General features: G+C 66.5%; 73 protein-coding genes, 3 tRNA genes and 1 pseudogene. 8 read left to right on the forward strand and 69 right to left on the reverse strand.

What is annotated here, in order from left to right; genetic code table 11:
* A partial coding sequence (locus tag EPN29_08295) for a PAS domain S-box protein (protein ID TAN32177.1) occupies positions 1 to 714 on the reverse strand: 714 nt, incomplete at its 3' end.
* A 482-nt stretch (positions 715 to 1,196) separates the two neighbouring features.
* Between EPN29_08295 and EPN29_08300 the strand changes: the two genes are divergently transcribed.
* The 3 genes from EPN29_08300 (at position 1,197) to EPN29_08310 (ending at position 3,178) form a co-directional block, all read left to right on the forward strand.
* A tRNA-Thr gene (locus EPN29_08300) sits at positions 1,197 to 1,272 on the forward strand.
* Positions 1,273 to 1,322: 50 nt separating this feature from the next.
* Positions 1,323 to 1,787, forward strand: coding sequence for a hypothetical protein (locus tag EPN29_08305; protein ID TAN32178.1), 465 nt, complete (start codon positions 1,323 to 1,325; stop codon positions 1,785 to 1,787).
* Positions 1,613 to 3,178, forward strand: a complete 1,566-nt coding sequence (locus EPN29_08310) for a dipeptidase (protein TAN32179.1) — start codon at positions 1,613 to 1,615, stop codon at positions 3,176 to 3,178. The genes EPN29_08305 and EPN29_08310 overlap by 175 nt, the downstream gene beginning before the upstream one ends.
* Before the next feature lies 1 nt (position 3,179).
* Here the strand turns inward: EPN29_08310 and EPN29_08315 are convergent, their stop codons facing one another.
* The 7 genes from EPN29_08315 to EPN29_08345 form a co-directional block, all read right to left on the reverse strand.
* Positions 3,180 to 3,566: a DUF2255 family protein gene (locus EPN29_08315; GenBank protein TAN32180.1), complete on the reverse strand. Its 387-nt coding sequence runs from the start codon at positions 3,564 to 3,566 to the stop codon at positions 3,180 to 3,182.
* A 51-nt stretch (positions 3,567 to 3,617) separates the two neighbouring features.
* Positions 3,618 to 4,370: a hypothetical protein gene (locus EPN29_08320; protein TAN32181.1), complete on the reverse strand. Its 753-nt coding sequence runs from the start codon at positions 4,368 to 4,370 to the stop codon at positions 3,618 to 3,620.
* A gap of 42 nt (positions 4,371 to 4,412) precedes the next feature.
* A complete protein-coding gene (locus tag EPN29_08325) occupies positions 4,413 to 5,456 on the reverse strand; it encodes a metallophosphoesterase (GenBank protein TAN32182.1) in 1,044 nt (347 codons plus the stop codon).
* A complete protein-coding gene (locus EPN29_08330) occupies positions 5,378 to 7,009 on the reverse strand; it encodes an APC family permease (protein ID TAN32183.1) in 1,632 nt (543 codons plus the stop codon). Before EPN29_08330 ends, EPN29_08325 begins: the two co-directional genes overlap by 79 nt.
* 276 nt (positions 7,010 to 7,285) lie before the next feature.
* Positions 7,286 to 8,131 (reverse strand): alpha/beta hydrolase, encoded by an 846-nt coding sequence (locus EPN29_08335; protein ID TAN32184.1) that lies wholly within the window; start codon positions 8,129 to 8,131, stop codon positions 7,286 to 7,288.
* 137 nt (positions 8,132 to 8,268) lie between these two features.
* The gene (locus EPN29_08340) at positions 8,269 to 8,886 is read right to left on the reverse strand and encodes a hypothetical protein (GenBank protein ID TAN32185.1); all 618 of its coding nucleotides are present in this window, start codon (positions 8,884 to 8,886) and stop codon (positions 8,269 to 8,271) included.
* A gap of 306 nt (positions 8,887 to 9,192) precedes the next feature.
* A complete protein-coding gene (locus EPN29_08345) occupies positions 9,193 to 10,098 on the reverse strand; it encodes an HNH endonuclease (protein TAN32186.1) in 906 nt (301 codons plus the stop codon).
* 91 nt (positions 10,099 to 10,189) lie between these two features.
* On the opposite strand from EPN29_08345, the gene EPN29_08350 reads away from it, so the two are divergent.
* Positions 10,190 to 10,762: a hypothetical protein gene (locus EPN29_08350; GenBank protein TAN32187.1), complete on the forward strand. Its 573-nt coding sequence runs from the start codon at positions 10,190 to 10,192 to the stop codon at positions 10,760 to 10,762.
* A 150-nt stretch (positions 10,763 to 10,912) separates the two neighbouring features.
* On the opposite strand, the gene EPN29_08355 is transcribed toward EPN29_08350, so the two are convergent.
* From EPN29_08355 to EPN29_08370, 4 genes are all read right to left on the reverse strand, one after another.
* A complete protein-coding gene (locus EPN29_08355) occupies positions 10,913 to 11,224 on the reverse strand; it encodes a hypothetical protein (protein ID TAN32188.1) in 312 nt (103 codons plus the stop codon).
* Positions 11,225 to 11,248: 24 nt separating this feature from the next.
* The gene (locus EPN29_08360; GenBank protein TAN32189.1) at positions 11,249 to 12,016 is read right to left on the reverse strand and encodes a hypothetical protein; all 768 of its coding nucleotides are present in this window, start codon (positions 12,014 to 12,016) and stop codon (positions 11,249 to 11,251) included.
* A 412-nt stretch (positions 12,017 to 12,428) separates the two neighbouring features.
* A tRNA-Ser gene (locus tag EPN29_08365) sits at positions 12,429 to 12,519 on the reverse strand.
* Positions 12,520 to 12,563: 44 nt separating this feature from the next.
* Positions 12,564 to 12,642 (reverse strand) — tRNA-Asp (locus EPN29_08370).
* Positions 12,643 to 12,737: 95 nt separating this feature from the next.
* Here EPN29_08370 and EPN29_08375 point away from each other — a divergent pair.
* The 3 genes from EPN29_08375 (at position 12,738) to EPN29_08385 (ending at position 15,085) form a co-directional block, all read left to right on the forward strand.
* Positions 12,738 to 14,015, forward strand: a complete 1,278-nt coding sequence (locus tag EPN29_08375; protein ID TAN32190.1) for a cyclic nucleotide-binding domain-containing protein — start codon at positions 12,738 to 12,740, stop codon at positions 14,013 to 14,015.
* Between the two features lie 117 nt (positions 14,016 to 14,132).
* Positions 14,133 to 14,513, forward strand: a complete 381-nt coding sequence (erpA, locus tag EPN29_08380) for an iron-sulfur cluster insertion protein ErpA (GenBank protein TAN32191.1) — start codon at positions 14,133 to 14,135, stop codon at positions 14,511 to 14,513.
* A gap of 62 nt (positions 14,514 to 14,575) precedes the next feature.
* Positions 14,576 to 15,085: a hypothetical protein gene (locus EPN29_08385; protein ID TAN32192.1), complete on the forward strand. Its 510-nt coding sequence runs from the start codon at positions 14,576 to 14,578 to the stop codon at positions 15,083 to 15,085.
* Between the two features lie 10 nt (positions 15,086 to 15,095).
* Here the strand turns inward: EPN29_08385 and groL are convergent, their stop codons facing one another.
* The 57 genes and pseudogenes from groL to EPN29_08670 form a co-directional block, all read right to left on the reverse strand.
* Complete coding sequence (groL, locus tag EPN29_08390) at positions 15,096 to 16,718, reverse strand: chaperonin GroEL (GenBank protein ID TAN32193.1); 1,623 nt, start codon at positions 16,716 to 16,718, stop codon at positions 15,096 to 15,098.
* A gap of 18 nt (positions 16,719 to 16,736) precedes the next feature.
* Positions 16,737 to 17,042, reverse strand: a complete 306-nt coding sequence (locus tag EPN29_08395; protein ID TAN32194.1) for a co-chaperone GroES — start codon at positions 17,040 to 17,042, stop codon at positions 16,737 to 16,739.
* A 104-nt stretch (positions 17,043 to 17,146) separates the two neighbouring features.
* Positions 17,147 to 17,377: a hypothetical protein gene (locus EPN29_08400; GenBank protein TAN32195.1), complete on the reverse strand. Its 231-nt coding sequence runs from the start codon at positions 17,375 to 17,377 to the stop codon at positions 17,147 to 17,149.
* A gap of 21 nt (positions 17,378 to 17,398) precedes the next feature.
* A pseudogene (tsaD, locus tag EPN29_08405) lies at positions 17,399 to 18,425 on the reverse strand (tRNA (adenosine(37)-N6)-threonylcarbamoyltransferase complex transferase subunit TsaD).
* 85 nt (positions 18,426 to 18,510) lie between these two features.
* A complete protein-coding gene (gene rimI / locus EPN29_08410; protein ID TAN32196.1) occupies positions 18,511 to 19,113 on the reverse strand; it encodes a ribosomal-protein-alanine N-acetyltransferase in 603 nt (200 codons plus the stop codon).
* On the reverse strand, positions 19,113 to 19,793 hold the full coding sequence (gene tsaB, locus EPN29_08415; protein ID TAN32197.1) for a tRNA (adenosine(37)-N6)-threonylcarbamoyltransferase complex dimerization subunit type 1 TsaB: 681 nt from the start codon (positions 19,791 to 19,793) through the stop codon (positions 19,113 to 19,115). Before tsaB ends, rimI begins: the two co-directional genes overlap by 1 nt.
* Positions 19,691 to 20,110, reverse strand: coding sequence for a tRNA (adenosine(37)-N6)-threonylcarbamoyltransferase complex ATPase subunit type 1 TsaE (tsaE, locus tag EPN29_08420; GenBank protein TAN32198.1), 420 nt, complete (start codon positions 20,108 to 20,110; stop codon positions 19,691 to 19,693). The genes tsaB and tsaE overlap by 103 nt, the downstream gene beginning before the upstream one ends.
* Positions 20,097 to 20,978, reverse strand: a complete 882-nt coding sequence (locus tag EPN29_08425) for a thiamine-monophosphate kinase (protein TAN32199.1) — start codon at positions 20,976 to 20,978, stop codon at positions 20,097 to 20,099. The genes tsaE and EPN29_08425 overlap by 14 nt, the downstream gene beginning before the upstream one ends.
* Positions 20,975 to 21,721, reverse strand: a complete 747-nt coding sequence (gene thiE / locus EPN29_08430; protein ID TAN32200.1) for a thiamine phosphate synthase — start codon at positions 21,719 to 21,721, stop codon at positions 20,975 to 20,977. The genes EPN29_08425 and thiE overlap by 4 nt, the downstream gene beginning before the upstream one ends.
* Positions 21,598 to 21,816 carry a mycothiol system anti-sigma-R factor gene (locus EPN29_08435; GenBank protein TAN32201.1) on the reverse strand — a complete coding sequence of 73 codons (219 nt, stop codon included), beginning with the start codon at positions 21,814 to 21,816 and terminating at the stop codon, positions 21,598 to 21,600. Before EPN29_08435 ends, thiE begins: the two co-directional genes overlap by 124 nt.
* The gene (locus tag EPN29_08440; GenBank protein ID TAN32202.1) at positions 21,816 to 22,391 is read right to left on the reverse strand and encodes a sigma-70 family RNA polymerase sigma factor; all 576 of its coding nucleotides are present in this window, start codon (positions 22,389 to 22,391) and stop codon (positions 21,816 to 21,818) included. The genes EPN29_08435 and EPN29_08440 overlap by 1 nt, the downstream gene beginning before the upstream one ends.
* A gap of 145 nt (positions 22,392 to 22,536) precedes the next feature.
* Positions 22,537 to 23,673 carry an alanine racemase gene (alr, locus tag EPN29_08445; GenBank protein TAN32203.1) on the reverse strand — a complete coding sequence of 379 codons (1,137 nt, stop codon included), beginning with the start codon at positions 23,671 to 23,673 and terminating at the stop codon, positions 22,537 to 22,539.
* Positions 23,674 to 23,754: 81 nt separating this feature from the next.
* Entirely contained in the window at positions 23,755 to 24,984 is a 1,230-nt protein-coding gene (locus EPN29_08450; GenBank protein ID TAN32204.1) for an NAD(P)H-hydrate dehydratase, read from the reverse strand.
* A 58-nt stretch (positions 24,985 to 25,042) separates the two neighbouring features.
* On the reverse strand, positions 25,043 to 26,890 hold the full coding sequence (gene glmS / locus EPN29_08455; GenBank protein ID TAN32205.1) for a glutamine--fructose-6-phosphate transaminase (isomerizing): 1,848 nt from the start codon (positions 26,888 to 26,890) through the stop codon (positions 25,043 to 25,045).
* Positions 26,891 to 26,969: 79 nt separating this feature from the next.
* Entirely contained in the window at positions 26,970 to 27,944 is a 975-nt protein-coding gene (locus EPN29_08460) for a hypothetical protein (GenBank protein TAN32206.1), read from the reverse strand.
* Positions 27,941 to 28,765 carry a TIGR00159 family protein gene (locus EPN29_08465; protein TAN32207.1) on the reverse strand — a complete coding sequence of 275 codons (825 nt, stop codon included), beginning with the start codon at positions 28,763 to 28,765 and terminating at the stop codon, positions 27,941 to 27,943. The genes EPN29_08460 and EPN29_08465 overlap by 4 nt, the downstream gene beginning before the upstream one ends.
* Positions 28,762 to 29,718 (reverse strand): ornithine carbamoyltransferase, encoded by a 957-nt coding sequence (gene argF / locus EPN29_08470; GenBank protein TAN32473.1) that lies wholly within the window; start codon positions 29,716 to 29,718, stop codon positions 28,762 to 28,764. The genes EPN29_08465 and argF overlap by 4 nt, the downstream gene beginning before the upstream one ends.
* A 47-nt stretch (positions 29,719 to 29,765) precedes the next feature.
* On the reverse strand, positions 29,766 to 30,014 hold the full coding sequence (locus EPN29_08475) for a hypothetical protein (protein ID TAN32208.1): 249 nt from the start codon (positions 30,012 to 30,014) through the stop codon (positions 29,766 to 29,768).
* 145 nt (positions 30,015 to 30,159) lie between these two features.
* A complete protein-coding gene (locus EPN29_08480) occupies positions 30,160 to 31,068 on the reverse strand; it encodes a tyrosine-protein phosphatase (GenBank protein ID TAN32209.1) in 909 nt (302 codons plus the stop codon).
* Positions 30,936 to 31,388, reverse strand: a complete 453-nt coding sequence (locus tag EPN29_08485) for a 30S ribosomal protein S9 (protein TAN32210.1) — start codon at positions 31,386 to 31,388, stop codon at positions 30,936 to 30,938. Before EPN29_08485 ends, EPN29_08480 begins: the two co-directional genes overlap by 133 nt.
* Complete coding sequence (locus EPN29_08490) at positions 31,321 to 31,785, reverse strand: 50S ribosomal protein L13 (protein TAN32211.1); 465 nt, start codon at positions 31,783 to 31,785, stop codon at positions 31,321 to 31,323. The genes EPN29_08485 and EPN29_08490 overlap by 68 nt, the downstream gene beginning before the upstream one ends.
* Before the next feature lie 8 nt (positions 31,786 to 31,793).
* Entirely contained in the window at positions 31,794 to 32,525 is a 732-nt protein-coding gene (truA, locus tag EPN29_08495; protein ID TAN32212.1) for a tRNA pseudouridine(38-40) synthase TruA, read from the reverse strand.
* A 72-nt stretch (positions 32,526 to 32,597) separates the two neighbouring features.
* On the reverse strand, positions 32,598 to 33,026 hold the full coding sequence (locus EPN29_08500; GenBank protein ID TAN32213.1) for a 50S ribosomal protein L17: 429 nt from the start codon (positions 33,024 to 33,026) through the stop codon (positions 32,598 to 32,600).
* On the reverse strand, positions 32,953 to 33,903 hold the full coding sequence (locus EPN29_08505) for a DNA-directed RNA polymerase subunit alpha (GenBank protein TAN32474.1): 951 nt from the start codon (positions 33,901 to 33,903) through the stop codon (positions 32,953 to 32,955). The genes EPN29_08500 and EPN29_08505 overlap by 74 nt, the downstream gene beginning before the upstream one ends.
* Positions 33,904 to 33,947: 44 nt before the next feature.
* The gene (locus EPN29_08510; protein ID TAN32214.1) at positions 33,948 to 34,568 is read right to left on the reverse strand and encodes a 30S ribosomal protein S4; all 621 of its coding nucleotides are present in this window, start codon (positions 34,566 to 34,568) and stop codon (positions 33,948 to 33,950) included.
* Positions 34,569 to 34,571: 3 nt separating this feature from the next.
* On the reverse strand, positions 34,572 to 34,967 hold the full coding sequence (locus EPN29_08515; GenBank protein TAN32215.1) for a 30S ribosomal protein S11: 396 nt from the start codon (positions 34,965 to 34,967) through the stop codon (positions 34,572 to 34,574).
* Positions 34,967 to 35,365, reverse strand: a complete 399-nt coding sequence (locus EPN29_08520) for a 30S ribosomal protein S13 (protein TAN32216.1) — start codon at positions 35,363 to 35,365, stop codon at positions 34,967 to 34,969. The genes EPN29_08515 and EPN29_08520 overlap by 1 nt, the downstream gene beginning before the upstream one ends.
* 8 nt (positions 35,366 to 35,373) lie before the next feature.
* Positions 35,374 to 35,490 (reverse strand): 50S ribosomal protein L36, encoded by a 117-nt coding sequence (locus EPN29_08525; protein TAN32217.1) that lies wholly within the window; start codon positions 35,488 to 35,490, stop codon positions 35,374 to 35,376.
* On the reverse strand, positions 35,487 to 35,702 hold the full coding sequence (infA, locus tag EPN29_08530) for a translation initiation factor IF-1 (GenBank protein TAN32218.1): 216 nt from the start codon (positions 35,700 to 35,702) through the stop codon (positions 35,487 to 35,489). Before infA ends, EPN29_08525 begins: the two co-directional genes overlap by 4 nt.
* 61 nt (positions 35,703 to 35,763) lie before the next feature.
* Entirely contained in the window at positions 35,764 to 36,534 is a 771-nt protein-coding gene (gene map / locus EPN29_08535) for a type I methionyl aminopeptidase (protein ID TAN32219.1), read from the reverse strand.
* Entirely contained in the window at positions 36,531 to 37,415 is an 885-nt protein-coding gene (locus EPN29_08540) for an adenylate kinase (protein TAN32220.1), read from the reverse strand. The genes map and EPN29_08540 overlap by 4 nt, the downstream gene beginning before the upstream one ends.
* The gene (gene secY / locus EPN29_08545; GenBank protein TAN32221.1) at positions 37,232 to 38,563 is read right to left on the reverse strand and encodes a preprotein translocase subunit SecY; all 1,332 of its coding nucleotides are present in this window, start codon (positions 38,561 to 38,563) and stop codon (positions 37,232 to 37,234) included. The genes EPN29_08540 and secY overlap by 184 nt, the downstream gene beginning before the upstream one ends.
* Before the next feature lie 3 nt (positions 38,564 to 38,566).
* On the reverse strand, positions 38,567 to 39,160 hold the full coding sequence (locus EPN29_08550; GenBank protein ID TAN32222.1) for a 50S ribosomal protein L15: 594 nt from the start codon (positions 39,158 to 39,160) through the stop codon (positions 38,567 to 38,569).
* A 1-nt stretch (position 39,161) separates the two neighbouring features.
* On the reverse strand, positions 39,162 to 39,392 hold the full coding sequence (locus EPN29_08555; GenBank protein ID TAN32475.1) for a 50S ribosomal protein L30: 231 nt from the start codon (positions 39,390 to 39,392) through the stop codon (positions 39,162 to 39,164).
* 29 nt (positions 39,393 to 39,421) lie between these two features.
* A complete protein-coding gene (locus EPN29_08560; protein ID TAN32223.1) occupies positions 39,422 to 40,039 on the reverse strand; it encodes a 30S ribosomal protein S5 in 618 nt (205 codons plus the stop codon).
* 56 nt (positions 40,040 to 40,095) lie between these two features.
* Positions 40,096 to 40,449 carry a 50S ribosomal protein L18 gene (locus EPN29_08565; protein ID TAN32224.1) on the reverse strand — a complete coding sequence of 118 codons (354 nt, stop codon included), beginning with the start codon at positions 40,447 to 40,449 and terminating at the stop codon, positions 40,096 to 40,098.
* Complete coding sequence (locus EPN29_08570) at positions 40,446 to 41,000, reverse strand: 50S ribosomal protein L6 (protein ID TAN32225.1); 555 nt, start codon at positions 40,998 to 41,000, stop codon at positions 40,446 to 40,448. Before EPN29_08570 ends, EPN29_08565 begins: the two co-directional genes overlap by 4 nt.
* A gap of 15 nt (positions 41,001 to 41,015) precedes the next feature.
* Positions 41,016 to 41,456, reverse strand: a complete 441-nt coding sequence (locus EPN29_08575; protein TAN32226.1) for a 30S ribosomal protein S8 — start codon at positions 41,454 to 41,456, stop codon at positions 41,016 to 41,018.
* On the reverse strand, positions 41,456 to 41,641 hold the full coding sequence (locus EPN29_08580; protein ID TAN32227.1) for a type Z 30S ribosomal protein S14: 186 nt from the start codon (positions 41,639 to 41,641) through the stop codon (positions 41,456 to 41,458). The genes EPN29_08575 and EPN29_08580 overlap by 1 nt, the downstream gene beginning before the upstream one ends.
* Positions 41,642 to 41,650: 9 nt before the next feature.
* Entirely contained in the window at positions 41,651 to 42,184 is a 534-nt protein-coding gene (locus tag EPN29_08585) for a 50S ribosomal protein L5 (GenBank protein TAN32476.1), read from the reverse strand.
* Positions 42,185 to 42,312: 128 nt separating this feature from the next.
* Positions 42,313 to 42,699 (reverse strand): 50S ribosomal protein L24, encoded by a 387-nt coding sequence (locus EPN29_08590; protein ID TAN32228.1) that lies wholly within the window; start codon positions 42,697 to 42,699, stop codon positions 42,313 to 42,315.
* Between the two features lie 4 nt (positions 42,700 to 42,703).
* Positions 42,704 to 43,072, reverse strand: coding sequence for a 50S ribosomal protein L14 (locus tag EPN29_08595; GenBank protein TAN32229.1), 369 nt, complete (start codon positions 43,070 to 43,072; stop codon positions 42,704 to 42,706).
* Positions 43,069 to 43,368, reverse strand: coding sequence for a 30S ribosomal protein S17 (locus EPN29_08600; protein ID TAN32230.1), 300 nt, complete (start codon positions 43,366 to 43,368; stop codon positions 43,069 to 43,071). The genes EPN29_08595 and EPN29_08600 overlap by 4 nt, the downstream gene beginning before the upstream one ends.
* Positions 43,365 to 43,691, reverse strand: coding sequence for a 50S ribosomal protein L29 (locus EPN29_08605; protein ID TAN32231.1), 327 nt, complete (start codon positions 43,689 to 43,691; stop codon positions 43,365 to 43,367). The genes EPN29_08600 and EPN29_08605 overlap by 4 nt, the downstream gene beginning before the upstream one ends.
* The gene (locus tag EPN29_08610; protein TAN32232.1) at positions 43,688 to 44,119 is read right to left on the reverse strand and encodes a 50S ribosomal protein L16; all 432 of its coding nucleotides are present in this window, start codon (positions 44,117 to 44,119) and stop codon (positions 43,688 to 43,690) included. Before EPN29_08610 ends, EPN29_08605 begins: the two co-directional genes overlap by 4 nt.
* On the reverse strand, positions 44,119 to 45,075 hold the full coding sequence (locus EPN29_08615; GenBank protein ID TAN32233.1) for a 30S ribosomal protein S3: 957 nt from the start codon (positions 45,073 to 45,075) through the stop codon (positions 44,119 to 44,121). The genes EPN29_08610 and EPN29_08615 overlap by 1 nt, the downstream gene beginning before the upstream one ends.
* Before the next feature lies 1 nt (position 45,076).
* Positions 45,077 to 45,427 (reverse strand): 50S ribosomal protein L22, encoded by a 351-nt coding sequence (locus EPN29_08620; protein ID TAN32234.1) that lies wholly within the window; start codon positions 45,425 to 45,427, stop codon positions 45,077 to 45,079.
* Positions 45,428 to 45,439: 12 nt separating this feature from the next.
* Positions 45,440 to 45,724, reverse strand: coding sequence for a 30S ribosomal protein S19 (locus EPN29_08625; GenBank protein TAN32235.1), 285 nt, complete (start codon positions 45,722 to 45,724; stop codon positions 45,440 to 45,442).
* Positions 45,724 to 46,566, reverse strand: a complete 843-nt coding sequence (locus EPN29_08630) for a 50S ribosomal protein L2 (GenBank protein TAN32236.1) — start codon at positions 46,564 to 46,566, stop codon at positions 45,724 to 45,726. Before EPN29_08630 ends, EPN29_08625 begins: the two co-directional genes overlap by 1 nt.
* On the reverse strand, positions 46,566 to 46,880 hold the full coding sequence (locus EPN29_08635) for a 50S ribosomal protein L23 (protein ID TAN32237.1): 315 nt from the start codon (positions 46,878 to 46,880) through the stop codon (positions 46,566 to 46,568). The genes EPN29_08630 and EPN29_08635 overlap by 1 nt, the downstream gene beginning before the upstream one ends.
* Positions 46,877 to 47,611 (reverse strand): 50S ribosomal protein L4, encoded by a 735-nt coding sequence (locus tag EPN29_08640; protein ID TAN32238.1) that lies wholly within the window; start codon positions 47,609 to 47,611, stop codon positions 46,877 to 46,879. The genes EPN29_08635 and EPN29_08640 overlap by 4 nt, the downstream gene beginning before the upstream one ends.
* Entirely contained in the window at positions 47,611 to 48,273 is a 663-nt protein-coding gene (locus tag EPN29_08645) for a 50S ribosomal protein L3 (GenBank protein ID TAN32239.1), read from the reverse strand. The genes EPN29_08640 and EPN29_08645 overlap by 1 nt, the downstream gene beginning before the upstream one ends.
* Positions 48,270 to 48,575 (reverse strand): 30S ribosomal protein S10, encoded by a 306-nt coding sequence (locus EPN29_08650; GenBank protein TAN32240.1) that lies wholly within the window; start codon positions 48,573 to 48,575, stop codon positions 48,270 to 48,272. The genes EPN29_08645 and EPN29_08650 overlap by 4 nt, the downstream gene beginning before the upstream one ends.
* 37 nt (positions 48,576 to 48,612) lie before the next feature.
* Positions 48,613 to 49,800 (reverse strand): elongation factor Tu, encoded by a 1,188-nt coding sequence (gene tuf / locus EPN29_08655; protein TAN32241.1) that lies wholly within the window; start codon positions 49,798 to 49,800, stop codon positions 48,613 to 48,615.
* Between the two features lie 13 nt (positions 49,801 to 49,813).
* A complete protein-coding gene (fusA, locus tag EPN29_08660; GenBank protein ID TAN32477.1) occupies positions 49,814 to 51,904 on the reverse strand; it encodes an elongation factor G in 2,091 nt (696 codons plus the stop codon).
* Between the two features lie 23 nt (positions 51,905 to 51,927).
* Positions 51,928 to 52,398, reverse strand: coding sequence for a 30S ribosomal protein S7 (locus tag EPN29_08665; protein TAN32242.1), 471 nt, complete (start codon positions 52,396 to 52,398; stop codon positions 51,928 to 51,930).
* Positions 52,398 to 52,784, reverse strand: a complete 387-nt coding sequence (locus EPN29_08670; protein ID TAN32243.1) for a 30S ribosomal protein S12 — start codon at positions 52,782 to 52,784, stop codon at positions 52,398 to 52,400. Before EPN29_08670 ends, EPN29_08665 begins: the two co-directional genes overlap by 1 nt.
* 59 nt (positions 52,785 to 52,843) lie before the next feature.
* Between EPN29_08670 and EPN29_08675 the strand changes: the two genes are divergently transcribed.
* Entirely contained in the window at positions 52,844 to 53,485 is a 642-nt protein-coding gene (locus tag EPN29_08675) for a methyltransferase domain-containing protein (GenBank protein TAN32244.1), read from the forward strand.
* The last annotated feature ends 5 nt before the right edge of the window (positions 53,486 to 53,490 follow it).

The following is a 53,490-nucleotide window of genomic DNA, read 5'->3' on the forward strand; positions in this document are numbered from 1 at the left end:
GAGGACGTCGGTCAGCCGCCCGTCACGGTGCCGGATGGTCAGCGGGTAGTCGGTGACGAAGCCCTTGGCGAAGACCTGCTCATAGCCCTCGCGGGCCTTCTCCGGCTCGGTGAAGTAGTCCGAGAAGTCGGTCCCGATGAGCTTCTCACGGGGCACCCCGGTCACCTTGATCGAGCCCTCGTTGACGTCGGTGATCTTACCCTCCGGGCTGATCGTGACCAGGGGGTCCAGGCTCGCCTCGATCAGGCTCCGCGCGTACTGCGAGGTGATGCGCGCCCTCTCCTCGGCGCGCTTCCGCTCGGTGATGTCGCGAGCGATCGAGGACGCCCCGATGATCTTGCCGCTCGCGTCGTGGATCGGCGAGACGGTCAGCGAGATGGAGATCGCGCTTCCATCCTTCTTGACCCGCACAGTCTCGTAGTGCTCCACACGGTGGCCGTCCCGGATCTCCTTGAGGATGTTGACCATCTCATCAGGCCGATCCCTGTGGATCAGGACCGAGAACGGTTTGCCGATGATCTCGTCGGCTTTGTAGCCGTAGATCTTCTCGGCGGCCGGGTTCCAGCTCGTAACGACCCCTTCGAGGGTCTTGCTGACGATGGCGTCATCGGAAGAGTCGACGATGGACGCGAGCAGCCCGAGCCGCGTCTCGCCCTCCCCATTCCGCCTCTTTTCAGCCGCGGGCCGCGCGTTGTCTAGCGTAGATCGTGCCATGCGCTCACCACTCCTGAAGAATCGGGCCGCTCTACCGGCCCAGCAGTCAGCCGACCGCCGGCCCAGGTTCCTTCTCTTGATCTACCAGGCGTCGAGGTGGCGGGCCAGAGGATGCCTCCTGGGCCCAGCCGCGCGCCCGCGAGCCGCTCGACAACGAACGCTCCAGCCAGATCGTCGAAACGCATGCCGAACTCCAGGGGCGGCGCCGCAAAGCCACTGATAAACGAGCCCTGAACTCGCACGCCCCGGATAGATCATGACAGCAAGGTCCGAACCCGACTGAAAATCTTTAGTAATGACTCAATAAGTAGAATTGCAACCGAGTCGCCGCCGGGACCAGGCTTGGGCACGCGATCACAGAGGACGCGCGCGCGACGCCAAGGATCTGGGACGGGCTCCCGGCGCGGAAATCATCAGTCGGAGCGCTCGATCTGTCGACGTGCGCTTCCGAGCAAAGGGGTTCCGCTACCCTTCGTGAAGGCGCCGGCGTAGCTCAATTGGCAGAGCAGCTGTTTTGTAAACAGCAGGTTACAGGTTCGATTCCTGCCGCCGGCTCCAACGCGTTTTCCACCGGTGTGGGCGACAATGCTTGAGAGGAGGTTGGTGAGATGAAGGCTGAAGAGAGAACGCCACTGATCGAGCGGTACCGCGAAGGCCATCGCACCGTCATGGAGGCGCTGCAAGGCGTGACCGAGGACGAGCTCGATCACTCGGCCAGCGGCGAGTGGACCCCGCGCATGATCGTCCACCACCTTGGCGACAGCGAGATGATGTCCGCCATCCGGCTCCGCCGCCTCCTGGCCGAGGACGCACCCCTCATCCACGGTTACGACGAGGCGGCGTTCGCCGACAAGCTGACGTCGGACCGCCCGATCGAACCGTCTCTCGAGGCGATGCGATGGGCACGCGAGTCGACGGCGCAGATCCTGGAGCGGCTGACCGAGGACGACTGGCGTCGCACTGGGACGCACAGCGAAAGCGGGCCGTACTCCGTCGAGAGGTGGCTGACGATTTACGCCAAGCACGCCCACGACCACGCCCAGCAAATCAGGCGCTCGCGGGGCAAGGCGTAGCGGTGGCCACGACCCACACGTTGCTTGAGGACGCGCTGGCGCGAGCGGCAGCCGCCCGCGATACGGACCTCGCCGACCTCGTCGAGGCGCTCCGGATCCCTTCGGTGAGTACGCTGCCGGAGCGGCGCGAAGACTGCCTGCGCAACGCCCGGTGGCTCAGGGACCGTTTCGACCGGCTGGGCATGAAAACAGAAATCGTCGATGTCATGGAGGGCGGACTTCCGGTCGTCGTCGCCGAATGGACCGGTCAACCGGGCAAACCCCACCTGACGATCTACGGCCACTACGACGTCCAGCCGCCAGACCCGCTCGACGAGTGGCAGTCGCCGCCTTTCCAGCCCGAGCTGCGCGACGGCCACATCTACGCGCGCGGCTGCGCCGACAACAAAGGCAACCACCTGGCGACGATCAAGGCGGTCGAGCATCTTTTCGCCGCCGGTGCTCCGCCGGTCAACCTGCGCTTCCTCATCGAGGGCGAGGAGGAGATCAGCGGCGAATCGCTGCCGCGATACATCCGTGCCAGCGCATCAAAGCTCAAGACCGACGCGGTGCTCATCTGGGACAGCGGAATGGACGAGGATGGAAACCCGACCCTCGCCACCACTCTGCGCGGGCTCCTGTACGTCGAGCTCCACGCCACCGGCCCCGCCGTCGACCTTCACTCGGGCGTGTTTGGTGGCGTGGCGCCGAACCCGATCAACACGCTGGCGCGGATTGTCGGCGAGCTGAAAGATCGCCATGGTCACATCACCATCCCCGGTTTTTACGACGCCGTCCGCAAGCCGAGCCCGGAGGAATTGGCCGATTGGAAGAAGAAGGACGCGAGATACGCCGAAACGGTGAAGCGCCTGTCGGGCGCTCGGGTTCTCGAAGGTGAAGAAGGGTTTCTCGCGATCGAGCGCACCGGCAGCCGGCCGACCCTCGACGCGAACGGCATCGTCGGGGGCTTCATCGGCGAGGGCAAGAAGACCGTGATTCCCGCACGCGCGTCCGCCAAGGTCAGCATGCGCCTGGTTCCCGACCAGGACTGGAGGACGATCCTCGCCTCGCTGGAGAAGCGTGTGCGAGAGCTGACGACGCCGGGCGTCGAAGTGAAGGTCGAGCTGCTCGGTGCAGCGCCGCCCGTGACGTGCGGCGTCGACCACGCACCCGGAAGGGCGATGCGCGCCGCCTACAAAGAGGCATTCGGCAGGGAGACGGCGCTGATCCGGACGGGGGGTTCGATACCGGTGTCGATCGACTTTCAGGAAGCGGTCGGCGCACCGATCGTGGTCAGCGGCATCGCGCAAGCCGACTGCGCGATCCACTCACCCAATGAGCACCTGGTGATCGACAACTACCACCGTGGGATCGAGGCCGTCATCCGGTTTATCTGCCGCCTGGCCGAGTAGCTCAGGACTCTGTCACGGGTAGGAGCTCGAAAGTCGCCTGCTCGCCCGGCGTGAGCGGCTCGGAGGGTGTGGACGGCTCGACATAGGAGCCGTACTTCTTCCGGGCGAGCTGGGAGACCAGACGAGCTTCGTCGGGGTCCGTCACGTGTCTGGGCTTGAACCTCACCGCCTTGCCGCCCATTAGCAGGACGCCCTCGCCTCGGGCCAGCAGGTTCTGCGGCCAGTGGCGCCCGGGACCGGCGCCTGAACGAATGAAGATTCTGCGCCCGTCCGTCGACACCCATATGGTCACGTGCTTGGGCTTGCCGCTCTGGCGCCCGACGGTGGTGAGAACCACCTCGCGCTCGCGTGCCGCGGCCTCAAGCACGTCCTGTTTGAAGCTATGCATCTGTTGCTATGAACCGGTCGAGGACGATTTCGATTCCCAGCTGACGGCCTGTCAGGTCGCCGCTTCATCCGGCAGGTCGTACCACTGAAGGCGCCGGCCGATGCGATTTCTGATGCGCCAACCCAGTGACTTGCGAGTGTCTTGAATCTTCGAGCCGAGCAGCGACAGCCGTTGATGCACCGTTCGAACATCGTGGGGATTGCTGAGAATCTCCGGCGCCAGCTTTTCGACCTGCACCAGGTTGTCGGTGACCGTGGTGTGCCAACCCCAATCCGACGCGCAAAGTGACGCGATCCGTGTGGCGTTGAGGGTCAGTGGCGTGTCCGCCCCACCCATCTCGAAGTGGAGCAGCAGCGTCAGGGAGTCGAGGACATCCTTCCGATTCAGCTCCACGATCTGAAGTTTGAGGAGCAGGAGATCGGAGACCGGCAGGGTGAAACCGGGGGCGGCGAGCCCCGGCTCCAGGTCCAGCCGGTGGCACATCTGGAATTCGCTGACGAAGATGTCGACCTGCCGCTCGCGGATCGGATCGATGAACAGCAGGCGCGCGTCACCATGCTGCGCGTTGAATCGCTCGTCGGCCCGGTATCCCTCTGAGACCAGAACCCGCACGGCGCGCGCTGAGTGTCGACGCGGAATGGCGAGATCGATATCGTGATACGTCCGCGCCAGCTCATCGCACGCGACCCGACCCTGGCACGCCACAGCGACCGCAACCCCGCCCAGCAGGCGCATCGCCACCTCACGGTCGCCCGCCGATCCCACCAGGCGCCGGCCCTCGGCCACCGCATCTTCGAGGGTCATCCGGGTAGCTGGATGCTCAGCCAGGTGGCCCCGCCGCCCGCCTCACCCCTGAACAAACTGCCAGCTCTCCAACCCCTTGCTGCCAAGCTGAACCAGCACCCCACGCAGGATGCCCTCCGAATACTCGGACCCGGGGTTGACGCACAGAGTTCTTCCAATCTTCTCGGCGCCGGCGGATTCGTGGACGTGGCCGTGCAATCCGAGCAGCGGCTGAAGTCGCTGCAGGATGCCACGAACGGCCTCGGATCCAACGGCTCCGCTGGACTGCCCGCCGAGGCCGCTCTTCGGCCGGAGCTGGTGGTCAAGCTCCGGCGCCTGATCGAGATGAGTTCCCCGTGGCGGACAGTGAAGGTTGAATACCGCCGTCGTCGGATTCTGCAACCGCGCTGCAAGGGAATCGAGCTGGCCGGCGATCTCGTTTTCCGGCAACTCGCGCGGCGTCCTCCAGGGCGTGGGTGGTGAGTATCCGTAGGACAGCAGCTCGTAGCCGCCTGGCAACTCCTGAATCCCGTCTTCCGCATATACGATCCTCGACGACTGGCGGATGATGTCCGCCAGCTCCGGCGGATCATCATTGCCAAGCATCATGAAACAGCTCGCCTTGGTTCCCGCGAGCCGCTCGTCAGCCAGGCGAACCCACCCGATGAGCCGCTCTTCGACCGCTTTGCGAAAGGCCTTGTCGAGCGCCTCCGGGTCGGACTCCAGCGCCCGCGCGGCGTGAGGCGACAGGATGAGGTCGTAGGAGCCGGAATCCCGGATCCGGCGCTGGAGGTCGGCAAGCTCACTCTCATTCCGGGCCCTGAGCTGTTGCCCGCCGACCTCCCCGTTCCAGCCGTCTTCGGTCTCGATCACCGCGACGACGGCCTTGCCCGTGATGTCGCCCCCCAGGATCAGGGCGTCGACGCCATACGCCGCGGCCGCGTTCAGCCACTTCCTGAAGCACTGCTCCGAGCCATGCACGTCGCTGGCGAAGAACAGCCGCGTCCCGGCAGGGCGTCGAAGGAACCTCACTCCGGCGGCAGGCTCGTGAAGGCCAGGCCAAGGTCGACTCCTCGGGCCCTGTTCGCGAAGTAGGAGATCGGCCAGATGACGATCGCGACGGCGCCGATCACGAGGGTCGCCTTGATGCCAACCGGTGAGTTGGCTCCAAGCGAGCTATTGGTCAGCAACAGGTAGAGGACGAGCCCGTAGACGATGGCCGCGGCCAAACCGAGCAGGGAGAACACCGGCACCCCGGCCACCGACCAATTCACCGACGAAGCCTTGAACAGATGCGGCTGACGCCAGGGAAACAGGATCCCGGCGACGGCGATCACGATGAAGCTGTAAGCCTGGCCGATGGCGAGCGTATAGAGAAGCTGGGTGATCCAGGCTTGGCCGAAGACCAGGAACGCGAGGAACACGAGCCCGACCACCATCACCACGGCGTTGGCCACCAAGGGCGAGTGCGTGCGGGGATGAACTTCGCTGAACTTGGCCGGCATGACGCGATCGAATGACCAGGCGAACATGCTTCTGGTGACGATCAGAAAGCCAACGGGAAGAGTGGAGACGAGCGCCGCAATCGAGCAGATCATGAGGACCACCTGAACGACCGAGGAGTGAGACAGAAGGGAGACGAAGAGGAAGAAGGAGGATGGGCTGGCAAATGGGTAATCCTTGCTGGCCGCGTTCGACAGCGATGTCGCAGACCCCAGGAAATCAGAACCGAAGGTCTGGTCCGCCAGCGCCATCAGCACGGCTCCGAGCACGGTCCCGAGGACCAACGCTGAGACCATGCCGGTGAGCATCGTCTTGCGCGCGTTTCTGACCTCGCCACCCATGTAAGCGGTCAGGATCCCGTAGCCGAGAGCGCCGAAGGCCAGCGGGAAGGCGACGAAAGTGGCCACCGGGTCGGAGTTGGCGCCATAGCCCCCGTACCCAGCCTTGTGCGCCGTGGCGATTATCTGGGCGTAGTTGCCGCCGTATTCGGCCACCGTCTGGACGAAGTCCGATCGCCCGTGCAGCAGCAGGATCGCGATCGAGACCGCCGCGGCGACCAGTGACAGGACGAGTAGGACGATGACGACCTTGATGTAGTGCCTCAAGCTGAAGCTGAGCAATAGAGCGGTGAGCACCAGAGCGATCGCTCCGAAGGCAAACGTCCAGCCCGGAGTGGCGACGGCGCCCGCCCAGGCGATGAGGGTGTCGCTGTGAATGGAGACTCCCAATGCGGAGAGCGCGGCTGACACCGAGAAGGGCGCGATCAACGACGCACCGTACGCGGTGGCCATCAGAATCCAGGCGACGAAGTTGAAGTTGACGGCGAAGCCCAACCATGGATGCAGGGAGCGGGTCACGTAAACGTAGTCCCCGCCCGCGCGCGGCATCACGCTTCCGAACAGCCCGTACAGCAGGATCGGGAAGAGCGCCAGGACTCCAGCGATGACCGTGCTCCAAACGATCGATCCACCCGGGAAGGCGGCCGGTTCGGTGGTGGCGACAAAAATCAGCCAGATGACGCCGATGCCGGAGATGTTCAGGGCGACGGCGCTGGGCAGCGAAATCGCCCGAACCAATCCGCTGGATTGCCGCACATACAACGTCGAACTGGCAGCGGACCCCCGCGAAGCGACCGAACTTTCGCTCTTCGAACTCATGCCCTTCCTCCAGCGGTTCGTCTAATTCCGTCGCCTGGGCGGCGGACTAATTAGCACCCGACCCGGACGCGGAGCGTAGTGATAACACCTTGCGGTCAGGTTGACAAGTGGTCAGGCCATTCCTGTGAAGAGGTCATCGGGTGGCATGGAGTCGCAGCCCGACAATCTGGGGTCGACGGGGTACTCCTCACGCACTCACCAGTTGGCGCAGGTGCGGATCACCCGCAACAAGCCGTCCCCGGGGCGGCTCGCCGCCCCGGGGGGATCAGATCGCGGTCAGGCCTTCGCGGTCACAGGCACGGGATGGGCCGCAAAGAATCTCGTCATGGCCATCGCCGCATCTTCCGGGTTCTCGATCTGCAACAGATGACCGGCCCGGGGCAGCGTGAAGTCCTCCGTCTGAGGCAGCCTTTCGTGAATCAGCTGCGTGACTTCCGCGAAAACCGGCAGCGTGTCGGCGCCGTTGATGAGAAGGACTGGCTGAGTGATGCGCCGGCCGTCCTCTGCGTTGAATGGCCAGACCTGCAGGGCCGGCATCTCGACCTGAAAGAAAGTATCGGCCGCTCTCGCCGCCTGAGCCATGGCTCCCGGAACGACGCTTTCCATGACGTCCATCGCGTTCGGCCCGCCCACGCCCTGAAGGAAAGCCTCGGTCGCCGCGGCCTTCTCGCCCCGCCCGTAGAGCTCGATCACCGGCGCCAGCTGGCTCATCATCACCTGACCGCCCGGAACCAGCAGGATCAGCGCCGGCTCCATCAGGACCAGGGAGTGGACGAGGTGGGGCGCGTCGATCGCGAGCTGGAGAGCGACGGCACCCCCGAATGAGTGCCCCACCACATGGGCCCTCTCGACGCCCAACTTGCGGAGCAGAGCGGCGCAGTCCGCGGCCTGCTCGGCGATGCTCACCGTGCCCGTCGCGGGGCTGCTTCCCTCATAGCCCCGCCGGCGGTAGCGGATCAGGTGGAATCCCTTCAGCGCCGCCTGGGTCATCACCGGCACGTAGCCATCAGTGCCCAGGCTTCCGTGAATCAGGACGACCGGCTGGCCCGAGCCCGCCTCCTCGTATTCCAGCTGGATACCGTCGACCGACGTCCGCCGCAGTGGCCGAAGTTCGGATGCCATCTCAGCCTCCCTTGGTCAGTCGCTCTCGACTTGGCCATCCGATGCCTACGCCGTTGGACCGGCCAAGTATGCGCCGCTCGGGACGCGATGGAAGGTGAATCTGGCGACGACCAAACACCCGTGGCGGAGAGGGAGAGTTAGGCCGTTGCCGGCCGCGTGCCCTGACACTTTGGGTAGGTCGAGCAGCCCCAGAAATGCTCGCCCTCGCTCGCACCACGTCTGGCGATCCTAAGCACCATCGGGGACTCGCATCGCGGGCACACAGGAGCGCTCGCGGTTGGCCGAGGCTCAGAGGTCTGCACAGCTGCCTGGGTTCGTCTCACCTCCGCGATCATCCCGCGCAACTTGGGGCCATCGATCAGCTCCAATCTCTTATCTAGTGCGAACGCCACTGCCTCGACTGTGAACGACCCGCTCGTCACAAAGATCGCTGCGTCTGCCTTCTCGTCGTCCAATACGCCCCACAGCTCACGCAGCGGCTGCACGCCGACATGCCGATTCTTCCAGTGCTTGCACTGAACGATGAGCCGCTCACCGGTTGCGTAGGTCAAATTCACGTCGACCCCGCCGTCTGCCATTGGGCCACCGCGCGGCACCACTGTGGCGCCCTTCCGCCGATAGAACTCCGCGATGAGTCGCTCGAACTGCCTCCAGGTGAGGCGGGCTGGGTCGTCAGTGGAATCGAAGGTCCGACGGTCGATGAACCGTCGCAAAACACCGACGATCGTGTAAGCGAGAACGAGACCGGCCAACAACCAGACGAGCCACCTTCCGAACTGAAACCAAATCCCGGCGATGACCGAAGCTCCGGCGAATACGGGTGCCAGCCACCCGAAGGCCGCCAGCAGTACAGCGACGATTAAGCCCGCAAGCGGCGGGAGGTCCGCGAAAGGCGCCGCAACCTGCTCGAGATGGCTAGGTGACGCGGCGTAAACTCACTTCTCGACCGGGCGTGTCTCGGCCCCATTCCTCCTTCCGAAGCGTGCGCAACCGACTGGACCAATCCGAGTCCGTTATGCCGACAAAAGCGTCTGGAGGCTTGCGGCCACTAGCCACCTGCATCATCCCGCCTTGCGGAAACGTTCGTAGCGCTCGGCCAAGAAATCAGTATTCGGCCGAAGGACCTTCTGGCGCGGGACCGTAATGACCTGACCATCGAATCCCTGCAAGCCAACCTTAAGCATCGGCCCGTCGACTTCGCGAAGGACGTCACCCCTAACCTCGATCTTGAGATCAGGGCGCACCCCGAGGATGTCCGCATCGAAGGCCGCGTGGTGGAGCTTGCACAGGGCCAGTCCGTTGGGAACGACCGGATCGCCAAGAGGGTGGTTGTCGGGCAAGATGTGAGCCGCGTCCAGCAGCTCCCAATGGCGCAATCGGCACACCGCGCACGTCTTCTCGTATGCGTCCAGAACGCGGACCCTGAAGAGTGACTGGTGCAAACGCTTTGTCATCAGCGTTGCCAGATACGCACGTCTCGGCATTTCGGCGATCGTGGCCGGGGTCTCGAAATCCGAGACGTCTTCAGTCAGGATTGTGAACGTAAGTCGGGCTGGATCGTCTCTGACAACGTAGGCCGGCCATTCGGCGTGATAGAGCCCGGGTTGGTGTCCATGGAAGTAGACCAGCGGCACGTGTTCCGCCATCGCCCGACGCAGACCTACATTGTCAGGATGCCGGGGATCAGTACCGCGATACCGGTAATGAACTCCCTCATATGTGCGCTCGTCCTCGTACGGCCTCTCCTTGCCAGGAATCTCCGGAACCGTGGTGATGCTTAGCGGTAGCTCACAAACAGCTGGCTTGAAGATGCCTTGAGGAGCCACGAGCGGCACGCGCCGGCCGTCGAGCTGGAACCCCTGCTCGAGAATGCGCCGAGGGAGCACCGAGCCTCCGTGCAGGGTGGTCTGCTCCCTGAGGAAGTTGAATGCCGCCACCCTCACGACGCGGTCGAGGTCGGTTCCCACTGGGCAGGAATCTTAGTGTCGAACCGGCCGCCTGGCGCTCTCTTAAAGGGCTGGGTTGGCGCCGCCCAGCCGCGTCGGGTAGCTTCCACCAATGCCCGCTGCCGCCGACGACCGCCAGCTGCTCGAGGCGTTGATCGGGCGTGCGGCTCGCTTACTGCCGCTCGGACTGGCCCAGCTGCTCGAAGCCGATGATGGCGAGTTGACGACCGTCGGGCTTTCGCGATCGGCCCGGCGACGCCTGCTCGCCTGTGCTGAGGTCGCCCGGCGGTACCAGCCAAGCACCAATCCGTCCAACCCGATCACCGGACCGTCCCAGGCTATGGCACACCTAGGTCGGATGCGAGCGCTTGACCAGGAGACGCTGGCAGTCTTGCTGCTGGACGTCCGGCTCAGCCCAATCAGCCTTGAGATCGTTGCGATGGGTGCCGTGGCCCACGTCTCGGTCGAGGCTCGCGAAGTTTTCGCTCCCGCCTTCGCCTTGCGCGCCAGCTCATTGCTACTTGCGCACAACCACCCATCCGGAGACGCCGAACCCAGTCCTCAGGATGTCGAATTCACCCGCGCAATGGTGGAGGCCGGTCGGGTCCTGCGCGTCGAGGTGGTCGACCACCTGATAGTGACGCCCCGGAGCTATTACAGCTTCCGACGGTCAGGACGCATCTAGGAAGCTCTCACGCGCGCTGGAAGAGAAGCCTTCAACCTAACCAAAAGCGCCTTCAAGAGTCCGTGAGTGGCCGAGCAGCTTAATCTTGGATCAACAATTGATGATCGTCACCTAGATACGAAACGGCGCCGCTGTACCTCGGGGCGGCTCTCAGGAAGGTGAACTGCTCGGGACGCTCGCCTTTACTTGCTCAACAGCCCACTCCAGCACCTGAAAAAAACGACTTCGCCCGGCTTCGGAAGCCAGATCCGTGAGCACGATTGACGGGCGCTTTTCAATCGCATCCGACGTTAGCTGGACAGCTGGGATCTCGTTCAGCTTGCGCAGCAGCTCCTGTCGAACAATGGGATCAGTGAACGGGGGCCGTGTTCGTAAGTACTGGAAACCGATCTCGACACGACCGTATGTCCAGACGGTCGCAAGGTAGTACGAAGAGCCACCCGCCTCCAAGATGAGTGCCATGGACCCATCTTGAGTCCCGCGTCCTCACCACACTCGGGTCACTGCTCGAGACGCCCAATGAAAGATCGCCCGAGCTGCATCAGTCGCTTCAGGACCTCGTCGCTGACTCAGGTCAGCAAAGAACGACGCCTCATCCCATTGCCGATAATCATGCGAAGACCGCGCGCGCAAATCCGCTCGCAGTCCAAGGACTCGTGGCACCAATGTGCGGCTCTTGCTGCCTTTGGCCACGAATTGCCTGATCTCGATGGCGATGACTTCAGATGGATCCATCTGGCGGTTCAGAAACTCAATAATTGTTAGGAGCTCCTGTGGTATTTGATCAGCGATAAACACCAGGCGGACCCTGCCGGCCTGTAAATTGGTCCTGGCACGCTCCCAGAAGGTTTCAGTGTCCACTTCTGGACCGAGAAAAGCCTCAAGGGCCTCATCGGGATCTACACCGTCGACCTGGCACCGCGCATCGAATCGGCTCCTGAGTACGTCTGCAGGCCAGTAGACGACCGCGTTCGCAGCGTACTCGAGCATTTGGCCGACTACCTCACGTCGTATCCGCGTATCAGTGCTTCGCTTAACCTCCACGATCGCGGGAATCGCGTCCTGGTCAAGGAACACGTGGTCGAGGGACCAACGGTCCGAGCCGTCCGGTTCGCCAGGGACCGCCATCTCACGGGCGATTAACAGCCATCGGCGCGGAGTCGCTGGGTCGACCTGGTCACCGGCCATGATTGTTGGATGGTTTGCGAGTAGCTCCTGAAGCACTGCCTCCGAGTCGTATGGCTGCTCGCTCATTTCGGTCAACCGACCCGAGCCATCAATCAGGAAGACTCCGGACGCGCTCACACGACTACTCGGCCCTGCTGACGCGTAGAAAGACTGGCACTCACGCGAAGGTTAGCGTCCAACAGCCGACTGATGAATGACTACCAAGTCCCAGGGGAACGCGACAGCCGCATTTGCCAGACCTGACGCCGGGCGCTTTTCGGCTGTAACCGCCAAATCCGGGGCCGTAGAAGGCCGTAGACCCATCTCCATATAAACGGGCTTTGGGAGGCGGGAGACGACGGCCTTGCCAAACACCCAACTTTCTCCGCTGCGGCGCTTCGCCCAAACGAGGCCAGCAGCGAGTGGGTCAGTACGGTTAGGGCGGCAAGGAAGGGGTCGGACACCTCGGACGGCGTGGCCCTCATGGTCTCGGAATGACTGGCGGAGAGGGAGAGATTCGAACTCTCGATGGGCCAGTGACCCATAACGGTTTTCGAGACCGCCGCCTTCAACCACTCGGCCACCTCTCCGTCTGCTTGTTCCACGCCCTCGGGCGCGGGGTTGGAGCGGTCGATGGCGGTCCCGACCGGATTCGAACCGGCGTTCTCGGCCTTGACAGGGCCGCGTGTTTGGCCAGGCTACACCACGGGACCGACGGCGGCTAAGTCTACCAGTGGCTGGAACTCGGCCAGCCCCGCCCACCGCTTCGGGCTGAGAGCCAGAACCCCGCACCTATAATTCGTTCGGCGTGAGCGACACCGACCGGCTCGGAGGCGGTTCACCGGATGAACTGCGGAAGCGATTCCAGATCCTGGAGCGCGTGGCGATCTTCTTCACGCTGCCTGACAACATCCTTCATGCGCTCGCCCGACGGCTGGCGCCGGCTTCCGCCACCAAAGGCTCGGTCATCGTGCACCAGGGCGACCCCGGAGACACCATGTTCGTGGTCGAAGCCGGACGCTGCGAGGTGTTCGTCGAGGAGTCCCCGGGCCACACCATCACCATCGCGCTGATGGGGCCAGACGACTTCTTCGGCGAGATGGCGTTGATTTCTGAAGAGACCCGCACCGCCAGCGTGCGCGCGCTGGAAGACTGCCATCTGCTCACCCTCGACCGCAAGACGCTTTACGAAACCCTGCCGCCCGACTCCGACGCCATCATCGAACTGACCAAGCTCGTCGAGCAGCGCAAAGACACCCTCCCCAACCTGATCGCCCGGGCGAGAATGGTCGCGCCCGAGCAGGCGGCCTCGACGGTCGCCGTGTACTCGCCCAAGGGTGGCTCCGGTCGCACCACGGTGGCGGTGAACCTCGCCGCCGCGCTGGGCAAGCGGTTCCCGGGCGAGGTCCTGCTCGTCGACCTGGCCCTCCCCTACAACCACGCCGCGCTCATCTCCTACCTGACCCCGACCGGCTGCCTCGCGGCGGCCAGCCAGGTGCCCCCGGCCAACTTCGAAGAGGCGGTGCTCGGAGCGATCCTCCACCACCCGGGCGGCATGATGCTCCTGCCGGGCGTGCTGCGCGCCGAGCAGGCGGACCTCATCACCGTCGACCTGGTCAATCGCGCCATGGGGATCCTGGTCAACGCGTTCCGCTACATCATCTTCGACCTCGGAGTCGCGTTCACCGACATCGTCATCAGCGTCCTCGACCACTCCCAGCGCGTGCTGGTGCTGGTCACGCCCGAGCTTTCGTCGCTGAAGGACGTGGGCGAGCTGTTGAACATCTTCACCAATGTGCTCAACATCGTCCCCGGCCGCGTCATCCTCGCGCTCAACAACAAGGTGCCGAAATCGGTGGTGAGCAAAGAGGACGTCATCCGCACGCTCAAGCAGGACCTCGCGGTCGAGATCGACTTCGACGGGACCAAGCCCGACGAGGCGGCGGTCAAGGGCGAGATCCTCGTGCTCACCGATCCCAAGAGCGCCATCTCGCGGGGCGCCGAGCAACTGGCTCAGCTGATCGGAGGTACGGCCGCCGCCGAAGCCAAGACGGCGAAGAAGGGTTTCAAGCTCGGGCGAGGCTGACCGTTTTAGGGGAGTCCGCCTCCCCCACCGGGCGCTGCGGCGAGCTCCGGGGCTGCGGCGCCGGAACCCCTGCCGAAGCGGGGAGGTGGCTGACAAACTCGTGGTAACATCCTCACCGTGATCGAACAAGCTGTCGTCTCACTCACCCCGGAAGCCCAGTCGCACCTGAAAGAGCTGCTCGCCAAGGAAGGCAACCCGCAGCTCGCGCTGCGCATCTTCGTCAGCGGCGGCGGCTGCTCCGGCATGCAGTACGGCATGGCCTTCGACGACAACCGGAGACCGGACGACCTCGTGATCGAGCACGACGGCGTGCAGATGGTCGTCGACGACTTCAGCGCTCCGTACATCCGCGGTTCCGAGATCGATTACGTGGACAGCCTGATGGGCGCCGGCTTCACCGTGCACAACCCCAACGCGGTCCACTCCTGCTCGTGCGGCCACTCCTTCGACACCGGCGACGACGCCGGAGGTGCGCAGGCTTGCGGCTGCGGCCACTGACCTCCTTCTAGATCCTCCATCCGAGGGCGCCGGCCACGAGGCGGCGCCCTTATCTTTTTCCGATGGGGTTCCTCCGCTCCAGGCGCTTTCGTGAGGCTGTGCTGCTGACCGTCGGCGTCGTCACGCCGGTGGGCATCCTCGCCGTGAACTTTTCCGCTTTCGTGATGTTGCATCTCGCCGAGTTCCGCGTCGGCATCGCCGCCTGTGCCCTGCTGAGCGGCCTGGTGCTCAACGGCCTGACGGCATGGTGGCTGCTTCGACTCGCCAGCCGGAACGCACCCCCGCTCTTCCGTGAGTACCGGCTCTGGGCGATCGGCGCCGCGGTGCTGATCGTGCTCCTGACCGCGGCCGGCGGCGGCTACCTGACCTACCTCGGAATGCGGGACCCGCGCCGCCTGCCGGATTCGCTGTCCGTGGTCGTCGCCTCGTTCATGCTCCTGCTGCCGTTGGCGGTGACCTTCGCCGGTCGCAAGATGGCCGGCATGGGCGGCATCATCCCGGTCGACGAACCGGCGGCAAAAGAGAAGAGCCCCCCGCACCGGCGAGGGGCTCGTTTGGGTCGCTCTTCTTAGGTCCGAAGACCTACATCATGTCGGGGGACATGCCACCCGGCATGCCGCCGCCCCTCTTCTCTTCGGGGATCTCGGTCACCATCGCCTCGGTGGTGAGCACCATCGCTGCGATCGAGGCCGCGTTCTGAAGCGCCGAACGCGTGACCTTGGCCGGGTCGACGATCCCTGCGGCGAACATGTCGACGTACTTGTCGTTCAGGGCGTCGTATCCGTGGCCGGTCTTGCCCTTGCGGATTTCCTCGATGATGACGGAGCCCTCCTTGCCGGAGTTCAAGCAGATCTGCTTGACCGGCTCCTCGAGCGCCTTGCGGACGATGTTGACCCCGGTCAGCTGGTCTTCCTTGAGGCCGAGTCCGCCGTCGAGCTTCTTCTGCGCGTTCAGCAGCACGGTGCCACCGCCGGCGACGATGCCCTCTTCCACCGCCGCCTTGGTCGCGCTGAGCGCGTCCTCGATGCGGTGCTTCTTCTCCTTCTGCTCCACCTCGGTGGCGGCTCCGACCTTGATCACGGCGACACCGCCGGCGAGCTTGGCCAGCCGCTCCTGCAGCTTCTCCTTGTCGAAGTCAGAGGTCGTGTCCTCCACCTGGTTCTTGATCGCCTTGATCCGAGCCTGGATCGCCTCGGGCTTGCCCGCGCCTTCGACGATGGTGGTGTCGTCCTTGGTGACGGTGACGCGGCGGGCCTTGCCCAGCTGCTCGAGCTTGGTCTGGTCGAGCTTGAGACCGAGGTCCTCCGAGATGACCTGGCCGCCGGTCAGGATGGCCATGTCCTCGAGCATCGCCTTGCGGCGGTCACCGAAGCCGGGCGCCTTGACGGCGACCGCGGTGAACGTCCCGCGCAGCTTGTTGACGACGAGCGTGGCGAGTGCCTCACCCTCGACGTCCTCGGCCACGATCAGCAGCGGCTTGCCCTGCTGGACCACGCGCTCGAGCACCGGGAGCAGGTCCTGGATCGAGGAGATCTTGCGGTCCGTGATGAGCACGAACGGCTCCTCGAGCACGGCCTCCATCCGGTCCGGGTTGGTGACCATGTACGCGGCAACGTAGCCGCGGTCGAACTGCATGCCCTCGACCACTTCGAGCTCGGTCGCCACGGCCTGGTTGTCCTCGACGGTGATCACGCCGTCCTTGCCGACCTTGTCCATCGCGTCGGCGATGAGATTGCCGATCTGCTCGCTCTGGCTCGAGATCGCCGCCACGTGCGCGACGTCCTCGTGGCCCTTGACGGGCACGGACAGCTTCTTGATCTCCTCGACGACGGCCTCGACGGCCTTCTCGATTCCGAGCTTCAGCTGCATCGGGTTGGCGCCCGCGGTGACGTTGCGGAAGCCTTCGTTGATCATGGTCTGCGCCAGCAGCGTCGCCGTGGTGGTGCCGTCACCGGCCACGTCGTTGGTCTTGGTCGCGACCTCGCGCAGCAGCTGCGCGCCGGTGTTCTCCATGGGGTCCTTGAGCTCGATCTCACGCACGATCGTCACACCGTCATTGGTGACGGTCGGGGCGCCGAACTTCTTCTCCAGGACCACGTTGCGGCCCTTGGGGCCGAGCGTGATGCGCACGGACGAGGCGACGATGTCGATGCCCTTCTTGAGGGCCTGCCTCGCTTCTACGTCGAATGTGACTGTCTTCGCCATATATCTCCCCTCTATGCCTTAGTGCTTCTTGCCGTTGGACGCGACCACAGCGAGCACGTCCTTCTCCGAGACGATCAGGTACTCGACCTCGTCGAGCTTGAATTCGTTGCCGGCGTACTTCGCGTAGAGGACCTTGTCACCGACCTTGAGCTCCATCGGCACCTTGGTGCCGTTGTCCAGGATCCTGCCGGTCCCCACAGCCTCGACGATGCCCTCCTGGGGCTTCTCCTTGGCGGTGTCCGGAAGCACGATCCCGCTCTTGGTCTTCTCCTCTTTCTCGACCGGCTTGACCACTACGCGGTCGCCCAGCGGCCTCAAGTTCATCTGCGCCCTCCTCAGCAATTTGGTGGTTTCGGCATCCCCCATTTCCGAGCGCTTAGCACTCGGAAGGGTCGAGTGCCAATTGTACTACCCGCCGCCTTGGGGGGCTAAACGTCCGGCTCGGCGGGCCTGGCGTCGGCCTCGCGGATGAGCCGGCGGGCGGCCGTGGCCTGGTCGTCGGGGACCAGGACCTGGGCCTCGGTGAAATTGACGGCATAAGAGTACGCGTGGTCGCCGAAGACCTCGACCCGGAGGCCGTTGGCCTCCAGGACCGCGGCCAGCAGATCGGCCTGGAGACGCTCGCCCCGGAACACCACCTGCCAGCCCTTGACTCCCACCGTGGTACCAGCTTAAGCCCCTCATCCCAGCCCTCCCCCACGGGCAGGCACGCTACCAGCTGAGAGAGGGGTCGACCGTCGCCGGTTGCGGACCCAGGACCTGGCCGGAGTAGTGGCCGGCGGCGGCGATCATGGCGGCGTTGTCGGTGCACAGGTCCAGCGGCGGCATGGTGAGGCGAGCGCGGCCGCCGACCACCTCCGCCGCCCGCTTGCGCAGGAGCGTGTTGGCCGCCACGCCCCCGCACACGACCACCTCCGGGCAGGGTGACTCGCTCAAAGCGGTGTCCAGCTTCTCCAGCAATGACTCCACCACCGACTGCTCGAACGCAGCCGCCAGGTCCGCCTTGACCTGCGGACCGGCTGCGTCACCCAGGTCGCGGAGGCGATAGAGCAGCGCGGTCTTGAGGCCGCTGAAGCTGTACTCCAACCCTTTGAGAGAAGGTCGCGGCAGAGGTTGGCGGCGCGGGTCGCCGGTCCTCGCCAGCCGGTCGAGCGCGGCGCCGCCCGGGTAACCCAGGCCGAGCATGCGCGCCGCCTTGTCGAAGGCCTCGCCTGCCGCGTCGTCGCGGGTGCGGCCCATGACCTCGAACCGGCCGTGCTCCGGCATGCGGACCAGGTCCGAATGCGCGCCGCTGACCACCAGTCCGAGGAGCGGAGGCTCCAGGTCGGGGCGGGTGAGCATCGCGGCGTAGATATGGCCCCAGAGATGGTTCACGCCCGTGAGCGGTCGCGACCACGCCGCCGCCAGGCCTTCCCCCACGCCGACCCCGACCAGCAGGCATCCGGCGAGGCCCGGGCCGCGAGTCACCGCGATGAGGTCGACATCGTCCGGCTTGGCGCCCGCGCGCTCGAGCGCGAGGTCGAGCAGGTGCGGCAGGCGTTCCAGGTGGTCGCGCGCCGCAAGCTCCGGCACCACGCCGCCGAAGCCCGCATGCAGGTCGACCTGCGAGTGGATGACGTTAGCGAGGATCTTGCGGCCGCCGGCGACCACCGCGACGGACGTTTCGTCGCAGCTCGTCTCTATACCCAGCGTCAGCGGCTGTTGCATCTCCCCACCCGGCGCTACGCGCCACCTTCCCCGCCAGCGGCGAGGTGACCTATGGAATCAACGCCCTCCCCGCTCGGGGAGGTGCTCAATCGGATTTGGTTATCAGCTCCCGGCGGAGGCCGTGCACGTCGGCCTCGATGCGCTCCAGGTTGGCCTCGTACGCCCTGCGGAATCGAGGCGAGTGGATGGAGTCGGACCACATCACGATCGCGTCTTCGCCATTGTCGGTGTAGTAGCCCTTGCGCCGGCCGATGACCTTAAAGCCGAAGGACTCGTACATGCGCATCGCGTTGTCGTTGGTGGTTCGCACCTCCAACGTCACCCACTTGGCGCCCATGTCGTAGGCCGCCTGCACCAGGCCGGCGAAAAGGATGCGGCCGTAGCCGCGATGCTGGAGGTCCCGGCGCACGCCGATGGTGGTCACGTGCGCCTCGTCGTACATGCGCCACATGCCGCCGTAACCGATGATCGTGGCGTCGAGGTCCGGAGCCCTGTACCCGCCCGGTTTCTCGACCAGGCCCTCCTGCCGCAGCACGACGTAGTGCGCGCTGGCGCGTGAGGCCAGCTCGCGGTAGTAGGCGTTGCGCGGCCATGGCGTCGCGAAGATCTCCCGCTCGATCTCCTGGACTGTGGCGACGTCGCCCTCGCGCATCAGCTCGAGGGCCAGCTGCTGTCGGATCTGAACCATCACGCCCGCCCCGAGAACGACTGCATGTACTCGAGCCTGAGACTACCATAGGCAACTTCGCGTGCCGACTCCAGCAGCCGCGACGCGGCGGCGCCGAAAGATCGCAGCGCCTGCTCACGCTGGAAGTGCAGGCCGGCGGCCGTCAACGCCGTCTCGGTGGCGGCTCGCAACCAGCCCACGACCGGCAGGTCGCCGGGCAGCTCGTGCGGCTCGGCGAGACCCGGTGCGGCGCCGGGTGCCAGGAAGTAGACGCGCCCCCGCCCGGCCTCGGCGACCGCCAGCACCGGCTCGCGCCCCCGCGCCGCCTGGATGCGCAGCGTGGCCAGGGGGACGATCGGTATCCCCAGGCCGACGGCCAGGCCGAGGCCGAATGCAACCCCAACGCGCAGGCCGGTGAACGAGCCAGGGCCCGTGGCCACCGCAACCTTGGTCACCGCCCGCCCGCCGCTCAGCTCGCGGAAGCGCGCCGGGAGGTCGAAGGTGCGCCCGGACTCGTGGAGCTCTTCGTGGATCACCTTGCCCGACGGGTCCAGCAGCGCCAGCGCGGAGCGGGCGGAGGACGTGTCGATGACGAAGATCAACGGCGAAGGTCTCTTTCGATGCGCAGGCGGCGCCGGTCGCCGCCGAGGTGCTCGATGTCGATCCGCGCCGCGCCGGGGGCTTCGAGACGATCGCCCCACTCGACGAGCACGGCGCCCTCGTCGAGCAGCTCGTCCAGGCCGAGATCGGCGAGCTCGGCCGGCGACTCCAGCCGGTACAGGTCCACATGGGCGAGCTGGACCCGGCCGGGATACACGCGCACGAGCTGAAAGGTCGGGCTGGCCACCGCCGCCGGCGACCCCGCACCGCGCGCCACCCCGCGCACGAAGGTCGTCTTCCCGGCGCCCAGCTCACCCGTCAACAGCACCAGGTCGCCCTTGCGAAGGCGCCCGCCGAGGCGCTCGCCCGCGGCCTCGGTTTCCGCCGGCGAAGCGGCGATGAGATCACCCAAAGTGATCGAAGCCTGTCAGATTGAGCGGCAGCGGCTTGGCGTCAGCGCCCACCACGGTGACGGCAGGGCCGGCGGTGAGCACGCCCAGCGGACGCAGGCCGGCGGCTCGGATGAGCTCCTCGGGACCGGCGCAGACCAGCTCCGCCTCTTCCCCACTGGTCAGTGCCTCCTCCAAGGTGGCGCCCTCGGCCACCGGCACGTCGGCCGCCCGGATGACGCACCCGGCGCCTGAGAACGCCGCGAACTTCTCCATCTCCCGCAGCAGCCCGTCCGAGATATCGCCGCAGCACAGCCCGGCCTGGTTCAGCCGGCGGCCCTGCTCGAGCAGCGGCACGAGGCGCAGCGGGCGGCGCTCACCAAGCGCCACCGACGCCGCCCCCAGGGGACCGGTCACCGCCACCGACCATCCCGGCCTGGCCTCCGACCGGGCGAGCGGCAGCGCGTCGGTGCGTCCCACGACGGTGATCGACAGGACGGCCGGGCCGTCGGTGGAGCTCGTGTCGCCGCCGACGATCATCACCCCGGTCTTGCGCGCGAGCGCGGCCATGCCCTTGTAGAGGCCTTCGAAATCGTCCACCGCCCAGGTCTTGGGCACCGCGACCGACGTCAGCGCCCACCAGGGCGTCGCGCCCTTGGCGGCGAGGTCACCGAGCGCCAGCGCGAGGGCGCGCCATCCTGCGTCCTCGGCCGTCATCCAATCGAGGTCGAAGTGGACGCCCTCGACCGCCAGGTCACAGCTCGCCACGGTGATGAGGCCGCGGTCATTCCAGGCCGCGGCGTCATCCAGGCCTGCCGGAATCTCAAAGCCCTCGGTGGTGAGATAGGCACTGATCCGTTGCAGCAACCCGAGCTCGCCGATACCGTCGACCTTCATGCGCCCAGCATGGCACGCAGCCGCCGGGTGGCCTGTTCGGGGTCGGGCGCATCCGCCACCGCCCTGATCACGCACGCGCGCCGCAGGCCGGCCGTGATCACCTGGGCGATGTTGGACTCGTCGATGCCGCCGATGGCGAAGACCGGGACGGCGGGGACGGCCGCCGCGACCGCGACCACACCGAAAGGCCCGATGACCTCCTTGGTGGTCTTGAGAGGTGTGGCGAACGCCGGCCCGCTGCCGATGTAGTCGGCGCCATCGGCGACGGCGGCGCGGGCGGCCGCCGGGCTCGAGGCGGAGGCGCCGATCAGCAAGCGGTCACCGGCGACCCGGCGCGCCGAGGCGACGGTCAGGTCTTCCGGGCCGAGGTGCACGGCGTCGGCACGGCTCAGCACGGCCAGGTCGACGTGGTCGTTGACGACGAAGAGAGCGCCGGATTCGGCGGTCAGGTCGCGGAGTCTGCGCGCCAGCGCCAGCAGCTCACCTCGGACGAGCGTCTTGTGGCGAAGCTGGATCACGTCGGCGCCGCCGCGGAGAGCGGCGGCGGCCAGCTTCACCAGGGCGTCGGGCGGGCCGTCCGGGGTGATGACGTAGAGGCGGGCGGCGGCCAGCCGCCGGCTCAGCTGAGGATCTGGCGCAGCTTTTCCCTGAACGCCGGCGGGGCGGTGTCGCAATCGCAGGAGTGCCTCACCAGCCGCTGCAGGTGGGCCTGGAACTCGTAGTGTTCGGAACAATCGGGGCAGCCCTCCAGATGGAGCTGCAACTCCAGCACCTCGGTGCTGTTCAGCTCACGGTCGACGTAGCGGTCGAGCTTCTCCGAGCAGTCCTTGCAGTTCATCACTGGGACACTTCCTTGGTGCCGTTGCCGCGGACGATACCGGATTCGAGCGCATAGTCATAGAGGGATTTTTGTAGCTGCTGCCGGGCACGGTGGAGGCGGGACATGACGGTTCCGATCGGCACCCCCAGCGTCTGGGCGGCGTCCTTGTAGGAGAAGCCTTCGACGTCGACCAGCAGCACCACCTCGCGGTGGAGCGGCGGGAGCTGCTCGACCGCCTTGACGACCTCGCTGGCGGCGAGCTTGTCGAGGACGTCGGCCTCCGGCTTGGCCCCCTCGTCGCGGAGCTTCTCGTACAGGATGAACTCGCCGACGTCGTCCAGGCTCACGTCCTCTTTGCGAGAGCCCTTGAAGCGGTCCCAGAAGAGGTTGCGCATGATCGCGAACAGCCAGGCCTTCATGTTCGTGCCCGCCTGGTAGCTGTGCTGGTAACGCAGCGCGCGGAGGTAGGCCTCCTGGACGAGGTCCTGGGCCTGGTCGGGGTCGCGCGTGAGCCGGAGCGCGCCCCGATACAAAGTGTCGAGATGGGTCAATGCCTCGTCCGCAAAGGCGACTCGCGCGGGACTTTCCGCCATCAGTACTGCCAGTCTAAATACACCTGCCTTGTGCGATTTGAAATCGCGGCGCGGTGCCCGCTTATTCCTGAGGGCGGTTGGCGGCCGCTCCAGCTCCCCTCTCCGGCTTCGACGGTACCTCTCCAGCGGTGGAGGGGTGAGTCATCTACCCGGCGGCGTAGCGCCTCTCGACTCTGTTGCCCAGCGACGTCAGGACCTCGTATGAGATGGTGCCCGACCAGCCGGCCACCTCCTCGGCGGTGATGCGCTCGTCCCCCTGGCGGCCGATGAGAGTCGCCACGTCCCCCACCTCGACCCCGGGCACGTCGGTGACGTCGATGGTGATCGCGTCCATGCTCACCACACCGATCAGCGGCGCGCGGCGCCCACGGACCAGGACGTCGCCGCGGTTGGAACGCGCACGGAGGACGCCGTCGGCGTAGCCGATGGCGACAGTCGCGACCCGCGACTTGCCCGGCGAGCGCCAGGTCGCGCCGTAGCCGACGGTGTCGCCCTGGCTCACGGTCTTGACGTGCGTGACCACCGACCGCAGTGCCAGCGCCGGGCGCATGCCGGGCCACTCGCAGCCGTAGATGGCGATGCCGCATCGCACTCCGTCAAACGCGTACTCGGGATAGCGGAGGGCGCTCCCCGAGTTGCACGCGTGGCGCACCCCCGGATCCACGTCGAGCGTGGCCAGCGTGGCGACGAAGAGGTCGAACTGGCGGCGCGTCATCTCCGGATCCGACTCCGACGAGGCGAAGTGGGTCCAGGTGCCCGCGAGGCGCAGACCCGGCGAGTCCTCGATGAACCCGGCCAGCGACGCGGCCTCCTCCGGGCTGCAGCCGAAGCGGCCCAAGCCGGTATCGATCTTCAGATGGACGGGAACGACCTCGTCGGTGGCGCCGAGCGCCGCCGCGAGCTCCCGGCTGGAGACGCCGATGCTGCACCCCATGGCCGCGGCCGTGCTCGCCTGGCCGGGCACAAGGCCACCCATGACGACGATGTGGTCGGCGCGGACGAGGCCGCTCAGCTCGCGGGCCTCCTCGAGGGTCGCGACGGCCAGCCCGGTGGCGCCTCCGTCCAGCGCTGCTCTGGCCACGGCGACCGCGCCATGGCCGTAGCCACCGGCCTTGACGACCGCGAAGAGGCGGGCGCCCTTGGGCAGGTGGCCGAGGATGCGTGCGCAGTTGGCGCGCACCGCGCCGAGGTCGACCTCAGCCCAGCGTAGAGCGGTCGCCAGAGCTAGTGCACCGACCCAGAAATACCTTGCGGGTTGCAGCGCCCCTGCGGGGCGGTGCAATTTCGGCTGCGCCGAAACTCATCCCCCAGAGCGGCCCATCTGCGTCGTTGTCGGCTCCGCTCCTCGCTCACGCACGGCAACCTAAAGGCCGCCCTGGCGGAGCACGTTCATCACCTGCGGGATCTCGAGCAGCAGGTCGCTGGCCAGCAGGCCCGACTCGCCCAGCCGCTGCGCGATCCGCCTGCCGGCCGCGGCATGGATGTAGACGCCGGAGACGGCGGCGGCATAGGGCTCGGAGCCCTGGGCGATGAGTCCGCCGATGATCCCGGAGAGCACGTCGCCCGTGCCACCGCTCGCCAGGGCCGGGACCTCGTGTGGGTCTTCGTTGCACCGGCCATCGGGATGGGCGACCACGGTGTGGGCGCCCTTGAGCACGACCACCGCGCCCCACTCCCTGGCCGCCTTGCGCGCCGCCGCGGTGCGATCCGCGGCGATCGCCTCGATCGTCCTACCCATCAGTCGCGCCATCTCGCCGGGATGCGGGGTGAGGACGCGGTTCTTGCCGAGCTTGCCCTTCGCCCGCGGCGAGTCGGCGAGGGCGTTCAACCCGTCGGCGTCGATCACCAGCGGGCACCTGGCGTGCACGGCGAGGTCGAGCACCAGGCGCCAGGTCGAGCGGTCGCGGCCCAGACCGGGACCGATGACGCCCACCTCGGCACCTGTCAGTTGGCGCAGGATCGAGTCGTAGGCGGCGTGACCGATCGCGCCCGGCGCCACCTCCGTCACCGGGGTCGCCATCACCTCCGTGCACTTGGCCGCGAGGATCGGGTAGATGGAGTCGGCGACCAAAAGCCGGACCAGCCCGGCACCTGTCCTGGCTGCGGCCGTCGCCGCGAGATAGGCGGCGCCGGTGAAGCCGAGGCTGCCGGCCAGGACGACGGCGGTCCCGAAGGTGCCTTTGTGCGCGTCCCGCGGACGCTCAGGCAGGAGGACGGGTTCGGGCGCCGGCAGGAGACTGTCGACGAGGTCGGGCATCTCGAGATGGGCGGTGGCGACGGCGAGCCGGCTGTGGTGGGTGATACTGACCTCGACGCGGGCGCCGCGGTCGTTGCCGAGGAGGCGCGCCCTGGGGGCGCCGTTGGGACCGGGGAGGACCTCGATGCGGCGGCGGGGGAAACAGATGCTGGTGCCGTCGAAGCACTTGATCACGGCCTCCTTGGCCGCCCAGCGGCCCGCGAGGCGCTCGGCGTCCCCGGCGCAGTAGGCCTGCTCCGCGGGGGTGTAGACCTTGTTGAGGAAGCCGCGGCCGGAGCGCTTGACCGCCAGGGCCACCCGCGCCACCGAAACCGCGTCGACCCCGATTCGTTGCATCAGCTCAATTGTCGTGCGTTCTCAGCGGCGCGAGCGGCAACTCCACCTCGCCATCTGACTACTCGACGGTGACGCTTTTCGCCAGGTTGCGAGGTTGGTCGACGTTCTGGCCCAGCTTCACCGCCACGTGGTAGGCGAACAGCTGCAGCATCACTGTGTTCAGCACCACGGCCGACGCCTCCTCCACCGCCGGCATGGTGAAGACGTCGGTCGCCACCCCGTCCAGCGAGTAGTCGCCCTCGGTCACCAGCGCGAGCACCGGCGCGTCGCGCGCCACGATCTCGTGGACGTTGCTGACCATCTTGTCCTTGGTCGAACTCGCGGTGCAGACGGCGATGACGGGGAATTTGTCGTCGAGCAGCGCGATCGGGCCGTGCTTGAGCTCGCCGCCCGTCGTGCCCTCGGCGTGGACGTAAGAGATCTCCTTCAGCTTGAGGGCGCCCTCCAACGCCACCGGGTAACCCAGACCGCGGCCCGTGTAAATGAAGTTGCGATAGCGGCAGTAGCGGTGCGCGATCGCCTCGATCTCCTGCTCGCGTTCCAGGACGCCGCGCACCTGGTCCGGCAGCGCCCGTAGCGCTTCGACCAGCTCGTGACGGCGCTCGAGCGAGACGCGGCCGTGGACCGTCGCCAGGCGCAGGCCGAGAAGGTACAGGCTGACCACGTGGGCGAGAAACGTCTTCGTCGATGCGACCCCGATCTCGGGTCCCGAATGCAGGTAGATGGCGCCGTCGGCATCGCGCGCGGCCGAGCTCGCGACAACGTTGGTGACCGCGACGGTGAGGGCTCCACGATCCTTGGCCTGGTGGAGACCGATGAGCGTGTCCGCCGTCTCGCCGGACTGGGTGACGACCACGCCCAGAGTGTCCTTACCGAAGGTCGGGCGGCGGTAGCGAAACTCTGAGGCGTCCTCGGCGCGGGCCGGGATGCCGGCCCAATCCTCGATGACGAACTCGCCGATCATCGCCGCGTGCAACGAGGTGCCCATGCCGAGCAGCAGCACCTCCCGGTGGCGGCGGAGGTCGTCGTCGTCGACGTCGAACTCACGGATCGAGACGGTGCCATCGTCGTTCAGCCGGCCGCGCATCGCGTTGGCGACGGCCTCCGGCGACTCGTGGATCTCTTTGAGCATGAAGTGCCGGTAGCCGCCCTTTTGCGCCTGGCTCAGATCCCAGTCGACGTGGATGAGCTTGGGTTCGACGCTGACGCCGTCGAGGGTGGACACCTCCGGGCCGAGAGGTGTGATCGCCGCCACCTCGCCCTCGCCGAGCACGAGCACGCGCTTGGTGTAGGGGATGATCGCGGTGATGTCGGAGGCGATGTAGTACTCGTTCTCGCCCAAGCCGACCACCAGCGGCGCGTTGAGGCGAGCGCCGACCAGGAGGTCCGGATCGTCGGTGGAGAACATCGCCAGGGCGTAGGCGCCGTGGATGCGTTTCAAAGCGGCGCGGACCGCGGCCAGGAAGTCGCCCCGATAGTTGGCTTCGATCAGGTGCGGGACCACCTCGGTGTCGGTGTCCGATGTGAACTCGTGACCGGCCGCCTGGAGCTCGGCCTTGAGCGCGGCGAAGTTCTCGATGATGCCGTTGTGGACGACGAAGATGCGGCCGCGGCAGTCCGTGTGCGGGTGGGCGTTGACGTAGGTCGGCTTGCCGTGCGTCGCCCAGCGCGTGTGGCCGATGCCCAGCGTCCCGGTCGGCATGTTGGCCGTGAGCCTCTCGATGAGAGTGTCCACCTTGGCCTCGGACTTGGTGACGCTGGTCAGGTGGGCCGAACCGTTCCCGGCCGGCTTCTCCAGCACCGCCACGCCGGCTGAGTCATAGCCGCGGTACTCGAGTCGCTTGAGGCTCTCCATGAGGATGGGCGTCGCCTCGCGATCGCCGAGGTAGCCGATGATGCCGCACATATCTTTGGGCTGGAACTCCTATTCGGGGATGGCGACCGTGCTGGGTTCAACGGCCGCGGCGGCGCTCAGGTTACTGATGCTACGGGGACGGGCTGGGCTGGGTATTGGGGTTGCGCGAGATCGAATAGGTCACGGAGGCGACCGCCACCAGCCCGGTGATCCCATCCGGGTAGGGGATGTTGATCTTGAAGGTGGCGTCCGAGGTCGCGCTGCTCAGGTCGACCGGCGGCAGCGTGATGGTGGTGATCTTGACCAGCACGTCAGGGGCGCCGCTGATCACGGCCGTGACCGGGTTGACGACGACGTTGGTGACCCTGTAGCCCGCCGGAGGGCCGTGGGAGGGCGGCGAGTCGATCAGCACCACCTGGCGGCTGGTGGTGCCGGTCTTGGCTTCGATGTGGATGGCCACGTTGCTGGGTTCAAGCGTCCAGCCTGGAACCGTGTGCCGGCTCAGGTCGAGCGGTGACCCGTTTTGCACCAGGAGGACCGGCTGCGTGAGGACGTCGTACGAGCTGTTCTCGACCGGATCGGTGAAGTCCGCATGCGCGCTCAGGTTGGCCTCCCAGGTGGAGGGACCGGTGAAGGTGACCGAGCAGGGTTCATCCGGGCAACGAGCCTCCTTCTTGGTCACCTGCCAACCGGGCGTCACGCGTTGGATCCCGACGTCCACCGGGAGCTTGATCGAGGTCAGGCGGTCGATGTTCAACGCCAGGGGCACGACGGGGTTCTGGACCTGAACGCCGGCGACCAACGACCTGACCGTCATGTTGACCGGCACGCTGGGGCCCGGGTTGACCTTGGTCAGATCGACCGAGGCGACCAGGCTGCTCGAGGTGACGGAGGCGAGGAGATCAGCGAGGCCGGTGACGGTGACCTTCGTCGTCGTCTGCGGGCTGATGACGATGAGGTCGTGGCCGCCCGAGTAGGCGATGGGGACCTTGTCGAGCGTGATCACGGTGGAGGGGTTTTGCGAGAACGCGACCGCCCCCAGCATCAGCACCGCCAGCCCGAAGGCCAGCAGCTTCAGGCGCCAGTCGTCGGTGATCAGGTTCACCTGCGGAACCTCAGGAAGCCGTTGCCGTTGGCGGGCGAGGGCACCTTGACGCTCACCCGGCGGCGAAGGCCGTCCGCATCGAGGTTCCGCGTGATCTTGCCCTCTTCGATCACGGTGATGTTCCCCGTCTCCTCGGAGACGACGAGCACTAGCGCGTCCGAGGCCAGGGACAGGCCAAGCGCCGCCCGGTGCCGGGTGCCGAGCCGTTCTCTGACGAAGCCCTCCTCGGGCAGCGGCAGGAGGCAGCCGGCGGCGATGATGCGATTCCCGCGCACGATGACGGCGCCGTCGTGCAGCGGCGAGTTGGGATAGAAGATCGACTGCAGGACCTCCGCGGAGATGTCGCCGTTGATGCGCACGCCGGTGGCGGCGTAATCCTCCAACCCGACCTCGCGCTCGAACGCGATAAGCGCCCCCGTACGCCTCGCGCTCAGGCGCTCAGCGGCGCGGATGGCCTCGGAAATCGCCTGGCTGTAGAGGCGCGTGTTGTAGTTGGAGAGCGGGCGGCCGATGTGGCCGATGCGCCCGAGCTGGTCGAGGGCCCTTCGCAGCTCGGGCTGGAACATGACGATGACCGCGATCACGATGAAGAACGCGGCGTTCTTGAACAGCCAGGTCAGCAGCACGAGGTTGAACTGGCTGGCGACGACGCCGATGACGGCGAGCAGGACGAGCCCGACCAGGATCTGCGTGCCCTGCGTGCCTCGGAGCAGCCGCAGCACCTGGTAGAGGACGAAGGCGACCACGGCGACGTCGATGACCTCGCCCAGGCCGAGGTGCCGGACCACCTCGCCGAGCTGCAGGAAGAACTGCTGGATCACACCGGCGCTCCGAAAAGGGAGGCCAGCAGCGCCATCTGCGCGTAGAGGCGGTTGCCGGCTTGATCGAACACGACCGAGCGCGGGCCGTCGACGACCTCGTCGGTCACCTCCTCGCCGCGATGCGCCGGGAGGCAGTGCATGAATATTGCCCCGGGTGCGGCGTCCATCAGCGCCTGGGTGACCTGGTAGGGGGCGAAGGCCTCTCGCCTATCGTCTTTCTCGCTTTCCTGTCCCATCGAGGCCCATACGTCGGTGTAGATCGCGCTCGCACCTTCCAGGTGCTGTTTGAGAGCCCCCGGCAGCGCGGTGACGGTGTCGGTCAGCGTGACCTTGAGCGTCCCCGAGCTGATGCTACGCGCTCGTTCCAGTACCGCGGCCCTTGGATGGTAGTCTGGCGGGCCGACCACCGTCAGGGCAAAGCCGGTGAGGGCGGATGCCTCGATCAGTGAGGTGACGACGTTGTTGCCGTCGCCGATGTAGACGACGCGCTGGCCGGCCAGCGGCCCTCTTGCCTCCTCGAGGGTGACCAGGTCGGCGAGGACCTGGCAGGGGTGGGAATGGTCGGTGAGGCCGTTGATCACCGGTTTGGCCGACGAGCGCGCCAGTTCGAGGAGGTCGTCGTGCTTGCGGAGGCGTGCGACGGCGCCGTCCACGTAGCGGTCGAGGACACGGGCGGCGTCGGCAATGGCCTCCCTGACGCCGAGCTGGACTTCTTGCTCCGTCAGCGTCGTCGTCGCGCCGCCGAGGCGGGCGATGCCGACCTCGAACGAGACGCGGGTGCGGTGCGAGGGTTTCTGGAAGAGCATGGCAATGTGGCGGCCGGCCAGGGCCCGGTCCGACCAGCGGCCGGCTTTGATGGCGTGCGCCAGGTCGAGCACCTGCCGGAGCTCATCGGGGTCGAAGTCGGCGATGTCGAGGAAGTCGCGGCCGTGGAGCGCTTTCACAGAAGCGATCATGAACCTGGGATTGATGGCGGCGCTACAAATGAGGCTCCATCAGCTCACCGGCGACGCCGGCCGGACCGCCGGGTCGCGGGCGGAGTCGATCTCGTCCCCGGTGGCGTCCGGGCGGAGCGCGCCGGCGTCTTGCTGGGTGGCCTGGCCGCCATGACCGCTTCGGTGAACAGGCGGGTGGCGAGGCGGCTCTTCGGCTCGCCGGTTCGCGAAGCGATCCTGACGAGCTGATCGACGACTCGAGGCTCGACGCTGAGCCGATAGAGCCGCTTGACGACCCGTGGCTTGGCTTGCACTGCTCATGCTCCTTTGAAGTTGGTTGGGGTCGTGGTGGATTGTCGGGGCGGAGCCGGCCGGCGCCAACCCTGCCGGTTAAGGGTCCCAGTCCACCGCGCCCCGCCCGGGTGACGCCGCGGCGGCCTGCATCGCCGGGCAGTCCGGCTAGGTCAGCCTGGTTCCCAAGCGGGACAGGTTGCCGGCGCTCACTCCGGCCATTTCCAAGTAGGTCTCAACCCCACCCCACCTCTGGCGCAGGTGGTCGAGGATGGCGAGGACGCGCTCGGGCGGGCAATGCAGCTCCCGCCGCATCTCCTCACGCCGGTCGGGTGGGGCGGCGGCAAGCCACTCTTGATATCTGGCCGCGAGCTGGGTGTCGGTCTCGGCATAATCCCCCGCGATCGCCTCCACCTCCACACCGGCTAAAGACAGCATCATCGCGGCCACCAGGCCGGTGCGGTCTTTGCCGGCAAAGCAGTGGAACAGGACCCCGCCCTCGGCCGCGGCGACGGTGTTGAAGATGCCCGAGAAGGCCTGCTGGCGGTGCTCGAGCATCAGCAGATATCGCTCGAACATCCCGGATGCCTCGCCGAGCTTGAGCAGCATCGAGTCATCGACCAGGGGCACGTGGACGTGTGTGAGCCCCCCGCGAGTGATGAACGGGCTGCGAGAGCCCATCACCTCCGAGGGGCTCCTGAGGTCAATGACGGTGCTCACCCCGTACGCGATCATCGCCTCGTGCCCCGCGGCGGTGAGGTTCGCGATGTTGTCGGAGCGCACGAGCATCCGCGTGCGTGTGACCCCGCCAGGCACTGGAAGGCCGCCGAGGTCGCGGGCGTTCCGGCAGTCGGGCCAGTCGAGGCGCCGGGCCGTCAACGGCAATTTGGACCCTCCCACCGGTGCCACGCGCACCTCCCCACCGGGTGGGGAGGTGATCTCGTCTACCTCTTGGTGTACTGCGGAGCCTTGCGTGCCCGCTTCAGTCCGTACTTCTTCCGCTCCTTCATTCGAGCGTCGCGCGTGAGCAGACCGGCCTTCTTCAGCGCGGGGCGGAACTCGGGATCGTAGCGGCACAGGGCGCGGGCGATGCCGTGCGCGATCGCGCCCGCCTGGCCGCTGGTGCCGCCCCCGACGACCTTGACGGTGATGTCGAACTTACGCTGGGTGCTGGTTACGCGGAGCGGGGCGAGCGCGGCCATCTCCAAGACACGCCGCCCGAGGTAGGCGAGCGGGTCCTTGTCGTTGACGGTGACCCTGCCCTCGCCCGGCTGGATGCGAACCCGCGCGATGGCGTTCTTGCGCCGGCCGGTGCCTCGGTTGAACGTTTCAGCCAATCTTGATGTCTCCCTTGGCGTCGAAGGTGAGCACCTTCGGCTTCTGGGCCTGGTGCCCATGCTCGGCCCCGGCGTAAACGCGTAGTCGGGTGAGCATGTCCGCCCCGAGGGTGTTGTGCTGCAGCATCCCGCGCACGGCGTTGGTCAGCGGGAAGGTCGGGTCCAGCTCCTGCGCGCGCTCCAGGGTTCGCTTGCGCAGTCCGCCCGGGTAGCCGGTGTAACGCGTGTACTCCTTGCTACCCAGCTTGGTGCCCGTGACCTTGATTTTGGCCGCGTTGATGACCACGACGTGGTCGCCGCTGTTCAGGTGAGGGGTGAACGTGGGCTTGTGCTTGCCCCGCAAGATCTTGGCGACGCCTGAAGCCAGGCGGCCGAGGACCTGGTCGGTGGCATCGACCACAAACCAATCACTCTTCAGATCTGCGGCTTTCGCCGTCCACGTCTTCTGTTTGCTCACGAAGCTCCTTAGTAAATCACTTCCATCAATGTCAGGCCCCCCGCCGGGGCCGTGCGGGGCGCCATCCGGCGGTCCCGCGCCTCGAGGATCTCCCGCACCCACTCCGGCGGCCGCCGGCCTCGGCCCACCTCGGCCAGCGCTCCGGCGATGCCGCGCGCCAAGCCGCGCAGGAAGCCCTCCGCGACCAGCTCCAGCTCGACGAAGTCCCCTCGCCTCGCGACTTTGACGGAGCGCATCTCGCGCACCCTCGAATCGGGAGGCTCGGAGGCCGAGCAGTAGCCGGTCCAGTCGTGCTTGCCGACGAGCGCAGCCGCCGCCCGCGCCATCGCATCCACGTCCAGCGGGCCGCGGACATGCCAGCAGCGGCCCCGCTCGAGGGCCGCCCGCGACTGGCGGTCCAGGTAGCGGTAGCGGTAACGCCGCCAGCGCGCCGAGTACCGGGCGTGGAAACCGTCCGGCGCGACGTCCGCAGCCAGCACCGCCACATCGCTCGGAAGCCGGGCGTTGAGCGCCGCCACCAGGCGCTGCGGCGTGATGCGCCCATCGGTCTCAAAGGTCACCACCTGCCCTTCGGCGTGGGCGCCCGCGTCCGTCCGCCCGGCGGCGTACACCTTGCGCTCCTCGCCCGTCACCTCGCGCAGGGCCCGCTTCAGCTCGGACTCCACGGTTCGCCCGTGGGCCTGCTGCTGCCAGCCGGCAAACCCGCTTCCGTCGTACTCGAGCACGACTTTGATATTCACTTTTTAAACTTTCGCGGTTTTGGGGGATTGCACCTCCCCACCCTGCTCTCCCCCACGCGCGGGGGAGGCGACTCAATCAACCAGCTCGATGATCACCATTGGCGCGGCATCGCCCAGACGCGGGCCCTTGTGGATGATGCGCGTGTAGCCGCCGGGCCGGTCGGCCAGGCGGGGCACGAGGTTCGAGAACAATCGCTCGACCACCTCCGGCTTCGAGACCTCTTCGCTCACGCGCCGTCGCGCGCTGAGGTCTTTGGCCTTGGCGGCGGTGATCAGGCGCTCGACCCAGCGGCGCAGCTCCTTGGCGCGCGGCTCGGTCGTGGTGATGCGGCCGCTCTCGAGCAGTGACGTGCACAGGTTGCGCATGAGCGCCTTGCGTGCATCCGTGTCCCGGTTGAAGCGGCGACCGCTCTTTTGGTGGCGCACGTCAGCCTCGCAGGACGGTGCCCATCTCTTCGGGCTTGATGAAGCCCTTCTCGACGAGCTTCTCCTTGATCTCATCGAGCGACTTGCGCCCGAAGTTGCGCAGTGCAAGCAGCTCCTCTTCCCTCTTCTCCAGCAACTGCCCGACGGTCTGGATCTCGTTGGCCTTGAGACAGTTGAACGCGCGGACCGAAAGGTCGAGCTCCTCGATGGGAGTGTCGTTCAATCGGCTCTGCCCACCGCTCGCGCCGCGAAGCTCCGCCTCGTGCTTCTCGATCGAGTCGCGGAAGCGGACGAACAGGTTGAGGTGCTGCGTGAAGAGCTCGGCGGCGTGGCTGACGGCCTCCTCGGGCGTCATGGTGCCGTCCGTCCAGACCTCGATGATCAGGCGGTCGTAGTCGGTCGACTGGCCCACACGGGTCTTTTCGACCGAGAAGTTCGCCTTCTCCACCGGAGAGAAGATCGCGTCGATCGGGATGACCCCGATCGGCTGGCCCTCGCGCTTGTTGCGCTCCGCCGGCACGTAGCCCTTGCCCCGCTCCACGTTCAGCTCCATGCGCAGGTGGCCCTTGGCGGCCAGCGTGCAGATGTAGAGGTCGGGGTTGACGATGTCCACGTCCGAGGAGGCCTGGATGTGTGAAGCGTGCACCTCCGCCGGGCCCTTGACGTCGAGCAAAAGGGTGACCGGATCCTCGGTGAAGCTCTTCAGGCAGAGCTGTTTCAGGTTGAGGATGACCTCAGTCACGTCCTCTTTCACGTGCGGGATGGCCGTGAACTCGTGGGCGACCCCGTCGATCTGGATCGAGGTCACCGCCGCCCCCCACAGCGAAGAGAGCAGCACGCGGCGGAGCGTGTTGCCGAGCGTCGTCCCGAATCCAGGGTCGAGCGGCTCGATGTCGAACTTGCCGTAGTTCGCGCTCGTCTCGAGCTTGCGCACCTGCGGGGTGACCGTCATCTGCGTGTCAATTGCCAATTGGGTACTTCTTAACCTCCGTCCCTTTACCGAGAGTAGAACTCGACGATCAACTGCTCCTCGACGCCGGTCTCCATCTCGTGGCGGTCCGGCCGGGCGAGGATCTTCGCGGACTTGTCGTCCGCGCTGAATGCAAGCCACGAGGGCACCGGCCGTACCTTGGAAGCCTCCAACGCGACGTCGATGACGCCGTTGGCCGGCCTGACTTTCACCACGTCACCCGGCTTCAACTGGTACGACGCCACGTTGACCGTTTTGCCGTTGACTTCGAAGTGCCGGTGCGCGACCAGCTGGCGGGCCTGCTTGCGCGAGGCGCCCAGGCCGAGCCGGTAAACGACGTTGTCCAGGCGCAGCTCGAGGTGGCGCAGGAGGTTGAGTCCGGTGACGCCCGGCTCGCGCTCCGCCAGCTCGAAGTAATTGCGGAACTGCTTTTCCAGCAGGCCGTACAACCTGCGCGCCTTCTGCTTGGCGCGAAGCTGCAGGCCGTAATCGGAGGTCTTGCGCTTGCGCGCCTGGCCGTGCATGCCGGGCGCGAACGCGCGGCGCTCGATCGCGCACTTGGGCGTGTAGCACCGCTCGCCCTTGAGGTAGAGCTTGGCGCCCTCGCGGCGGCAGAAACGGCAGACGGGACCGCTGTAGTTCGCCATGGGCTAGACCCTCCGCCGCTTTGGCGGGCGGCAGCCGTTGTGCGGGATGGGGGTGACGTCAGTGATCGCGCTGACCACCAGGCCGGTCGCCTGCAGGGAGCGGATCGCCGCCTCGCGACCTGCGCCCGGACCTCGGACGAAGACTTCGATCGAGCGCATACCGTGCTCGAGCGCCCTCTTGGCGGTCGCCTCGGCGGTCACCTGGGCGGCGAACGGCGTCGACTTGCGGCTCCCCTTGAAGCCCTGGGCCCCGGCCGAGCCCCACGAGATGACGTTCCCGTCGACGTCGCTGATCGAGATGATCGTGTTGTTGAACGTGCTCTGGATATGGGCCTGGCCCGCGACCACGTTCTTGCGCTCGCGGCGCCGCGTGCGGACGACCTTCTTGGCTTTGGCCACTACTTGCCCGCCTTCACTTTCTTCTTGCCGGCGACGGCGCGCTTCGGACCGCGGCGGCCGCGGGCATTGGTGCGCGTGCGCTGGCCGCGGACCGGCAGTCCACGGCGGTGCCGGGAGCCACGGTATGAGCCGATCTCGGTCATCCGCTTGATGTTCATCGCGATCTCGCGCCGGAGATCACCTTCGATCAGGACCTCTTTGGCGGTGGCCATGCGGTCGATGATCTGGCGAAGGCGGCCGACCTCCTCTTCGCTGAGGTCCCTCACCCGGGTGTCCGGGCTGAGATTGGCCATCTTGACCAGCTTGGCGGCGGTCGTACGACCGACGCCATGGATGTACATCAGGGAGATCACGACCCGCTTCTGCGGGGGTATGTCGACACCGGCGATTCTCGCCATTTAATCCTCTAGCCCTGCCTTTGCTTGTGTTTCGGCGTCTTGGAGCAGATGACGCGAACGACTCCATTGCGCTTGATCACCTTGCAGCTCGAGCACATCTTCTTGACCGACGGACGTACCTTCATCTCCAAATCTCTCGAATGCGTCCTCGCGATCGGTCGCCGCTCGCAAGCTCGACCCCCACCTTGTCTCCAGCGAGGAGCCGGGTGAAGTGGGTGCCGGCACGGTCGGCGACGTGGGCGAGGACCTTGGCCCCGTTCTCGAGCTCAACCCGGTAGACGCCGTTGGGAAGAGGCTCCACCACGACCCCCTTCACGAGTGGGGGGCGTTGGGGCACGAACGGCAATTGTACCAAAACGGAAGTGCTTCCACCGTCGCACCGGCTTGAGCCCGTCACGCTAGCCCCTCCCCGAGGGCAACAGGGGGTTGTGGGTGAGGATCAGGGGGCCCTTGTCGGTGATCGCGACGGTGTGCTCGAAGTAGGCCGACAGAGAGCGATCCGCCGTGCAGATCGTCCAGCCGTCCGGCTTCATGTACACCTCGTGCGACCCGGCGTTGACCATCGGCTCGATCGCCAGCGTCATCCCGGCCTTGAGCTTGGGCGGCGTGCCCGGGCTGCCGAAGTTCGGGACCTGCGGGTCCTCGTGCATCTGGCGGCCGATGCCGTGGCCGACGAACTGGCGGATGACTGAGAAGCCTGCCGCCTCGACGTGCTTCTGGACGGCCGAGGAGATGTCGCCCAACCAGCCCCCCGGGCGCGCCTTGTCGATGCCGACGTACAGCGCCTGCTCGGTGACCTTCAAGAGGCTTTTCGCCTCCTCGGTGATCTCGCCCACCCCGACCGTGATGCCGACGTCGGCCCAGAAGCCCTCCAGTACCAGACCGAGGTCCAGGCTGACCAGGTCCCCGGCGGCGACCTTGCGGTTTCCCGGAATGCCGTGGACCGCCTCGTCGTTGATCGAAACACAGATCGAGCGAGGGAAGCCCTGATAGCCCAAAAAGCCCGGCGTGGCGCCGCCTTCCCGGATGAGGCGTTCGGCGATACGGTCGAGCTCGATCGTCTTGACGCCCGGCTCGCACGCCGCCTTCAGCGGCGGAAGCACGGACGCGAGCAGGCTGCCCGCGCGGGCCATCAGGTCGATCTCGTGGGCGGTCTTGAGGTTGATCATTTGATTCTCTGGGCCTTGATCTCCGGTTGCGTCTCCCCGCCCCCCGGCTGCGCCGGGTACCTCTCCGCCGGCGGAGCGCTGATGGCTCTGAGGACTTGGCGGCTGATCTCCTCGATTGTGCCCCGGCCGTCGATCTCGGAAACCAGCCCCTCACCACGGTAGTGGTCGAGCACAGGGATGGTCTTCTGCAGGTAGATCTCGATCCGCGGCTTCACCGCCTCGGCCTTGTCGTCCTCGCGCTGCACCAGGACCGTGCCGTCACTCACGCATTTTTCGGCCCCCGGCGGGTAGGTGCGCTGGCAGCTCGGGCAGACCAAGCGTCCCGAAAGCCGGCGCAGGAGCTCGGCCGTCTCGACTTTGAGATAGAGCACCCGGTCGAAGCGGCGGCCGAGCTGCTCCATCAACGCGTCCAGCGCCTCGGCCTGCGGCACGGTTCGCGGGAACCCGTCGATGATGAAGCCGCGCTCGCAGTCGTGGCGGCGAAGCCGGTTGCGGATCATCCCGATCATGATGTCGTCGGATACGTACTGGCCGGCCGCCAGGATGGGCTGCGCCTGGCGGCCGAGCTCGGTGCCCGCCTGGACCTCGGCGCGCAGCATGTCGCCGGTGGCGATGTGCGGGATGCCGAAATGCTCACGCAGCATGTTCGCTTGCGTGCCCTTACCGCTTCCTGGGGCTCCGTACAGCAGCAGATTCACTAGGTTATGAAGCCGCGGTATTGTCGCATCACGAGCTGGGTCTGCAGCTGCTTCATCGTGTCGAGGGCCACGCCCACGACGATGAGGATGGCGGTGCCGCCCAGGTACATCTGCTGATGGGGAATGCCTGAGATCTTCGCCGTCGCTATCGGCAGGATCACGGTGATGAAGCCCAGAAAGCACGCCCCCGCGAAAGTGACGCGGTTCATCACCGCGCCGAGATAGTCCGCCGTCGGCCGGCCCGGGCGGATGCCGGGGATGAAGCTCGAATAGCGTTTGAGGTTGTCGGCGACGTCGTTCACCTCGAACGTGATCGCCGTGTAGAAATAGGTGAAGCCGAACGTGAACGCGAAGTAGAGCGCGTTGTACGTGATGGCCATCGGCAGGTTCGCCGTATCGGGCGCGAAGTTGCCTCTCACCCAGGCCGCGGCCTTGTAGTACCAGGTGTCGGGCGGCGCGCCGGTGAAGTAGTTGGCGACGATCGCCGGCAGGAACATCACCGAGATGGCGAAGATGATCGGGATGACGCCGGCGTGGTTGACGCGCAGCGGCAGGAAGCTCGCGCGGCTCTGCACCTGCTTCAGGCCGACGGTGCGCTGAGCCGACTGGATGGGGATCTTCCGCACCGCCTGCTGGACTTCGATGATCACCGCGGTCATCCCCAGCGCGATGACCCCGAAGATGATGAAGGGGATGAAGTCCGCCAGGCCGCCGCCGGTGGAGTGGGCGCTGAAGACCGAGCCGACGCCCTGCGGCCCGCGGCCGATGATGCCGGCGAAGATGATCAGCGAAACGCCGTTGCCGATGCCGTACTCGGTGATGAGCTCGCCGAACCACATCAGCATGATCGTCCCCGCCGTCAGGACCAGCACGATCTGCAGCCGCTGGAACCAGTCCAGCGGACCGAGGATGGAGGGGGTCGTGTTCTGGAAGAGGACGGTGAAGCCGTACGCCTGGCCCGCGCCCAGCGCCACCGTGAGATAGCGGCTCCAGCGCGTGATGCGGCGCCGGCCCATCTCGCCCTCTTTGGAGATCTCCTTGATGCGTTCGGAGATCACCGCCATCAGTTGCATGATGATCGTGGCGTTGATATACGGGTTCAGGCCCATGGCCACGACGCTGAAGCGTGAGAGGCCGCCCCCGGAGAAGAGGTCGAGCAGCCCGAGCAATGCCTGGGAGTTGAAGAGCTGGCTCAATGCGCCCTGGCTCGCGCCGGGCACGGCGACGTTGGCGAACAGCCGGAAGATGACCAGGATCCCCCCGGTGAAAAGGATCTTGTTGCGGAGCTCGGGCAGCCTGACGGCGTTGATCAACGCCTCGAGCAGGTTCATCCCTTATTCGTCTGAGGGTACGGTGCTCTCTTCGGCTGCTGCAGGCTCAGCCGCCCGGCTCCGCTTCGGGGCTTCCGGGGTGACTGGCTTTGCAGCCTCGGTCGTGAGTGACTTTGGAGCCTTGGCGGCCGTGCGCCTGGCCCCGAGCTTGCGCGGCTCGCCAAGGACCTTGACGGTGCCGCCGAGCTTCTCGATCGCCTCACGCGCGCTGACGCTGAACGAGTGAGCCTCGACAGTCAACTTACGCCTCAGGTCGCCGGTGCCGAGGATCTTGATCTCCTGACCCGCACGTACCAGGCCCGCTTCGAGCAGCGCTTCGCCGTCGACCTTGGCTCCGTCGGCAAAGCGGCTGAGCTTGGACAGGTTGACGACCGAGTAAATCTTCTTGAACGGGTTCTTGAATCCGGGCAGCTTCGGGATGCGCTGCGCCAGCGGCATCTGGCCGCCCTCGAAGCCGAGGCGAAAGCCTTCGCTGCGGGCGTTCTGCCCCTTCTGTCCCCGGCCTGAGGTCTTGCCCCGGCCGGAGCCGGTGCCGCGACCGACGCGCCGGGCCTTGCGATGCGCGCCCGCGGCGGGCTTGAGGTCATGCAGCTGCATCTCAGTTGCCCCTCTGGTGTTTCTTGTTGCTGCGGGATCGCCAGATCTTGTACCGGCTGCGCTTCGGACGCACGAACGCCTGGCCTTCGACCGCGACCAGGAAATCGACCGCCTTCAGCATCCCACGCACAGCGGGGTTGTCGGGCAGCTCCCGGGTCTGGTTGAGGCGGCGAAAACCGAGCGAGGTCACCGTGGCGCGAGTGGCCGGCGCCTCGCCGATGGTGCTCTTCATGAGCGTCGCCTTCAGCTTCTTGAGCTCCGTCACTTGGGTACCCCGGCGGTCTCGGCAGCACCGGCGGCGGTCGGGTCCGACGCCGCACTCTGACCTCGCCCGCCCTCGGCCCGCCGATAGGCGGCGGCCAGGCGGCGGCCGACGATCTGCTCGACCTCCTTGCCCCGCAGCTCGGCGATCTGCTGCGCCGTGCGCAGCTGCTGCAGCGCGGCCAGCGTCGCGCGCACGGTGTTGATCGGGTTGTTCGTGCCGTGCGACTTGGTGAGGATGTCCTTGATCCCCGCGGTTTCGATGACCGCACGCATCGCGCCGCCCGAGATGACGCCGGTGCCGGGGGCCGCGGGCTTCAACATGATGCGGGCCGATCCGAGCTTCAAGCGGACCTCGTGCGGGATCGTCGTCCCGACCATCGGGACCGTGATCATGTTTCGCTTCGCGACCTCCATGCCCTTGCGAATGGCCTCGGTCACCTCTCTCGCCTTGCCGATGCCTGAGCCGACGCGCCCATTCATGTCGCCGACCACGATCAGCGCGCTGAATGAGAACTTGCGCCCGCCCTTCACCACCTTGGCGACGCGGTTGACGCGGACGACGCGGTCGGCAAGCTCCGAACGCTCACCACTCGAGTGCGGGTATCTGGATCCCATCTATTGCCCTCTTCCCCTCAGGGGAGAGGTCCGGTGAGGGGTGGACGCAATCATTTCTAAAACTCCAGTCCGGCTTCGCGGGCGGCGTCCGCCAAAGCCTTGATTCTGCCGTGGTAGAGGAAGCCGCCCCGGTCGAACACGACCGAGCTGACCCCGGCCGCCCTGGCCTTGGCTGCGATCGCCTTGCCCACCCGCGCGGCCTCGGCAACGCCGTTGCCCTTGGCCTTCAACTCGACGGTTGACGCCGCGGCGAGCGTGCGGCTGCCCGAGTCGTCGATGACCTGCGCGTAAACGTGGTTGAGGCTGCGGAACACCGCCAGCCGCGGACGCTGCGGCGTGCCGCTCACGTTCACCCGCACGCGCTTGTGACGCTTTAGACGGTTCACCTTGCGGTCGCTGCGCTTGATCATCCTGCGGTTTTGGCCCCCTTGCCCGCCTTGCCCGCCTTGCGGCGGATGCGCTCGCCGCGGTACATCACGCCCTTGCCCTTGTAGGGCTCGGGCGGACGCAGTCGGCGAAGATTGGCCGCCACCTGGCCGACATCCTCGATCGAGATCCCGGACACGGAGAACTTGGTCTGGTCCTGGACGTCGATCGAGACGCCCGGGGGCGGCTTGAACTTGATCGGATGCGAGTAGCCCAGGCTGAGGACCACCTCGTCGCCCTGCTTGGCGACGCGGTAGCCGACACCGACGAGCTCCAGGTGCTTGATGAAGCCGGTGTTCACGCCGGTGACCATGTTGGCGACCAGGCTGCGCACCAGGCCGTGCAGCGCGCGGTGACGGTAGTCCTCCGACGGCCGCTCGAAGACGAGCTCGCCATTGGCCTGCTTGACCGTGATGTCGCCCGGCAGGGTGCGTTCCAGCCGGCCCTTCGGGCCCTCAACCGTCACCTTGCCGGGCTGCAGGGTGACCTTCACCACTCCAGGCACCGGGATCGGCAGCTTTCCTATCCGCGACAACTCTTCTTTGAACTCCTACCAGATGTACGCCAGCACTTCCCCGCCGAGGCCCTGGCGCAGCGCCTGGCGCCCGCTCATGACCCCTTGGGCCGTGCTGAGAATCGCGATTCCGAGCCCGCCGAGGACCCGGGGGATCTCCGTCTTGCGCGCATAGACGCGCAGGCCGGGGCGGCTGATCCTCTTCAACCCCGAGATCACGCGCGTGCGGTCGGGGCGGGACTTGAAGATGATACGCATGGTCTGGGCCGAGCCGTCGGCCTCGACCTCATAGCCGGCGATATAGCCCTCGTCCTTGAGGACGCGGGCGATCTCCAACTTCAGTTTGGATGCCGGCACCTTCACCTCAGGATGGCGGGCGGTGTTGGCGTTGCGCACGCGCGTGAGCATGTCCGCGATGGGGTCTGAGACGACCCCCGCCGGAGCCCGCTTGACGTTCTTGGCGACCGCGGTGGCCATCACCAACTCGACTTCGTGACGCCTGGGATGCGTCCCTCCGCGGCCAGGTTCCGGAAGCAGATGCGGCACATGCCGAATATGCGCAGGTACGCTCGCGGCCGGCCGCAGATGCGGCAGCGATTGTGGAACCGGACCTTGAACTTGGGTTCCCTCTTCCAGCGCTCGAGCGATGATTTCTTGGCCAAACTTCTCTCTTACCTCTTTCTAAAGGGCATGCCGAGCCGCGTCAGCAGGCTGCGGGCCTCGTCGTCGGTGCGGGCTGTGGTGACGATCGACACTTCCAGCCCGCGCAGTTTGTCGATCTTGTCGTAGTCGATCTCCGGGAAGACGACCTGCTCGCGCAGGCCGAGCGAGTAGTTGCCGCGACCGTCGAAGCCCTCGGGGCTCACGCCGCGGAAGTCGCGGATGCGCGGCAGGGCGACATTCAGCAGCTTGTCCAGGAAGTACCACATGCGCCGGCCGCGCAGCGTGGCCTTGATGCCGACCGTCTGCCCGGCGCGCAGCTTGAAAGCCGCGACCGACTTACGGGCCTTGATCAGCGCCGGCCTCTGGCCGGTGATGGTAACCACGTCGCCGACAGCGGCGTCGAGTGCTTTGTCGTTGTCCTTGGCCTCGCCGATGCCGATGTTCACCACCACCTTGGAGACCCGCGGCACCTCCATGGTGTTGCCGTAGTCGAACTCTTTGGTCAAGGCCGGCACGATCGAGTCGCGATACGTCTTGAACAGTCGTGGCGGGCCCTCGGCACGCGTCGACGGCGCCTTCGGCGCATCGGATCTCTTGTCCGGTTGCTTGTTAGCCTTGCGCACCTTGGCGTCGGCGCCCGGGCGCGAGTCGGTTGGAACTAGCTGATCGCTCACTGGGCCTCCGTCTTGCGAACGCGCTCGTACGGCTCTCCGCAGTGCAGGCAGACCAGCGCCCGCGCCCCGGACTCGAGGACGGTGTGCTTGATGCGGGTCGGCTTCGAGCAGGACGGACAGACCAGCATCACATTCGAGTAGTCGAGCGGCGCTTCGAAGTCGATCACGCCACCCTGCGCGACGCTGACGCCGCCGCGCGACTGGCCCGCTTTGGTGTGGCGCTTCAGGATGTTGACGCCTTTGACGACGATCTTGTGCTTGTCGGGGAGTGTGCGCAGCACCTCGCCATGCTTGCCCTTGTCCTTGCCCGCGACGACGATCACAGGATCGCCCGGAGCGAGGTCGAGCCAGCGGCGCTTGGGCTGGGGCTTGTTACGGAGCATTGGTTTAGAGGACCTCCGGGGCAAGGCTGATGATCTTCATGAAGTTGCGCTCGCGCAGCTCCCGGGCGACCGGGCCGAAGATGCGCGTCCCGCGCGGGTTATTGGCCTGCGCGAGCAGCACGGCGGCGTTCTCGTCGAAGCGGATGAGCGACCCGTCCGGGCGGCGGTACTCCTTGGTAACGCGCACGACCACGGCCTTCACCACCTCGCCCTTCTTGACCTGGCCGCCAGGCTGGGCCGACTTGACGGTGGCGGTGATGACGTCGCCCACCGACGCGTACTTCCGGTAATGCCCGCCGGCAACGCGGATGCACAGGATCTCCTTCGCACCCGAGTTGTCCGCGACCTTGAGTCGTGTCTCTTGCTGGATCACTTGGCCTTCTCAACAATCTCCAACACGCGCCACCGCTTCTCCTTGGAGATGGGGCGCGTCTCGGTGATGCGGACGAGGTCGCCGACACCGCACTCGTCCTTTTCGTCGTGGACCTTGAACTTGGTGCGCTGCTGGACGGTCTTCCGGTAGAGCCGATGGGCCTTGGACGTGCCGACCTGAACGATGATCGTCTTGTTCATCTTGTCAGCGATCACGGTGCCGAGCCGGACCTTTCGCTGGCCGCGCGCCGAGGCCTCGACGGCCGTCGGGGTGGTGGTGGTCGTGGCGTCGCTCATGCGCTCTCCTCGGTCTTGGCCCGGCGGGTGCGCGTGGGCTTGGCGGGTTCTTCTTCAGCCGGCTCCGCCACCGCGGTGGCTGCGGGCACGAGCGCCTCACCCTGGCCCTCTCCCCGAGGGGGGGAGGGGAGAAGCCCGAAGTCTCTTTCTCGCAGGACGGTCATGATGCGCGCGATGTCGTTGCGGACCTTCGAGATCTGGCTCGAGTTCTCGAGCTGGCCGACGGCGTGCTTGAACCGGAGCTCGTAGAGCTCCCGGCGCGCCTGGCGCAGCCGTCCGCCAAGCTCGTCTTCCTCCAACACTCGCAGCTCGTCGACTTTCATCTCGCGGCTCCCGCCGCGGCGGATTCGACGCTGACAAAACGTGTCTTGATGGGGAGCTTGGACGCGGCGAGCTTCATCGCCTCTTTGGCGACCTCGGGCGTGACGCCACCCATCTCGAACAGCACGCGCCCGGGCTTGATCACGGCGACCCAGCCTTCGGGGTTGCCCTTGCCGGAACCCATGCGGGTCTCGGCCGGCTTCTTGGTGATGGACTTGTCCGGGAAGATGCGGATCCAGATCTGGCCGCCGCGCTTGACGTGGCGGGTCATGGCCCGGCGGGCGGCCTCGATCTGCCGGTTGCTCATCCAGCACGCCTCCATCGCCTGCAGGCCGAAGTCGCCGAAGGCGACGGTGGCGCCGCGCGTGGCGATGCCCTTGCGGCGGCCGCGGTGCATCTTGCGGTACTTGACTCGCTTTGGCAGCAGCATCAGCTCTGCGCCTTCTTGCTCGCTGGGGCTTTCTTGACCGGAGCCTTCGCCTCGGCCTTGTCGGTCGCGGGCCCGGCTTGGGTCTCCGTCTTGGCCTTGGGCGCGGCTTTGGCGGCCGTCGTGCGGGTGGTCGCCTTGGGTTTGGCCTCGGTCTTCGGCGCGGTCGTGGTCCGAGCGCGCTTGGGCTCGGCTGCCGGCTCGGCTGCCGTGGTCACCGTCTCGACCTCCGGCTGCGGCGCGACCAGGACTTCCGGCGCCTCTGGCTGCGGCGCGATGACCTCGGCGACCGGCACCGCCGCCTCGGCGGCCGGCGCCACCCGGCGCTGCGGGGCCGCCTGGTCCTTGTAGATCCAGCACTTGACGCCGATGGCGCCGAACGTGGTGCTCGCCGTGGCACGGCCGAAATCGATGTTCGCGCGCAGGGTGTGCAGGGGCACGCGGCCTTCGCGGTCCCACTCACGGCGGGCCATCTCGGCCCCGCGCAGCCGGCCGCCGCAGTAGATGCGGACGCCCTTTGCCCCCGAGCGCATGGTGCGCAGGATCGCCTGCTTCATCGCGCGCTTGTAGCTGATGCGGCGCTCGATCTGCGAGGCGATGTTCTCGGCCACCAGCTGGGCGTCGAGCTCCGGCTGCTTGATCTCCTGAATGGAGATGCGGACGCGGTTGCCGAACCTCTTCTCGAGGTCCTCGCGCAGCTGGTCGACCGACGAGCCGCCCTTGCCGATGACGATGCCTGGCTTGGCGGTATGGATGGTCACCGTGAGCTGGGCGTTGGACGAGCGCTCGGTCTCGATCTTCGCGATCCCCGCGTTGCGCAGGCGCGCCAGGATGACGCGGCGCATCTCCAGATCCTCGTGGAGCATCTTCGTGTAGTCCTTGGGGTTGGCAAACCAGTTCGCCTCCCACGGCCTGAAGACGCCGAGACGGAACGCGTTCGGATGGACTTTATGACCCAAATTACCTCTTAGCTCCCTGCGGCTGGTCTTCGACGACCGCGGTGATGTGACAGGTGCGGTGGAAGAACTCGTGCGCCATGCTGCGGCTGACCGGACGGCGACGGCGGAGGGTCGGGCCCTCGTCGATCAGCAGCTGCTTGAGAACGAGGTCCTCCCGGTTCAGGTTGAAGTTGTGCTCGGCGTTGGCGGCGGCGGACTTGATCGCCTTGGCGACGTCGCGGGCGGCATGCTTAGGCGAGAACTCGAGGTACGCGAGAGCCTCGGTCACCTTCATGCCCTTGACGGAATCAGCCACCAGCCGCGCCTTGCGCGGCGTGCGGCGGACAAACCTCTGCACAGCGGAAACTTCCATCGTCGCCATCTACTACTTCAGTGCCGTCGACTTTTCGGTGTGGGTGCCGTGGCCGCGGAAGTGTCGGGTGGGCGCGAACTCGCCCAGCCGGTGGCCGACCATGTTCTCGCTGATGAACACGGGCACGTGCTTGCGGCCGTCGTGGACCGCGATGGTGTGTCCGACCATGTCGGGATAGATGACCGACGCGCGAGCCCAGGTGCGGATCACCTTCTTCTCGCGGCTCTGATTCATCTTCTCGATCTTGTCTTTGAGCGAGGCGTTGATGAACGGCCCCTTCTTCAGTGAGCGTGACATTACTTGCTGCGTCCTTTCTTCTCACGGCGGCGGATGATCAGCTTCTGGGAGGCCTTCTTCGGCTTGCGCGTGCGGTAGCCGAGCGCGGGCTTGCCCCAGGGTGTCTTCGGGTTGCCGCCCGGTCCCGTCTTGCCCTCGCCACCACCGTGCGGGTGGTCTCGCGGGTTCATCGTCGAACCTCGCACCGTGGGCCGGACTCCGAGCCAGCGACTTCGACCGGCCTTGCCGCCGGACTCGTTCTCGTGTTCGATGTTACCGACCTGGCCGACGGTGGCCTGGCACCGAACGTGGATGCGGCGGAGCTCGCCTGACGGCATGCGCACGACCGCGTAATCGCCTTCCTTGGCCAGCAGCTGCGCGGAGGCGCCCGCCGAGCGCACCAGCTGGCCGCCACGGCCGAGGGTGAGCTCGATGTTGTGGATGGTCGAACCCACCGGGATGCGGGACAGCGGGAGGGCGTTGCCGATGCGCACCGGCGCCTCTTCCCCACTTTCGATGGGGTCGCCGACCTTCAGCCCGAGCGGCGCCAGGATGTAGCGCTTCTCGCCATCCCGGTAGTGGATGAGGGCGATGCGGGCGCTGCGGTTGGGATCGTACTCGATAGTGGCGACGCGCCCGCTCACTCCGTGCTTGTCGCGCTTGAAGTCGATCTTGCGATAGAGCTTGCGGTAGCCGCCGCCCTGGTGACGCGTGGTGACGCGGCCCTGATTGTTACGGCCGGCATGCGTGGGCAGCGACTCGAGCAGGGTCTTCTCCGGCTCATCGGTGGTGATGTCCTCGAAGCCGGAGACGGACATGAAGCGGCGTCCCGGGCTGGTCGGCTTGAACTTTCTAATCGGCATCAGACGCTCCCAAACAGGCCTTCGATCTTCTGGCCGGGGCCGAGCGTCACGATGGCTTTCTTCCAGTCGGCGGTGTGGCCGATCGATCCGAGGCGGCGCATGCTGCGGCGCCGCTTGCCGCGCATGCTCACGGTGTTGACGTCGCGGACCTTGATGCCCTGGGCCTCGTACTGCTCCTCGAGAGCCTTCTTGATATCCGTCTTCGTCGCCTGCGCCGAGACGCGGAACGTGTACCGGCCCTGCGTGTAGAGCTGGTAGGTGCGCTCGGTGATGACCGGGCCGATCACGATCTCGGATGCCGCTCGTGTGGTCATTCCGAGCCGTCCTTCTTCTCACGCCGGCTGAAGTTGTCTTCCAGCAGCTCGAGGCAATCCTTGGCGAGCAGCAGGTACCGGTGGGTGAACAGGTCCCGGATGTTCAGGTTGCGGGCCAGGATGGTCTTGGCACCGGTGAGGTTCTCAAACGAGCGGCTGACCACAAGGTTGGGCGCCGGCAGGACCACCAGGGTGGTGCCGTCGAAGCCGACTGCCTGGATGAGGTCGGCGGCCTGCTTGGTGCGCGGCTCGGCGAATCCGAAGTTCTCGATCACGCGGATCTCGCCATCGATCGCCTTCTGGGAGAGGGCCGACCGCAGCGCCAGGCGGCGCATCTGCTTGGGCATGCGCTTGGCGTAGCTGCGGGGATGCGGGCCGAACACGGTGCCGCCGCCTTTCATGGACGGTTCGCGGGTCGAGCCGTGCCGCGCGCGGCCGGTGCCCTTCTGGCGGTACGGCTTGGCGCCGCCGCCCGAGACCGTCGCCCGGGTCTTGGTCGACGCGGTGCCCTGGCGGGCGTTGGCGAGCTGGCGGACGTACGCCTGGTGCATGACCGGCGTGTTCGGCTCCTCGGAGAAGATGCCCCGAGGGAGCTGGACGTCGCCGTTGCGCTCGCCGGCGGCGTTGAACAACGGCACCTGGAGCACGTCGGTCGCTGGCTCTTGGCTTTTCTTGGGGGCCGCTCGCTTGGTCGTGCCCTGGCTCGCGGCGCCGCTCTTGGTCGCGGGCATCAGACCTTCCTCCCGGTCGGCTTGCCGGCGGGCCCCTTGACCTTCATGCGCTTGGTCGACTGGCGGACCAGCACCAGGGCGTCCTTGGCGCCCGGGACTCCACCCTTCACGAGGATGAGGTTCCGCTCCGCGTCGACCCGGACGACCCGGTACGCCCGAGCCGTGGTGCGCTCGTTGCCCATCTGGCCGGACATGCGGACGCCCTTGAAGACGCGTGCCGCGTCCGTCGCGCCGATGGCGCCGGGCTGACGCACGTTCATCGAGCCGTGCGATTCGGGCCCGCGGCTGAACTTGTGCCTCTTGATCAGGCCCTGGAAGCCCTTGCCCTTGGAGGTGGACGTGACGTCCACCAGCTCGCCCGCGGCGAAGATGTCGGCCTTGAGCTCCTGGCCTGCCTCGATGCCCTCGTAGCCGCGAATCTCGACGACGTGCCGGTGGGGCTCGACGCTCGCCTTCTTGAATTCGCCAAGCTCGGGCTTGGTCAGCTTGCGCTCGGCGACGGCCTCGAAGGCGATGCGAGCCGCGGCATAGCCGTCTTTCTCGGTGGTGCGCAGGCCGAGCACCCGGCAGGGGCCGGCTTCGAGCACCGTCACCGCGGAAGTGGTGCCGTCGGCGTTGAACAGCTGGGTCATGCCCAGCTTCCGAGCAAGGAGGCCTTTCACGATTTGATCTCGATGCTCACGCCCGCCGGCAGGCTGAGGCGCATGAGCGCGTCCACCACCCGAGGGTTGGGGTCGAGGATGTCGACGATGCGCTTGTGCGTGCGCATCTCAAACTGCTCGCGCGAGTCCTTGTCGATGAAGGGTGAGCGGATCACGGTCAGTTTGGAGATTTCAGTCGGAAGCGGGATCGGGCCGGCCGTGCGCGCGTTCGTTCGGCGAGCGGTGTCCACGATCTTGTCCGCCGCCTGATCCAAGACCCTGTGGTCGTAGGCCTTGAGTCGAATCCGAATCTTTTGCGCCACCTTGCGAGCCCTTCCCCTTTTCCTTCTGATATGCCTGTTACTTGACGACTTCAGTGGCCACGCCGGCGCCGACGGTCTTGCCGCCTTCGCGGATGGCGAAACGCAGTCCCGGCTCGATGGCGATTGGCTCACCGAGCGTGATCTCCATTACGACGTTGTCGCCCGGCATGCACATCTCCACGCCTTCGGGGAGCTTGACCTCGCCCGTGACGTCGGTGGTTCGCATGTAGAACTGCGGCCGGTAGCCGGTGAGGAACGGCGTGTGCCGGCCCCCCTCTTCCTTGGTCAGCACGTACACCTGCGCTTTGAACTGGGTGTGCGGCTTGATCGATCCCGTTTTGGCGAGCACCTGGCCGCGCACGACGTCCTCGCGCTTGATTCCGCGCAGCAGGGCGCCCACATTATCGCCCGCCTGGCACTCGTCCATGTCCTTGTGGAACATTTCGATCGCGGTGACGACCGTCTTGGTGCTCTGCGGGTGAATGCCCACGATCTCGATTTCCTCGTTTCTCTTGAGCTTGCCGCGCTCGACTCGACCGGTGGTCACGGTGCCGCGGCCTTCAATCGTGAAGACGTCCTCGATCGGCATGAGGAAGGGCTTGTCGACCGGCCGCTCGGGCTCAGGGATGTAGGTGTCGACGGCGTTCATCAGCTCGAGGATCTTAGGCGTCCACTCGGGGTCGCCCTCCAGCGCCTTGAGCGCGGAGATGCGCACGATGGGAATGTCGTCGCCGGGATACTCGTAGCGGCTCAGGAGCTCGCGCAGGTCGAGCTCGACCAGCTCGATGAACTCCTTGTCATCGACCATGTCGCACTTGTTCAGCGCGACGACAAGGAAGGGCACGTTGACCTGGCGGGCGAGGATGATGTGCTCGCGCGTCTGCGGCATGGCGCCGTCGTTGGCGGCCACGACCAGGATCGCGCCGTCCATCTGGGCGGCGCCGGTGATCATGTTCTTGATGTAGTCCTGGTGTCCCGGGCAGTCGACGTGGGCGTAGTGGCGCTTCTCCGTCTCGTACTCGACGTGGGTGATCGAGATTGTGATTCCGCGGGCCTTCTCCTCCGGCGCCTTGTCGATCTGGTCGAAGGCCTTGAACTCCGCCAGGCCCTTGTCCGCGAGCACCTTCGTGATGGCAGCCGTCAGCGTCGTCTTGCCGTGGTCGATGTGACCGATGGTCCCGACGTTGAGGTGCGGCTTGGTCCGCTCGAACTTCTTCTTCGCCACTGCTTCCTCCTAACTAACTTCGCGACGTGGTGCGGCGGCCCACGGCCTCCGCCAAATTCCCGGGCATCTCTGCGTAATGACTGAACTCCATCGAATAGGTCGCCCGCCCCGATGTCATGGACCGAAGTTCGGTAGCGTAACCGAACATCTCGGCCAGGGGCACGTTGGCTCTGACGTTTTGGGACGTACCGCGTCCCTCCATGCCCAGGATGTGGCCACGGCGGGACGAGAGGTCGCCCATGACGTCGCCGAGGTATTCCTCGGGCATCACGACGTCGACTTTCATGATCGGCTCCAGCAGGTAGGCCCCGGCCCTGTGCATCGCGTCCTTGACCGCCATTGAGCCGGCCACCTGGAAAGCCATCTCGCTCGAGTCCACCGCGTGAAAGGAGCCGTCCACCAGGGTGACCACGATGTCGAGCACCGGGTACCCGGCGACCACGCCGGTCTGAAGTGCCTCCCTGACGCCTTTCTCCACCGCGGGAATGAACTCGCGCGGGATTCGTCCCTGCGTGATCTTGTCTTCGAAGACGAAGCCGCTGCCGGTCTCGCCGGGGCGGACGTCCACCTCGGCGTGGCCGAACTGGCCCTTGCCGCCCGACTGCCTGATGAACCGCCCGACACCATGCGCGGGCTTCTTGATCGCTTCCTTGTACGAGACCTGGGGCTTGCCCTGGTTGGCGTCGACCTTGAACTCGCGCATGAGGCGGTCGATGATGATCTCAAGGTGCAGCTCGCCCATGCCGGCGATGATGGTCTGGCCCGTCTCGTTGTCGGTGTGCACCTTGAAGGTCGGGTCCTCCTCGGTCAGCCGCTGCAGCCCGATGCCGAGCTTGTCCTGGTCGGCCTTGGTCTTGGGCTCGATGGCGACCGAGATCACGGGCTCGGGGAAGGTGATCGACTCGAGCAGGATCGGGTGGGCTTCGTCCGCCAGCGTGTCGCCCGTGGTGGTGTACTTGAGGCCCACCGCCGCGGCGATATCACCGGTGAAGACCTCGTCGACGTCCTCGCGGCGGATGGCATGCATGCGCAGGATGCGGCCGATGCGCTCCTTGCGCCCGTTGGACGCATTGAGCACGCCGGATCCGGCCTTCAGCCGGCCGGAGTAGACGCGGAAGAACGTCAGCTTGCCGACGCCCTGCGGGTCCATCTGGATCTTGAACGCGAGCGCGGCGAACGGCTCCGCGTCGTCGTGCTCGCGCAGGAGCAGGGCCCCTGTCTTGGGGTCGGTGCCTTCGACGGCCGGGACGTCCGCCGGCGACGGCAGGTAGTCAACGACCGCGTCGAGGATCGGCTGCACACCGCGGTTGCGCAGCGCGGCGCCGCACAGCACCGGCACCAGGTGGCCGGCGACGGTCCCCTTGCGAAGGGCCGCACGGATCTCGGTCTCGGTCACGTCCTGCTCGTCGAGGTACTTGCGCATGACCTCGTCGTCGAAGTCCGCCACCGCCTCGACCAGGTCGCGCCGCTGCTGGGTGACCAGGTCGGCCATACCCACCGGGATCTCCAGCGACTCAGTGCTCGTGGTGCCCAGGTCATCGGTGTAGACGACCGCCTGCTTGGTCACCAGGTCGACGTATCCGGCGAACGAGTCCTCGGCGCCGATCGGCAGCTGGACGGGCACTGCCCGCGCACCCAACCGCGTGCGAATCGACTCCAGGGAACGGTAGAAGTCCGCGCCGATGCGGTCCATCTTGTTGATGAAGGCGATCCGCGGTACGCCATAGCGGTCAGCCTGGCGCCACACGGTCTCCGACTGAGGCTCCACGCCGGCGACGGCGTCGAACACGGCCACGGCGCCGTCCAGCACCCGCAGGCTCCGCTCGACTTCGACCGTGAAGTCCACGTGCCCGGGTGTGTCTATGATGTTGATCGAGTGGTCGCGCCAGTGGGCCGTCGTCGCGGCCGACGTGATCGTGATCCCGCGCTCCTTCTCCTGGACCATCCAGTCCATGGTCGCGGCCCCCTCGTGGACCTCCCCCATCTTGTGGATGCGGCCCGCATAGAACAGGATCCGCTCGGTCGTCGTCGTCTTGCCCGCGTCGATATGGGCCATGATCCCGATGTTTCGGACCCTATCGATCGCAACCGGACGATCCTGCATCTTCAGCGCCACGCTCATCTCTACTAGTACCGGAAGTGACTGAAAGCCTTGTTGCTTTCCGCCATCCGATGGGTTTCTTCCTTGCGCTTGACGGCGCCCCCGGTGTTCTGGGACGCGTCAAGGATCTCGAACGCCAACTTCTCCGACATGCTCTTGCCGCCACGCTGCCGGGCGAAGCGCACGATCCAGCGGCGGGCCAGCGCGAGCCTGCGCTCCGGCCGGATCTCGACCGGCACCTGGTAGGTGGCGCCGCCGACGCGGCGAGGCTTGACCTCGAGCAGCGGGGTGGCGTTGCGCAGCGCGGCGTCGAATATTTCGAGCGGTTCCTTCTTGGCCTGCTTGCTGGCCCGCGAGAGGGCGTCGTAGACGACCTTCTCGGCGGTCGAGCGCTTGCCACTGCTCATGACCACGTTGACGAACTTGGCGATCGCCTCCGATTGGTACACCGGATCGGGCGCGATGACACGTTTGACTGGACGGCTTCGACGAGGCATCAGGCCGCCGCCTTGCTCTTTTCGCGCTTGGCGCCGTACTTGCTTCGCGCCTTCTTGCGGTTCTTGGTGCCCGCCGTGTCGAGAGTGCCGCGGATGATGTGGTAGCGGACGCCGGGCAGGTCCTTGACGCGGCCGCCGCGGATGAGCACCACCGAGTGCTCCTGCAGGTTGTGGCCGATGCCCGGGATGTAGGCGGTGACCTCGATCCCGGTGGTCAGCCGGACGCGAGCGACCTTGCGGAGGGCGGAGTTCGGCTTCTTCGGCGTCTGGGTGTAGACGCGCACGCAGACTCCCCGCCGCTGCGGCGAGCCCTTGAGGGCGGGCGCCTTAGACTTCGCTCTGGCCGCCTTCCGCCCGTTGCGGACCAATTGCTGGATAGTGGGCAAATGACTCTCCGAAAACCGACCCGAATCCCATGCGGCAGCGGCCGATTGGGCGACAAACGATGAGTATACCCAAAACCCAACCCACACCATCGAGCACCGGGCAAGGTCACTATTTCGATCCTGAGCCGGCGGTCGAGTCGAAGCCGCGCACGGTTCACCTGCGGGTCGGAGATCTGTCGATCGAGCTGCAGGCGGATAGGGGCGTGTTCGGCTCGAAGGGAGTCGACGCGGGGACGCTGACCTTGCTTCGCGAAGCTCCGCCGCCGCCCCCTCGCGGAGATCTTCTCGACCTCGGCTGCGGCTATGGGCCGATCGCGGTCGCCCTCGCCCACCAGGCGCCGGAGGCCACGGTTTGGGCGATCGACGTCAACGAACGCGCGCTGCAGCTCGCGAGGTCCAATGCCGATGCCGCGCAGCTGGCCAATGTGACCGCCTGCTTGCCCAGCGAGGTGCCGGACGATGTTCGCTTCGCGGCGATCTACTCCAACCCGCCGGTCCGGGTCGGCAAGGGTCCGCTGCACGAGCTGCTGCTGCGCTGGTTGCCGCGCTTGCGGCCCGGTGCGAGCGCGTACCTGGTCGTGCAGCGCAATCTCGGGTCGGACTCGCTGGCGACCTGGCTGGCGGCGGAGGGCTACGAGGTCCGGCGGCTCAAGTCGAAGAAGGGCTACCGGGTGCTGGAGATCGCCGGCACCGCGGATTAACCCGT

It is taken from the genome of bacterium (genome assembly GCA_004299235.1).
In the GTDB taxonomy this organism is placed as follows: domain Bacteria; phylum Chloroflexota; class Dormibacteria; order Dormibacterales; family Dormibacteraceae; genus SCQL01.

Bases quoted from the DNA above. Each gene is read 5' to 3' on its own strand.
- EPN29_08305 (TAN32178.1), top strand. From the start codon at position 1,323: ATGAAGGCTGAAGAGAGAACGCCACTGATCGAGCGGTACCGCGAAGGC.
- EPN29_08310 (TAN32179.1), top strand. From the start codon at position 1,613: ATGGGCACGCGAGTCGACGGCGCAGATCCTGGAGCGGCTGACCGAGGA.
- EPN29_08315 (TAN32180.1), bottom strand. From the start codon at position 3,566: ATGCATAGCTTCAAACAGGACGTGCTTGAGGCCGCGGCACGCGAGCGC.
- EPN29_08320 (TAN32181.1), bottom strand. From the start codon at position 4,370: ATGACCCTCGAAGATGCGGTGGCCGAGGGCCGGCGCCTGGTGGGATCG.
- EPN29_08330 (TAN32183.1), bottom strand. From the start codon at position 7,009: ATGAGTTCGAAGAGCGAAAGTTCGGTCGCTTCGCGGGGGTCCGCTGCC.
- EPN29_08335 (TAN32184.1), bottom strand. From the start codon at position 8,131: ATGGCATCCGAACTTCGGCCACTGCGGCGGACGTCGGTCGACGGTATC.
- EPN29_08350 (TAN32187.1), top strand. From the start codon at position 10,190: ATGCCCGCTGCCGCCGACGACCGCCAGCTGCTCGAGGCGTTGATCGGG.
- EPN29_08355 (TAN32188.1), bottom strand. From the start codon at position 11,224: ATGGCACTCATCTTGGAGGCGGGTGGCTCTTCGTACTACCTTGCGACC.
- EPN29_08360 (TAN32189.1), bottom strand. From the start codon at position 12,016: ATGAGCGAGCAGCCATACGACTCGGAGGCAGTGCTTCAGGAGCTACTC.
- EPN29_08385 (TAN32192.1), top strand. From the start codon at position 14,576: ATGGGGTTCCTCCGCTCCAGGCGCTTTCGTGAGGCTGTGCTGCTGACC.
- groL (TAN32193.1), bottom strand. From the start codon at position 16,718: ATGGCGAAGACAGTCACATTCGACGTAGAAGCGAGGCAGGCCCTCAAG.
- EPN29_08395 (TAN32194.1), bottom strand. From the start codon at position 17,042: ATGAACTTGAGGCCGCTGGGCGACCGCGTAGTGGTCAAGCCGGTCGAG.
- rimI (TAN32196.1), bottom strand. From the start codon at position 19,113: ATGGTTCAGATCCGACAGCAGCTGGCCCTCGAGCTGATGCGCGAGGGC.
- EPN29_08425 (TAN32199.1), bottom strand. From the start codon at position 20,978: ATGAAGGTCGACGGTATCGGCGAGCTCGGGTTGCTGCAACGGATCAGT.
- EPN29_08435 (TAN32201.1), bottom strand. From the start codon at position 21,816: ATGAACTGCAAGGACTGCTCGGAGAAGCTCGACCGCTACGTCGACCGT.
- EPN29_08440 (TAN32202.1), bottom strand. From the start codon at position 22,391: ATGGCGGAAAGTCCCGCGCGAGTCGCCTTTGCGGACGAGGCATTGACC.
- EPN29_08450 (TAN32204.1), bottom strand. From the start codon at position 24,984: ATGCAACGAATCGGGGTCGACGCGGTTTCGGTGGCGCGGGTGGCCCTG.
- glmS (TAN32205.1), bottom strand. From the start codon at position 26,890: ATGTGCGGCATCATCGGCTACCTCGGCGATCGCGAGGCGACGCCCATC.
- EPN29_08485 (TAN32210.1), bottom strand. From the start codon at position 31,388: ATGGGCACCAGGCCCAGAAGCCGAAGGTGCTCACCTTCGACGCCAAGG.
- EPN29_08500 (TAN32213.1), bottom strand. From the start codon at position 33,026: ATGAGATCAAGGAGAAGCTCGTCGAGAAGGGCTTCATCAAGCCCGAAG.
- EPN29_08505 (TAN32474.1), bottom strand. From the start codon at position 33,903: ATGACGGTCACCCCGCAGGTGCGCAAGCTCGAGACGAGCGCGAACTAC.
- EPN29_08510 (TAN32214.1), bottom strand. From the start codon at position 34,568: ATGGCGAACTACAGCGGTCCCGTCTGCCGTTTCTGCCGCCGCGAGGGC.
- EPN29_08520 (TAN32216.1), bottom strand. From the start codon at position 35,365: ATGGCGAGAATCGCCGGTGTCGACATACCCCCGCAGAAGCGGGTCGTG.
- EPN29_08525 (TAN32217.1), bottom strand. From the start codon at position 35,490: ATGAAGGTACGTCCGTCGGTCAAGAAGATGTGCTCGAGCTGCAAGGTG.
- map (TAN32219.1), bottom strand. From the start codon at position 36,534: ATGATCAACCTCAAGACCGCCCACGAGATCGACCTGATGGCCCGCGCG.
- secY (TAN32221.1), bottom strand. From the start codon at position 38,563: ATGAACCTGCTCGAGGCGTTGATCAACGCCGTCAGGCTGCCCGAGCTC.
- EPN29_08550 (TAN32222.1), bottom strand. From the start codon at position 39,160: ATGCAGCTGCATGACCTCAAGCCCGCCGCGGGCGCGCATCGCAAGGCC.
- EPN29_08555 (TAN32475.1), bottom strand. From the start codon at position 39,392: ATGAAGAGCACCATCGGCGAGGCGCCGGCCACTCGCGCCACGGTGACC.
- EPN29_08560 (TAN32223.1), bottom strand. From the start codon at position 40,039: ATGGGATCCAGATACCCGCACTCGAGTGGTGAGCGTTCGGAGCTTGCC.
- EPN29_08565 (TAN32224.1), bottom strand. From the start codon at position 40,449: ATGATCAAGCGCAGCGACCGCAAGGTGAACCGTCTAAAGCGTCACAAG.
- EPN29_08575 (TAN32226.1), bottom strand. From the start codon at position 41,456: ATGGCCACCGCGGTCGCCAAGAACGTCAAGCGGGCTCCGGCGGGGGTC.
- EPN29_08590 (TAN32228.1), bottom strand. From the start codon at position 42,699: ATGCTCCGTAACAAGCCCCAGCCCAAGCGCCGCTGGCTCGACCTCGCT.
- EPN29_08600 (TAN32230.1), bottom strand. From the start codon at position 43,368: ATGAGCGACGCCACGACCACCACCACCCCGACGGCCGTCGAGGCCTCG.
- EPN29_08605 (TAN32231.1), bottom strand. From the start codon at position 43,691: ATGAAAGTCGACGAGCTGCGAGTGTTGGAGGAAGACGAGCTTGGCGGA.
- EPN29_08610 (TAN32232.1), bottom strand. From the start codon at position 44,119: ATGCTGCTGCCAAAGCGAGTCAAGTACCGCAAGATGCACCGCGGCCGC.
- EPN29_08620 (TAN32234.1), bottom strand. From the start codon at position 45,427: ATGGAAGTTTCCGCTGTGCAGAGGTTTGTCCGCCGCACGCCGCGCAAG.
- EPN29_08625 (TAN32235.1), bottom strand. From the start codon at position 45,724: ATGTCACGCTCACTGAAGAAGGGGCCGTTCATCAACGCCTCGCTCAAA.
- EPN29_08630 (TAN32236.1), bottom strand. From the start codon at position 46,566: ATGCCGATTAGAAAGTTCAAGCCGACCAGCCCGGGACGCCGCTTCATG.
- EPN29_08635 (TAN32237.1), bottom strand. From the start codon at position 46,880: ATGACCACACGAGCGGCATCCGAGATCGTGATCGGCCCGGTCATCACC.
- EPN29_08640 (TAN32238.1), bottom strand. From the start codon at position 47,611: ATGCCCGCGACCAAGAGCGGCGCCGCGAGCCAGGGCACGACCAAGCGA.
- fusA (TAN32477.1), bottom strand. From the start codon at position 51,904: ATGCAGGATCGTCCGGTTGCGATCGATAGGGTCCGAAACATCGGGATC.
- EPN29_08665 (TAN32242.1), bottom strand. From the start codon at position 52,398: ATGCCTCGTCGAAGCCGTCCAGTCAAACGTGTCATCGCGCCCGATCCG.
- EPN29_08675 (TAN32244.1), top strand. From the start codon at position 52,844: ATGAGTATACCCAAAACCCAACCCACACCATCGAGCACCGGGCAAGGT.